The sequence below is a fragment of the uncultured Paracoccus sp. genome (assembly GCF_947496875.1).
Lineage (GTDB): Bacteria > Pseudomonadota > Alphaproteobacteria > Rhodobacterales > Rhodobacteraceae > Paracoccus.
Genome location: NZ_CANMEH010000014.1, coordinates 1 through 57,091 on the forward strand (window position 1 = coordinate 1; position 57,091 = coordinate 57,091).

Below are 57,091 nucleotides of genomic sequence, written 5' to 3' on the forward strand. Positions count from 1 at the left end.
CCACAATGTCCACTATCAATGGTGGACACTATCCCGCACTCTCACACCGCGGCAGAGCGGTTAGACCGGACGGTTACGATGGAAGCGGGATGTCGAGCTTTGGATCAATCGGCAACCTCTGACCTAATCGCTTTGAAAGAATAGGGTAACCGCCATCATGGCCTTAGGGAGTGGTAGCCAGCGTTACCTTCGCCAAGGTACGTGCTGGTCCGTCGAGTGAACTTATTGCGGCTGGCCAGGTATCCTTATCAACGTCCAGGACGTTGCGAAGCCAAGCCAAGGTCAACCGCCGAGTCGCTTCAAGGCTCTCAGGTGCCTCGATCTCGGTTTCCTTCGCATCCAGCCCGGCGATTCCCCCCAATCCATGACCAACACCGTACACCGTGACAAGTGCCTGGGCATCCGGGCTGTCGTAAAACGCGTCTGCATGCCATTCCGGTCCGCGCCCTGTGAAGTGCGGGGCGTCGTCAGCGCCGCAGACCACCAGACTGGGCGCTTTCATAAGCGTGAAATCCACGTCGAAAAACGGAAAACGGGCTGCGCTTTGCGCGAATAGGTCGCTTCCGCCCCGACCTGGTGCTGCAAGCAGGACCCCTGCGCGTATCCGCGGGTCGGCGAAGCTTTCCCCTGCAAGTCGCGCGCCCAGCAGCAAGCTAACGGTATGGCCGCCAAACGAGTGACCTGCCACCGCAATACGCTGATGATCAAGCCGACCTGCTATTGCTGGCCCCTGCCGTTCCACTTCATTTAGTTGGTCAAGAATTGCTGTAATCTCAGTCACGCGTTGGCGCCAGAAGTAGGGCGCGCCGGGGGCGTCCTGCGGCAGACCACCGACGAGCGAATTTCCATGGGTTGGCTGAATCACGGCAAAACCGCGTTCAGCCCAAAACTGCGCCAGAGGTGCATAGCCATCTTTAGACGGAATATACTTTGATGGCCCTGCCCCATGCGACAGCAGCACGATGGGCAAGGCATCGCCTTTGGCTGGTGCAGTCACACGCAGTTCAAGCGGCGCGCGTCCTGCCATCGGCAAGAGGATCGGGGTATAGGCTACGGTCAGCGCCGCTGGGGGCGCTGAGATTGACCGTGACAGATCAATAAGATTGTTCATGTATCATCCTTCATTGCCCCTCAACGGGCTGCTGGGTCAAAAAGTCCAGTGCGTTCAGTTTCTGGCCTCGGCGGCGGTCTCATTGTAAATTGCTTCGGCATCGGCACCCGCCGGCAGACGCATCGGCGCGCCCGGGTCTGTCACGGCCCGCCACACGGCCTGTGCCACATCGCCAACCTCTGTTTTTTCGGTCGAGGTGCGCATCGTGGCGAAATAGTCTTGCACGAATGCCTCGTAGGGCGCCGGGACGTTCATACCCATGCGTGCCACGGCGTTCTTTCCAAAGGCTGTCGTCGGCGCTGACCCTGGCAGGACTAGCCTGATCCGGATGCCGAACTGCGCTGCCTCAAGGGCGAGGCTTTCCGTGAACGTATTAATGGCGGCCTTGCTGGCGCTGTAGACCGACAGCGCCGGAAACGGGCGCAGCGTGACGCTGGAACTGATGTTCACGATGACACCGGTTTGTCGCGCACGCATGCCCGGCAGAACAGCCTGAGTCATAGCCATCGTACCAATGACATTGGTCTCGAAAAGCTCACGGGCCTTGGCGATATCTACGCCCTCCAGCACGTTCAGCATGCCGACCCCAGCATTGTTGACGAGCGCATCGACAACACCGACGTCTGCAACGGCTTGTGCGATGCTGTCTGCATCCGTGACATCGAGGGCCAGGATTTGCAGGCGATCGTGCTCCGGCATTGTCTGTTCCTGCGGTGTGCGCATGGTTGCGACAACATCCCAACCTTGAGCGAGGAATAGCTCTGCTGTTGCAAGGCCGAAGCCCGTTGAGGCACCGGTGATAAGAATTTTTGGCATGAGTGTATCTCCTGTCGTTTGTACGATGAGAGATAGACAAAATACCCGGACTTCCTATATTTATAAGTCCATCATCATTCAGCAAAAGTCCGAAACTTGACCATTTCGACAACTGACCCCCTCGCCAGCGTCGTCGCATTGCTCAAGCCAGAGCCGTCTATCGCCAAGCTTGTCAGTGGCGGTGGTCGCTGGCGCGTCACGCGTACGAACATGACAAACCCGTTCTACTGCGCAATGGTCGAAGGCACGTGTCTGCTGACGATTCAAAACCGTCCACCGCTTGTACTTGAAGCGGGGGACTTTGTGCTGGTGCCCGAAGTTTTCGATTTCACCATGTCAAGCATCAACCCTCCACAAAGCGGTGCACCGCATCTGCCGCTGGAGACTGGTCCAGGCATTTTCCGCTTGGGCGAGCAGGACGCGCCGATCGAGGTGCGGTGCTTGGTGGGCCACTGCAACTTTGCCTCGCCGGACCGGGAGCTGCTCGTTTCACTGCTGCCGGCGGTCGTCCATGTGCGCGCACAACGCCGCCTGATTGCGCTTGGCCAGATGATTCAGGAAGAGACGCAAAGCAATCTCGCGGCCCGTGACATGGTGCTCGGGCGGCTTCTGGAGCTGCTTTTGGTTGAGGCCCTGCGCTCCGTCGAGAGCACGATGGCAGAACCAGGTTTGCTCCGCGGCCTTGCTGATCGAAGACTTGCCTTGGCACTGCGGAAAATCCACGCCGACCCCAGTGCCAGTCTGTCCGTTCAAGGCTTGGCCGCCGCAGCGGGTATGTCCCGCTCAACCTTCTTCCACCGCTTTAACTGCGAGGTCGGATCAGCGCCTATGGAATATGTAACTGCCTGGCGGATGGCAGTGGCAAAGGACATGCTGATAGGAGGAAACATCGCATTGGCCGAGCTCGCGAGCCGTGTCGGATACGGGTCCGTCAGTTCCTTCAGCATGGCGTTCTCGCGACATGTCGGCACGCCACCCGGCGCTTTCGCTGCCAGAGGCCAGGCCGCATAAATCACGCATCTTGCAGTTCCCCGAAGAGTGCCAGAATCGACGCGCATTCCTCACACCGTTCTAATCATCATCATGAGGCGCCTGCTCTGCCGGCACCTCACGCGAGATTTCCTTGAGGAACCTGTCGCCAGTCGCCAGCCTGCGGCCGAGATTCTGCATGAAGCCCTCGAACCGCTCATTCCCCTTGATCCGCGAGGATTGCTTCGCGCTTTCCGGCAACGGAGGGGTCATCGTCAACCAGAAGCGGACAAACAAAGAAAGGGTCTCACCGAGGACGGCGACGTCTTCATCTAGCGTGTCGACCTGTCGGCCGATCTTGTCAAGGCGGCGCGACATGGCTGCTTCCAGCCGATCCGACGTGTCGCCCGACAGGAAGGACGCGACGGCTGCCTCGATAATAGCGGACTTCGATACCTGTCGGCGCAACGACAGCGCGTCGACCTGTTTGAGCAGGTCCGGGTCGAAATAGACATTCATACGGGTACGGGTTGTCATCAGCGGTCTCTCAAAGCTCGATACCGTCATCTGGATTCATAGACGCCTGCCGCGCGATCATCCGCATCCGCGAGCGCAGTGCGCGGGCTTTGGCCGAGTCCACGTCGGGGTCATCGTCCAAAAAATCGAACTCCTGAGCAGGCGATGGTGGCGGTGGGATGATCTCCTCATGCTCGGGCAAATCCGGCTCACGGCGGATTCCCGCATTGTCGGGATCGCTTTCGGTCCCGCTGAGGATGCTGGTCGCAGGTCTTTTCGCAGACATAATGACGCGGCTCGTCCAATCGTCAGTTGTTTGCTTCGCCGCGGAAGCCGATGGCAACTCAGGCGGTGTCAGGATGCGTTCCTGCAACCGCTCGTCCTCGAAATAGCGGGCCTTGATGGCGCGGATCGGCGGCGTGCCCGCGACCATGACGATTTCATCGGTTGGCGGTAGCTGCATGATCTCGCCGGGCGTGAGCAGCGGCCGGGCCGTCTCCTGCCGCGACACCATCAAATGCCCCAGCCACGGCGCTAGGCGATGGCCGGCATAGTTGGTGGAATCGCGCAGCTCGGTTGCGGTGCCGAGCGCGTCGCTCACCCTCTTGGCGGTGCGCTCGTCGTTGGTGGCGAAGCTGACGCGCACATGGCAGTTGTCGAGGATCGCGTTGTTCGGCCCATAGGCGCGCTCGATCTGGTTGAGGCTCTGCGCGATCAGGAAGCCTTTGATTCCATACCCCGCCATGAAGGCGAGCGCCGATTCAAAGAAGTCGAGGCGGCCGAGTGCTGGAAACTCGTCCAGCATCAACAGCAGCCGATGGCGCTTGGCCGAAGTGTTCAAATCGTCGGTCAAGCGCCTGCCGATCTGGTTGAGGATCAGGCGGATAAGCGGCTTGGTGCGGTTTATGTCGGATGGCGGCACGACCAGATAGAGCGTGACGGGCTGGCGGCTGCCAACCAGATCGGCAATGCGCCAGTCGCATCGTGCCGTCACCCGCGCCACCACGGGATCGCGGTAGAGGCCGAGAAACGACATGGCAGTGCTCAATACGCCCGACCGTTCGTTCTCGGATTTGTTCAACAGTTCACGGGCCGATGACGCGATGACGGGATGAACGCCCGCCTCGCCGAGATGCGGCGTGTCCATCATGGCGCGCAAGGTGGACTCGACCGGACGGCGCGGGTCGGACAGGAAGTTGGCGACACCCGCCAAGGTTTTGTCCTTCTCCGCATAGAGAACATGCAGGATCGCGCCGACCAGCAAGCTATGGCTAGTCTTCTCCCAATGATTGCGCTTGTCGAGACTGCCTTCGGGATCGACCAGAATATCCGCGATATTCTGAACGTCGCGGACTTCCCATTCCCCTTGCCGGACCTCCAGCAGCGGGTTGTAGGCCGACGATCTGGCATTGGTCGGATCGAACAGCAGGACGCGGCCGTGCTTTGCACGAAAGCCCGCTGTCAGCGTCCAGTTCTCGCCCTTTATGTCGTGCACGATGGCGGATGCGGGCCATGTCAGCAGCGTCGGCACCACCAATCCGACGCCCTTGCCGCTCCGGGTCGGGGCGAAGCATAGGACATGCTCGGGACCGTCATGGCGCAGATAGTCCCGGTCGTATCGGCCGAGCAGGACGCCATCGGGGCCGAGCAATCCGGCCGCGCGGATTTCCTTGTCTTCGGCCCATCGCGCCGAACCATAGGTGGCGACGTTGCGCGCCTCCCGTGCGCTGATGGTCGACATGAAGATGGCGGCGGCGATGGCGAGGAAGCCGCCCGATACCGCGATGATGCCGCCCTCGACGAAAATTGCGGGCGCATAGGCGTCGAAGGAAAACCACCACCAGAAGAAGGCCGGGGGGTAATAGATCGGCAGGCCAACCAGCTCGAACCATGGCGCTCCAAGCTGCGGCTGAAAGCCGAGGCGGAAAGCAACCCATTGCGTCGCTGCCCACGTCATCACCAGAACGATGGTGAAGACGACAGCGATCTGACCCCAACGGATTCGTCCTCCGCGCATTCGGGCTCCAATCGGCAAAGAGACGGAGGCCAATCAGAGAGTAGGCAAAATCGAGACAGGCAACAGGAAAGATGATGCCGGAGGGCTGCCGGATACTATCGGCGGCAAATAGGACGGGCTGCGTCGATGCTGGCGGCTGCCCTGTTACTACTGCGCAACTAGCTGCGCGAATCGCCTTTGCGGCCCATCGTGCCTGCGAGGTTGAGCAGGCTCTTTAGGGCTGCGTTGCCGTTGGACGGCAACCAGACGGCGGAGAAGGCAACCGGCTCGAGTTCGTCGGCGAAGGACAGGAAGACAACACCGGTCGTCGGCAGCAGCGCCGTGGCCGCCCCGACGATGGTGACGCCGAAGCCCTGCCCGACCATGGAGAGCAAGGTTCCCCGCCCCACATCGAAGCGCAGGATCGAGGGCGCGGGCCAGCGCCCAGCCAGACGCAGCACGATATGATCGTGAACCTGCGGGCCAGTGCCGCCATGGCGGACAAGGAATGTCTCGCCCACCAGATCGGACCAAGTGATCGCCGATTGGCCGGCAAGGCGGTGATCTTGCGGCAATACGGCGACAAGCGGTTCGGTCCAGATCGGGCGCGTATGGCAGTCGGGCAACTCGGGCGCACCCGCCACGAACGCCACGTCCAGCCGCTCGGCGCGAAGCTGCATGATCGCCTCGCGGGCCGTACCCTCGGTGATCTCGACGTCGATGCCGGGATGGTCTTCGCGATATTGCGCGATCAGTTCGGCGAGGAAGCTGCGCGGGGTCAGGGCATGGATGCCGATGCGCATGCCGCCGCACTCTCCCGACGCCACCATGCCAGCGGTCTTGACCGCATGATCGAGTTGATCGACGCCGGCGGCGACCCGCTCGACAAAGAGCCGCCCGGCCTCAGTGAGCCGGACGCCTCTGGTGTTGCGCTCGAACAGGAGAATGCCGAGGTCTTGCTCCAGCGCCTTGATCCTTGCACTGACGTTGGACTGGCTGGTGCCGAGGGCCTGGGCTGCACGGTAGAAGCTGAGATGTTCGGCGACGGCGAGTGTCTGGATCAGGGATGCGAGGGGGATGCGCGACCCCAGCGAGGTCGGCATCCCCCATGGACGATCATTCATGGGTGCTGATCGTCGCCGTCGCATCACCTTATCCTCGCCGGGTGCGAGGTGCAGCGAAACGCACCAGCGGCTTGTTTGGAGAACGGCGTCTGACTGGAGAATATTTCATTTGAAAGCCGACCTCGCGCTGCTTGCAAGCGCATGTAAGGAAAGGGGGCAAGCCACGGCGGCTGGGCGGAGAACACTTAACCTTTCCTCGCGCCCTCGCGCCGCCGTCGACAGCTCGATACCAGGGGGTGCTGCTAAGTCTCGAAACGAAGCGGGTTGTCTTCCAAATCGTTCAAGACAGTATTGGACATATGTCCATATTGGACGTATGTCCAGAGAAAGTATATCTGTACGCTTCAATCTGCACGAGATCACGGTGGGCACATCATCGCCGCGCACGATCGAAAGCTCGGCACGGTACAGCTCGGCGAACTCCTTCTCAGCGCCTCTCGTGCACCAAGCATCTCGACACGATCCGGCTCCCTGCGCGCAAGCGCGCCGTTAGAGTGGAGCGGGCGACGTCGAACGTGCGCAAGGCGGCCGCCATGGTCGCACCGGCCTCCAGCGCGGCTACGATCTGATCGAGCTTTTCGTCGCTGATCGCTCGGGGGCGGCCGAACGTCTTGCCCCGGCGCTTTGCGGCCACCGCGGGATGAAACCGATGTTGTTTCTTCGCAGTAATCGAGAACGTCTTCATGCTCCCGGTCGTTGAGGCTCATTGATTCTCAAGGAGTCCTCGGGCCACAAGGTCCTTGATCTCCTCGCTGGACGCGCGGGTTTCGAGTTCCAGGCTCGCCAACAGATCAAGACCCATTGCGACGGCCACCAGCCGAGTGGCAACCTCGCCGGGCTTTACGTCCTTTCGGAAATCGCCAGTCGATTGTCCTTTTTCGATTATCTCCTTAATGCTCTCTATGCACTCCTCCATCAGACCACGTACAGCCTTGCGGACGATCCCGTCTTTTCTGGCTACGGCAAGTGCCTCGTTCCAGAGACCCGCGGTTTGAACGTCGAACGCCTGACCTTCACCGATCAAAGCCGAGAGCAGCCGGTCAAGCGGCACCATACCGGCCAGTTCGTCAGGACCCGGAACGGCAACCCTGTTGATTGCGGTCCGGAAAGCTTCAGCGCGCAGATCGGAGGCCGAGGCGAAATGGTGATGTATCTGGCCGGGTGAGGCGTCGATCGCCTTCGCGACGGCCCGAACCGTTGCGCCGGTCAGACCTTTCGTCAAGGCGATCTCGACTGCTGCATTGATGATGCTGGACCGCCTTTCGTCCTTGCTCATGTAAGTCATTCGCGATCTCCAGGGAAAATTTGCGCGATTAAGCTGGACATGCGTCCAATATGGACATATGTCCAGCTCCGGTCCAGTCCCTTAAGATGAGCATATCAATCCAGGTCAAGCAATCTCCGAAACGGACAGCCGTCTTCGCCGGTCGGGAGCCGATGTTGCCATGTGCCGGAGGCCGACAGGCTGTCGGATGACCAACGAAGCGCCTGTCGCAGGGGGTTGCTTATCTGGTGTGCTCCGAAGTCAACGGGACCTCGGAAGGAAAATGAACACTGTCGGTCGAAGACCTTGCGGGTTGAATGAAATGAACAAATTGTCGTGCCTCCTTGGATTTGCCGTCGCATTTATGATGCTTGCCGGGTGTCGCGAAGACGGCTCGGCCAGCGCGATGGAAGCGGCCGAAGAGATGCCGCCGAGCGAAGTCGGCGTCGTCATTTCCACGCGCGAGGCCATCCCGGTCCTGTCCGAACTGCCTGGACGTATCTCGCCTGTTCGTATTTCCGAGGTGCGTCCACGTGTCGGTGGGATCATCGTCGAACGGGTTTTCGAGCAGGGAACATTCGTGAAGGAAGGCGATCCCCTGTTTCGGATCGATCCGGTCATGTTCGAGGTCGAGGTCGAAGCCGCGCAGGCCGGCATTGCCCGCGCGGAGGCCCAGCTTCTGCGCGCCCGGCAAGAGGCCGAGCGAGCCCGTGTTCTCGTGTCTCGAAATGCGACCAGTCAGGCCAGCTTTGAAAACGCGGTCGCCAACGAGCGACAGGCTGAAGCCGATCTGGCCTCGGCGCGGGCGACGCTTCGCGCGGCCGAAATCAATCTCGCCTATGCGACCGTGACAGCGCCGATAACGGGGCAGATCGGGCGGGCCATGGTCACGGAAGGCGCCCTGGTGTCGTCGTCCGGGGGCGAGCCGCTTGCAACGATCCAGCAGATCGACCCGGTCTATGCCGACATCCAGCAACCGGTCAGCGAGATGATGCGTCTGCGCGCGGCGCTGCGCGACGGGTCTTTGGAGGAGATCGAGCCCGGCGTTGGGCAGGTGCATCTGATGCTCGACGACGGGTCGCAATATCCGCACGCCGGGCGGCTCCTGTTCTCCGAGGCGACGGTGGAGCGTTCGAGCGGGCAGGTCACGCTTCGCGCGGAGTTCCCGAACCCGGATGGCACGTTGCTTTCGGGTCTCTATGTGAGGGTACGTGTCGAACAGGGGGTCGATGGCAATGCCATTGCGATCCCGAACCAGGCGGTCCGGCGCGACGGTAGCGGCAACGCGTCGCTATGGATTGTTGGCGAAGACAACATCGTCGTGGACAGACCCGTCACGCTCGGGCGGGTCGAGTCGGGTCGCACCATCATTGCGAGCGGCCTCGAAGAAGGTGAGAGCGTCATCCTCGACGGCTTTCAGAAGACCGGCCCCGGCGCACCGGTCGAACCTGTTCCATGGGTCGATGCATTGACCGAGCGGCAGCAATCCCCAAGCACCGCCGACGCGGACGAAACGACGGCATCAGGCCGCTAGGAACCCTCGAAATGGCACGCTTCTTTATCGACAACCCGGTTCTCGCCTGGGTCATCTCGATCTTCATCGTCCTGGCGGGCGTCCTCGCATTGCCCAACCTGCCGGTTGCGCAATATCCCAGCGTCGCTCCGCCGCAGATCACGATCGCCACGATGTTTCCCGGCGCATCGACGGAGGACCTGTATCGGCAGGTCACCAATCCGATCGAGGAGGAACTGAACGGCATTCCGGGACTCCTGTACTTCGAATCGACCAGCGACTCGACCGGATCGGTTTCGATCAACGTGACGTTCGAGACCGGCACGGAAATCTCGCAGGCCGTCGTGGATACGCAGAACCGGCTGAAGCGCGTCGAGGCGTCGCTTCCGGCGCAGGTGCAGCAGCAGGGCATTCAGGTCGAGGAAGCGGGAACCAGCTTCCTGATGCTGGTTGCGCTGACCGCGAGCGAGCCGAGCACGCTCGATGAAGTCGGGCTCGGCGACTACATCGCGCGCAACATCCTGAACGAGGTTCGCCGCGTTCCGGGTGTCGGCCGCGCGCAGTTGTTCGCCACGGAGCGGGCGATGCGGGTCTGGGTCGATCCCGACAAGCTCGTCGGGCTCAACCTGTCCATGACGGATGTCACCGACGCCATTCAGGAGCAAAACGCCCAGGTTGCCGCCGGATCGATCGGCGCCGAGCCGAATCCGGCGAGCCACCGCACGCAGGCTCCTATTCTGGTGACGGGCCAGTTGCAGACGCCCGCGGAGTTCGCGTCGATCGTTCTTCGCGCCGGCGAGGATGGTTCGCTCGTGCGCCTGTCCGACGTCGCCGAAGTCGCGGCGGACGCGGAGAGCTATGCCTTCTCGAGCTATCTGAACGGTATGCCGAGCGCGGCCATCGGCGTCCAGCTCTCGCCGAAAGGCAATGCGCTGGATACGGCAAACGGCGTCCGTGAAACCATGGAGCGTCTTTCCGGCCTGTTTCCCGCAGGCCTGGAATACCATATCCCCTACGATACGACGCCGTTCGTTTCGGCCTCGATCCAGAAGGTCATCCTGACGCTTCTGGAGGCGGTCGCGCTCGTCTTCGCGGTCATGTTCCTATTCCTCCAGAATATCCGCTACACCGTCATCCCGACGCTGGTCGTGCCGATCGCGCTGTGTGGAACACTCGCGATCATGCTGGCGGCGGGCTTCTCGATCAACGTGCTGACGATGTTCGCCATGGTTCTCGCGATCGGCATCCTCGTCGACGACGCCATCGTCGTCGTCGAGAACGTCGAGCGCATCATGAGCGAAGAAGGCTTGTCGCCGAAGGAAGCCTCCAAGAAGGCCATGACGCAGATTTCCAACGCGATCGTGGGGATCACGCTGGCGCTCTGCGCCGTCTTCGTGCCGCTGGCGTTCTTCCCCGGCGCGGTCGGCGTCATCTATCAGCAGTTCTCGCTGACGATGGTGACTTCCATCCTGTTCTCCGGCTTTCTGGCCCTCTCCCTGACGCCGGCGCTCTGCGCGACATTCCTGAAGCCTGTAGCGGCAGGACATGGACATTCAAGGAAGGGTCTGTTCGGCTTGTTCAACCGCGGTTTCGTCCGTGCGTCGAATGGCTATGCCAACGGCGTTAGTTATCTGGTCGGCCGCACCAAGCGATTCATGGTCATCTATCTGGCGCTCGTCGTGGGCCTTGGATGGACCTACTTCCAGATTCCCTCCGCGTTCCTGCCGCAAGAAGATCAGGGCTATCTCATGGCGGACTTCCAAGCGCCTTCCGGAGCGACGAGCAACCGTTTGCGCGAGGTCACGCTCGGGGCGGAGGAATTCGCCGCATCAAACGAGGCGATCGAAAGTGTGCTGATCATCCAAGGCTTCTCATTCTCGGGTCAGGGGCCGAACTCGGGCTTTGCCTTCATTACGTTGAAGGACTGGAGCGAGCGCGGCGAGGAGCAGAGCGCCGATGCACTGTCCGGGGAACTGTCGGGCTGGCTCTACCAGTTCCGCGACGCGATTGCCTACGCGATTTCGCCGCCGCCGATCGACGGGCTCGGCACGTCAGCCGGATTCGCGTTCCGCCTTCAGGATCGCGCCAATCTCGGCAACGATGCGCTCATCGCGGCGAGCGAGCAATTGATCGCAGACGCGGCTGAAAGCCCGGTGCTCGGGATGGTCTATACAGAAGGTCTCCAGCCCGGACCGCAGCTCAGTTTGAGGATCGATCGTGAGCGGGCAAACGCGTTCGGCGTCGGTTTCGGCGAGATCAACCGGACCATCTCTGCAGCTCTCGGCTCGTCCTATGTCAACGACTTCCCGAACGACGGCCGCATGCAGCGCGTCATCGTGCAGGCGCATGACCGCGCGCGCATGGAAGTGGACGATATCCTGCGCCTGAACGTGCGAAACGTCCAGGGCGGCATGGTTCCGATCTCGGCCTTCGCAAACGTCGAATGGACGGTGGGCGCGACGCAGATCGTCGGCTACAATGGCTATCCTTCCGTGCGCCTTGGCGGCGAAGCTCAACCGGGCTTCTCCTCAGGAGACGCTATCGCGGAGATGGAGCGTCTGGCCGGTGAACTGCCGGAAGGCTTCGCGTTCGAATGGACCGGGCAATCGTTGCAGGAAATCCAGTCTGGTTCGCAGGCGCCGTTCCTGATCGGCCTTTCGGTCCTGTTCGTTTTCCTCTGCCTGGCAGGTCTCTACGGAAGCTGGTCGATTCCGCTTTCGGTCATGCTGGTCGTGCCGCTCGGCATCATCGGCTGCGTCGCCGCGGTCGTCCTCTTCAATCTCTCGAATGACGTCTACTTCGTCGTCGGGGTCATCACGATCGTCGGCCTGTCGGCAAAGAACGCGATCCTGATCGTCGAGTTCGCCAAGGATGCGGTGGCCGAGGGGCGCGATATCATCGAAGCGACGATCGAGGCCGCGCGGCTGCGCTTCCGGCCGATCATCATGACGTCTCTCGCCTTCACGATGGGCGTGCTTCCGATGGCCATCGCCTCGGGGGCGAGCGCAGCGAGCCAGAACGCGATCGGCATCAACGTCGTCGGCGGGATGATCTCGGCCACCGTGCTGGCGATCCTGTTCGTGCCGGTCTTTTACGTTTTCGTGATGAGGCTGGTCGGTCATGGCCGCAAGCAGCCGCAAGACCCGGCCGATCCCGTAGCAATAGCGGAAGCCCCGTAAGAGAGGCAGGCCCCGGCTCCCCTTCCGGGGCCTGCCAAATCAGAAAGGTCGCCACCAACGACGAACGCACCGCAAAGCGGGTGTCCGATGCGCTCGGCACCGCCACCGAGATGAAGGCGATGAAGAACTATGCCGGCCATCGTCTGTCGCCCTGGCTCGGGCATTTGATGGTCTCGCGCTCGGAGACCGCGCGTCCGCTTCTGACGCCCGGCGAGATCATGCAACTTCCGCTCAACGATGAAATCGTCATGCTCGCGGCGACCCCGCCGATCCGGGCCAATAAAGCGCGTTACTTCGAGGACAAGCGTTTCAACGAGCGCCTACTACCGCCGCCGGACCCGGCCAAGACCAGACGAACCACTCGGAAAGACGCCTGGACGGAGTTGAAACCACAAAAGCCGGATGCTGCCCTACTTGCCGAGATCCAGAAGGCGGAAAAGGACGCCGCCAATAGCGGACTGCGCCGCGAGCCGGCACTACCCGATCACGTCGCCATGCCAAGGAAACCACGCAGCCCAGCCCGTCCAATGAATTCGACATCGTGATGGATGACGAGCCGGAAGATACGGCCCGACAATCCCGCATGCTGCGCCAGCAGATGCGCGGTGTCGCCCGGCAGATCGCCATGGACCCCAATGACAATATGGACCTGTGAGGAAGCCCATGCGCGACCGGATGAACGTCTATCTGCCCTCGGACCTGATGAAGGGAATTTCCGAACTGGCCGAGCGAAAGAAGCTTTCCCGCTCCGCCATCGTCGAAGCAGCCGTGGCATCGTTCCTGTCGCCGGATGGAGCCGACAAGCGAGAAGCCGCCTTCGCCCGCCGCCTCGACCGGCTTTCGCGGCAGGCGCAGCGCATGGAACGCGATCTCGGCGTCACTGCCGAAACTCTGGCTCTGTTCGTCCGCTTCTGGCTGACGATCACACCACCGCTTCCACCTGACGCGCAATCAGCCGCGCAAATCAAAGGGCGGGAACGCTACGAAGGTTTCGTGGAAACCCTCGGGCGTCGATTGCAAAAGGGGCAGAGCTTCTTGCGCGAAATCCCCGATGACGTCGCCGCAAGCGACTCAACAATCGAGCCTGACGAATAGCCGAACCATCAGACCCACTGACTTTCGATCGAAACCGGCGGCGCACCAAAATCAACCCCGCATCGTGCCGCGAATATTTCGGGGAACGTCGCGGTTGGGGTGCAAAGATATAGACTGCAAGGTATCTTTCGGCGCCGGCGGATTTTCGTGGTCCGTCGGGCTGTCCGGCCGTTCATCGATCGCTCATGCGATCGATGATACCAGTTTCCCGATTTGCCGAAATGTTGCTGCAGGAACCCTCGAGATCATAGGCGGGGTTCATCGCATCATCTCAGATCAAACAAATTCGGCAAAGCTGCTAGTGTCCACGTCGCGCGGATCAGGGCCGATGCGCACCCCTGTATCCAGCTCGTCTAGCTGCGCCATCTCACCGTCGCTAAGCGCGAAATCGAACACGTCAATATTCTTGGCGATGCGCTCGGGGTTGACTGACTTCGGAATTGCAACGACATCGTTCTGGAAGTGCCAGCGCAAGATCACCTGCGCGGCAGATCTACCATGGGCTTCGGCGATAGTGGTGATGACCGGATCGGTCAGCGGGTGCTTCCTGCCGCCATGATTGTCCCCATCGCCATCGTTGATGGCACCGCCGATCGGCGACCAAGCCTCCGTGACGATGCCGAGCGCCCTGTTCTTCGCCAGCAGCGGCTTCTGCGCGAAATAGGGGTGCAGCTCGATCTGGTTGACCGCCGGCACGACGTCACTTGCCGCGATCAGTTCGTCCAGTTGATCCTCCAGGAAGTTGCATACACCGATCGCGCGCGCACGCCCGTCACCAAGAATTTTCTCCGCCGCCTTCCAGGACTGGATCGTGGCGTTCCAATCTTTGGTCGGCCAGTGCAGCAGATACAAATCGACATAGTCGAGCCCCAACCTGCCGAGGCTTTCGTCGAATGCCCTGAGCGCCCTCTCGTAACCATAGTCGCCGTTGAACAGCTTTGTGGTGACGAACATCTCGGCGCGATCCACGCCGCTGTTGCGGATGCCTTCACCGACCTGAGCCTCATTGTTATACGACCTGGCGGTGTCGATCAGACGGTAGCCACTGGAGATTGCCGACGCGATGGCGGAGGCGGTCTCTTCGGCGGACGCAGCGAACACTCCGAGACCTAGTGCCGGCATTTTCACGCCATTATTCAAGTTGATGAGAGGGCTTTTTCCGGCCAAAACAATGCTCCTTCGATATACGGGACGGCAGGTTTGCGTTGACGATCACTCGCTGTGTTGGTCACACTTACATTCGTGAGTATCCAAAATGCCCTAATGACATGCGATACGTATGTCAATTGAAATACGACTCGTATGCAAGAGAGCCATGGTTTCCAAAATCCGTAGCGACATGATCGCTGAGATGCGCAGCAAGCTGATGGCAGCGGGCAGGCGAGCTTACAGTGGTGTCGTTGCTGACCGGCATGCCTAGGCGTTGCATCAAGCGCTCGCCAGGACGGCCGCCCGTGCTATGGCCGAGCAATTTACAATTTCCACGCCCCTCATCGTCCGCCGCGCATAGGGGAAGCAACCGTCGGCAGACGGCCGGTGAACGTTCGTCGCTCACATTCTTGATGCGAGTATCGCCAGCGGCTCAGCAGGAGTTTCACATCACCGGCTTGCCCTGGACTGGCAGATCCTAGAGGTTGCGGTCGGACCGGCCATGCCGCCGTCGGCTTCGCCCTCCGCAGTCGGAGCAAATGCCGATTATGGCTGCGGCAGCGGAAACAACCCAACCGTCATCAACAGTGAGCGTGACACCCAAAATCTTGCCCCCTGGGCCGTCCAACCATTTTGTCTTCGTTTGTAAGCCCGCCCATAGCGGCACCGTAGCTAACGGCGAATGAACCACACAAGGCGAGGAAAAACCTAATGTAAGGGAAAGGGACAACAGGTCTTGGAAGGGCCTGTTTGAGCTGCCCGCAAAGGCAGAACCAGATCGTTACACCTTGCGGTCGTTGAGCAGTCCCTCGACCAGTGCCCGGTAAGCGGCCGTGACCCGGATCGAGGTGCCAACCGGGTCCTCTGCATCGGCGATCCACTGCGCCATATAGCACAATGCGCCGGTAAGCATTCGCGCGGTCGCTTCGGCATCGATCCGGCGGACCACGCCGCTCTCCATCAGCGCTTCGAGACCCACCCGCATCGCGTTCAGGCAGCCGCCGGCGCTCGGCCAGGAGCTAGGATCCCCCAGCACTGCCGGTCCATCGCGCATAACGATACGCTGGATCTCAGGTTCGAGTGCCATCTCGATGTAACCAATCCCTTCTTGGACGTAGCCTTCCCACGGGTTCGGCGCAGCGGCGGCACGAGCCTTGAGGCGACTGACCATTTCAGCATCGATCTCGGCGACCACCGCCTGGAACAAGCCCTTCTTGTTGCCGAAATGGTGGTAAAGCGCGCCCCGCGTCAGCCCGACATCAGAAGTGAAGCTGTCCATTGAGGCACCGGCATAGCCCATTTCGGCAAAGGCTCGCCTTCCCGCCGCCATCAGCTTGCTGCGCGTCTCAACGATCATGTCGCTACGGGTTCTGGAAACCATGGCTCTCTTACATACGAGTCGTATTGCAGTTGACATACGTACCGCATGTCATTACGGAATTGATACGCCACGTATGTAAACGTGACCCGGGCAACCGTCAACACAGCGAGTGATCGTAGTGCAGAACCCATATGCTGGGATATTCAGAGCACCAGGCGCCAAGGGGTTCGCCCTTGCGGGCTTCGTTGCTCGGATGCAATTGGCATTGATGCCAATCGGCATTGTGGCAATGCTCTCCCAAACCAGCATAACTGCCTTCGGCCTGGTCGAGCGGCGAGTCCAGGCGGCTATGCTGACGGAGAGCATCACGTGGGTCATGACCGGCATCGGCGTGGCGCTCGGTGCCTTCGCATCCGGCTGGGTAAGGGACACCTTAGGCGCCAGCAATGGCTTCTGTATATCCATAGTTGCGGGGGCCTTGGCATTCCTCACGGTACTGCTGGCCAAGGCACCCTATCGGCACGAGAGGATCCGCAGTTGGCCAGCAATGCAACCAGTGCAGCGGAATGAGAAAGAAGAGTTCCAAATTCAAGTGCCTCGCGGGTCTCTATCAATACGGAAACGCAGACCGGACGCTTCAATTTGGAGCGGTCAGCATATTCCGCCTCTATGCCTGTCGTATTCATCGCCCGTCGACTTCAAGTCGCCAGCCGGAACTGCCAGCGCGGTGCAGGCACAAAACCCATCTTTGCCTTTGCCCTCAATAGAGCTCCCAGACCTTACCACTCTCGATCCCCGGAGGCCCTCTCATGATCCCACTTTCCGTTCTCGACCTGTCGCCGATCACCGAAGGCGGCACGGCCGCGCAGTCGCTCGCCAATACGCTTGATCTCGCACGCAACGCCGATCGGCTCGGATACCGGCGCTATTGGGTTGCCGAGCACCATAACTCGCCGGGTATAGCCAGCGCCGCCACCTCCGTGGTCATCGCTCATATTGCGGCGGGCACTTCCACCATCCGCGTCGGCGCCGGCGGCATCATGCTTCCCAACCATGCGCCGCTGGTCATCGCCGAGCAGTTCGGCACGCTGGCAGCGCTTCATCCGGGCCGCATCGACCTAGGCCTTGGCCGTGCGCCGGGCACCGACATGGAGACGGCCCGCGCATTGCGTCGAAATCTCAATGCCGGCGTCGACAGCTTTCCGCAGGATGTCGTCGAACTGATCGGCTATTTCCATGCGGCCGAGCCAAGCCAGCGCATTCGCGCGGTGCCTGGCGAGGGCGAGGATGTACCCGTATGGATTCTCGGCTCGTCAACCTACGGCGCGCAGCTCGCCGCAAGGCTCGGCCTGCCCTACGCCTTCGCCTCGCATTTCGCGCCCGCCGAAATGGAACACGCGATCCATATCTACCGCTCGCGCTTCCAGCCCTCGGCGCGGCTCGAAAAGCCCTATGTGATGCTCGGCCTAAACGTCATCGCCGCGCCGACGGATGCGGAGGCCGAACTTCTGTTTTCCACGCAGCAGCAGGCGTTAGTTAGTATCCTCACCGGCCGCCCGTGGCGGCTGCCGCCACCCGTCACCGGTTACCGCAGCCAGATCGAGCCGACGGCGAGCGCGATGCTCGACCAGTCGCTTTCCTGCTCCATCGTCGGCTCGCCCGCAATCGTGCGCAGCGGCCTCGACGCCTTCATCCGCCGCACCAACGCAGACGAACTGATGGTCACGTCGCAGATATTCGACCATTCGGCGCGACTGCGCTCGTTCGAGATTTTGGCCGACGCGCACCGGGAACTGTCGAAGGCAGGTTAAACTCGGAAGCATACAGCGCTGCGAGTCCATTCATATCAACCTTGCCGGCGAGGGACCGATTAAAAAAGCTCTCGTATCGCTCGAATATGCGACTGCGCGCCGACGTTCCCCGCGTCATGCGCGTCTCGCGCAAGGTGCTTGCCGGTGTCGGTCTTGTTGCCAGCCTCGGTATTGGCGGGGCCCTGATCTATGCACTCCAGACCCGGGACCCCGGCTCAGGCAATGAGGAACTCTATTCCGTCGACAATCGCGCCACGGCAGATGGCATCGCCGGTCTGCCACGCGACTACACCGGACCGATCCTCGGGCCTGCATTGCCCGGCGATCTTGGAAGACCGATCCTCGACGCTCAGAACCGCGGGCAACCGATCCGCCGCCAGCCATCACGACACCCAACGTCGATCCAGAGGAGCAACGCCGGATGGCCGAGGAGGAAGCGGCCCGCCTGAGCCGCGTCTTCTTCCAGACCGCGCCTGGCACTTCAACCGCCGGCGCGACAGCTGGCGTCGCTGCGCCGAACCTTGCCGGATTAGGACTGTCCGGCCAGCCCGGCACGCCCACAGCCCAAGACCGCCAGCTTGCCTTCCTCAACACCGGCGTCGACCGCCGAACCGTTGCGCCGGATCGCGTCATGGCGCCGGCATCGCCTTATGTGCTTCAGGCCGGCGCGGTGATTTCCGCCACGCTCATCACCGGCATCCGCTCCGACCTGCCCGGGCAGATTACGGCACAGGTAACGGATCGGCCTCAACCCGTCGTGCGCGGAACTCCGCCTCAGAGACGGCTACCGGGCGAGCCGAGACCACGACTTCGTACCGCGGCGGTTTCGATACAAGCTGGGAAGTTGACTTGTTTGGTGGACGACGACGCAGCGTGGAAGCCGCAAGATATGGATTTGATGCGGCTGAGGAAGACCTACGCAACGTCATGCTGGTTTTGATCGGCGACGTGGCGGCCAACTACAGCCAGGCCCGCGCCAGCCAGGCCCGACTCAGCCTCGCCCGAACCTCGGCCCGTTCACACCGGGAAACCGCGTCGCTCACGCGAACCCGCTTCGAGGGAGGCGCCGGCTCTCGTGCTGAGGTCGCCAATGCCGAAGCGCTGGCGGCGATCACCGAAGCCGATATTCCACTGTTTGAGATCGAGCGCACGGATGCGGCTCACAGGCTTGCCACGCTGCTGGGAATCCAGCCCGGGCACATTGAAAACCAGCTCTCTCACGCGGCTCCAATACCGCGCTCCAAACTGCCGATGCCGGTAGGCATTCCCGCAGAAACACTGCTTGCGCGCCCCGACGTAAGGCTTGCTGAGCGCCGTCTGGCCCAGCAAACTGCCAGGATCGGCGTGGCCGAGGCCGCTCGCTATCCTTCCATCAGCTTGACAGGCAATCTGGCTACGCAGGCATTGAGCCTCAGCGATCTTGCCGAGAAATCAACGATCGCGTGGGCCGTTGGACCGGCGGTATCGATTCCGATTTTTCCCAGTGGCCAGTTGAGAGCTGCTGTAGAAATCGAGCGGGCACGGCGGGACCAGAGTTTTGCAGCGTATCAGCAAGCTATCTTCGTCGCCATCGAGGATGTCGAAACCTCGATCGTCGCGCTTACACAGCAGCGCAATCGCAGCGCCACGTTGGCCTCCGCTGTTTCGTCCTATCAGACGGCCAGAAACGCGGCGCAGGTCGAATATGAAGCCGGAGCAAGCGACTACCTCGCTCTCCTGGACTCTCAACGCGAATTGTACCGGGCGCAGGCTGCTCTTATAGATAGCCAACTCGGATTGGTGCACGGCTACATTAGTCTGAACAAGGCTCTCGGTGGAGGCTGGAACGGTGTGGTTGAGACAAGCATTCCCCTGGTGATCGATGGCGAGACCGGGCCGCGTGTACGTCCTCGGGCAGAACCGGCACTTGCCGCCAGACGGTAGTCCCAAAATCATCTGCGATATGGCAGGTTCGATCAACGGACACTTATCGTCTGAACGCCGGACGGCGTTGGCCGTGCCAGTCAACCGGCTCGTGACCGGTTGAGCAAAAGAGGTTTGAGCCCCCAAAGCAGAACGATGAGCGCGTTCGCCAGAACCGTCGCGTGATGGGCCGGTCAATGAAAGTCGCAAAGCTGGCGCGTGACAGGAGCATCGCCCGCCTGAAATGCTCCTCCATCATCGGTCCAAGGACGCAGCCCAGAAGCATCGGTGCGGCCGGGAAACCGTAAACGCGAAGCGCATAGGCATAACCAAATAACAAATGTGGTTACAGCCCCAACCCCCGCTGCCGCCCCAATTGCCACGACACCGATCCGCCCCGCACGACGCCCATGACCTCGCGGCCGAGCTGGCGATCGATGACAGGCCGCCACGGGACAAGGGTGAACTCGTGGCTCTTCTCCACAATGGCGAACTTGCCGCTCGATAGCTGCACGGTGCCCGTGAACTTGCCGCTGACGCTCTCGCCGTCCGTGGCGGCACGGAACGGCAGCCCCTTGCTCTCGGCCATCTCCGCGCCGGCGCGGACAACCTCGCGCTCGCGCAGGGTGGCGAGAAGACTGCGCCGATAGAAGTTGCGGCCGTTCCGCGCTCGGGTGGCGTCGCCCTGTTCGATGTGATGCTCGCACCGCTGGTCCATCGCCTCGCGCACCTGCTGGCCGAAGCCGACCGGGGCAAGGTCGGCCGTCTCGCCATGGACCAATCGCCGGTCCAGCCAGGTCGCGCCATCCGATCCGATCTGCTTGCCTAGATCGACGGGGGAAAGGACGCGCACGCTGGCTTGCAGGTCGCGGCCAGCGTCATAGGCGGCGGCACGGCTGACCAGATCATCGGGGATGCTCCATTGGCCGGCGTCGATCCGCTCGACGATCCCGGCACGGCGCAGCGCCTCCAGCCGGCGCACATGAGCATCGACATAGCCCTCATAGTCGCCGCCGGGAACGCGGCTCTCGAATTTCGCCTGCTCCAGATGGCGGCTCGGACGATAGATGCCGTCCTCGGCGATGGCGGTGATGGTGCTGTCGGACGGCCGGGCCGTCGCCTCGACCGGGCCGATCTCGATGATGCTGCCGATGCGGGCATCCTCCAGCCGCTCGGGCGCGACGCCCGCGATGTGGTGCGTCCGCCCGTCGATCCCGTCCACAACGACCGTCAGGTTCTCGCCCATCTCGTCGGACAGATACTTGTTTACGACGCGCCCGGCGATGAGCGCCTCCGGTGGTCCATCATGGAGATGGAAGGTCATGGGATCGCGGTCCAGGCCATCGCCCTTCAGCGCCTTGTGCATGTTGCGGATGATGTCGCCACGTTCTCCCAGCTCGCGAAGGGCCGGCTCCATGTCTTTGCTCAATTCCCACACGCCCGGCGCATGTGGGATGGCAAGGCCCATCTTCTCCAGTTTGGCGAGGCGGCGTAGGCGCAGCGCGCGATTGAACTGGCGGCGAGGCTCGGCAGCCTCATGACGAAGATCGAGAAACCGCCCGTCGGCTTCCTCCGTCATCGCCCGATCGATGCGGGTGAAACGGTCCTGATCTAACTCGGCGGACAGCTTGCGGCTCTGCTCAATCTCGGTCACCTGCCCCAGCTCGAGCGTGGTCAATTCGCTGGCACGCTCGCGGATTCCGTTGGCGAGATAGTCGCCGTTGATAACGAGATTCTCGCCCAGCTCGTCCTTGCCCCGGACGATGACATGCACATGGGGATGGCCGGTGTTGTAGTGGTTGACCGCGACCCAATCGAGTTTCGTGCCAAGGTCGGCCTCGATCCGGCTCATCAGGTCGCGCGTGTGCGCCGTCAGGTCCACGAGATCCGCACCGTCCTCCGGTGATATGATGAACCTGAATTGATGACGGTCCTCCTTGCCGCGCTCGACGAAGGCATCGCCATCAGCGCGATCCTGGCTCGCCGAATAGAGCTGGCCGCGCTCGCCGTCGCGCGATGTCCCGTCGCGCTGGATATAGCGCAGATGGGCCACCGATCTGCCGTTCCGGCCGGCGTCCTTGACATAGCGGGTGTTGACGACGACGCGGCGCATCCCCGGCGCGCTGTGCCGCCAGCCGCCCGACAAGATGCGGGCGCGAACGAAGCATGCGCCACGCCCGCGCTGCACGCCCGGCCCCTTGGCCGAGCGAGGGCCTTTGCCGCCCTTCGCGGCCGTGCGGGATTCGAGGCGCGGCGAGTATTTGGCATGGGCGGTGCTGTGCTGCCGGGCGAGCTTCTTCGCCTGCGTCAGAAAGCTCCCTGACCTGCCGACCTTCGGCGTATCGGCGCGGATGCGGCCAAGCTTCGGGCGGAAGCGGATTTCGTCATCTGCGCTCATGGGCGCGGCCCCGGCCAAAATCGCGAAAAATCGGGCAATTGGCGGCGATGGTGCCGGTCAAAACCCCGCAAAGTCAAGGCTTTGCGCCAAGTCCCGGCACGCGGGGGCCGAAAACATGGTGCCGCTCGCGACCCACCTAAACAGTGTGCAGACAACAACAATTTCGAGAACTGGCCCGCAATGGTGCCATGTTCCTTTATCTTGCCCTCCGCCTTCCCTGCCCTTTTTGCCCTTCCTGCCGGGAATACAACCAGGCGACCCCTTGCCTGACTACACACCCGAAGCGGACCGAAGCAACTTGGAGACCCCATACTCATGGCGCATCTCCATTGCTCGCACGGGCCACGAATATGCCGCCGCCCTGCGGCTCCTGATCGACGGAATCGCGCAGAGGAACAGTTGCGCGGACGTCGCTCGACGGCTGATTGGCCGCCGCTGAATTGCCGCTGGATTGCGCAACGAAGAGCGGAGCTTCGCGCCAATCCGGCGGTGGCGGCGGCACAATCGTCGGCACATCAGGCGCAGTCGCACTGCCGAGAACAGGTGCGAGCGTGGCGACATAGGCGCGTGTTTCTGCGGGCAAAGTGCGGCCTGTCGCCAGATGCTCGTCATAGCGGCCGGGACCGGCATTGTAGGCGGCAAGCATTGCCGCGACATTGCCATAGCGGTCCCACATCTCCCGCAGATACGCTGTACCTGCGAGGATGTTGTCGCGCGGATCGTAAGGATCGCGCCCGAGGCCATGACGGCTGCGCAGGCCAGCCCAGGTATCGGGCATGACCTGCATCAGTCCCATTGCACCCGCCGATGAGATGGCGCGTACATCGCCCGCGCTTTCCACACGCAGCACGGCCCGAATCCAGTGCTCCGGAATGCCGAAGCCCTGTGACGCCTCGGCAATGAAAGCAGCATGGGGATGCACGGCGACAGGCGCGGGTTGTGGCGGCACCTGCGCAATCGCGGGCGTCAATCCGCTGCCAGCCGACAGAAGGGCCGTGAAGAGAAGAAGGGCGCGGGATCGCATGATCTCAGTCCCGATCTTCGCGGGGCCGCGGGCGGCTCCAGTGCAGCGACCATGACGAGCCTGCATCGTCGTCGCGGAACAGATTGGCGCGGATCGGCTGCGGCAAGGCGGGATCGTCGAGCAGCACCGAGAGATATTCGCCAGCTTTTTCGCCGGTGCGTTTCCATGCAGCGCCGACCTCGGGGCCGTCATCAGCTCCGTGATGGACACGGTAGTCCGGCGCGTTTTCGGCGTCCGAATGCTCGGCTGGTAGGATGGTAAGCTCACGGAAGAGCGTGAGCGTGTGAACGCGCCCGGAAAAGCCCGTTTCATCGCGCGTGAACAATCCGATCTGTGGCATGAAAAATCTCCTGTCGTTGAGGTTTCGGCGTGGGTTCAATGCGTGGCCGCCCGCCATTCGTAGCGGCCATCGCCTTCCTCATCGGTCCAGAGCGGGAGCGCCCGGCCGATGACGGAACTGGAGGGAACAGGTCCGAAGTAACGGCCATCGAGGCTGTCCCGGATGTCCCAATTCATGAGGAAGAGTTCACCGTCGCCGATGATGCGGCAGCCCTGCCAGACCGGCAGATCACGGCCCATGCGGTCGCGCTCCAGTGCGTCCCCCATCTCGACATTATCGACGGTAATGGTCGCACCGTTGCGGCAGAGGCGCTGTCCCGGCAGGCCGAGGACACGCTTCAGCAGCGGCACGCCGCGTCCGATATAGCCACGCTCGACCATGAACCGCTCCAGCGGCTCAGACGGCATGATGGCGACCAGTTCCGGAACCTCGAGCCCATCGGCGAGAGTAACTGCGTAGAAGCCAATGGGCGCGCTGGCGGTTGCATTCCAGATCAGCCGAGTTGGCAGATCGGCAACCGCCGTGGCGACAAGCGTGCCGACGGCCAGCATGGACACGGCGAGGATATGACGGCGGCTCATGGCGCAATCCTCCGGCGCCTGACCCACGCGGCATGGCGCTCCGGGGTGTAGGGATTGGGTTCCTGACCGGCGCTCAAACGGTTGTGGACGTGCCGCCAATGGTCCGGCGCAACATCCGCCGGATCGACGCCAAGCGCGTCCACGGCGTCAATCAGAGCCATAACCCGCTGGACCTTCGGCCAGCCATCGACACGCAGCAGGATCTCACCGCCAGGACGAACGAAGGGCACGGTCTGGTACGGTTCGCCACGCCCGACAGCGCGCAGGATGTCGAGCCGCGAAACGATGGTGCCGTAATCGTTGGAGGCCCAGCGGACGAAGGCGAAGATGCTTTCGGGCGCAAAGCCGATCAGACTTCGGCGGCGGTCGATGATCTGCTCCAAGCTCTTGTGACCGAACCTGATCCAGCGCTCGACCTTCTTCTTCTGGAAGGTCAGTTCGACCAATGTGGTGAACGGTGCTGCCCCGTCCGCACGCGGATGTTCATGTACTGTACGCACGGTTCTGCCGGTCATGGCTGATCTCCTTCGGTGGGTGGAAACTCGCGGACCAGCAGCTCACGCAGCATGACGGCGACGGTGACGCCGCGCCGGAAAGCGGCAACCTTGATGCGCCCGCGCAGTTCGGGCGTGATGTCGATAGTCAGACGGGCGGTGAACGCCTCCGCAGCCGTCTTGCCGGTTGCCGGCGCATCGGCGGTTCTGACCCAGCTATCGGGATTGCACGGACGCGATGCGAAGCCGGATTTGACGGACGGACGTGTCATGGCACGATCCTCCCGATACCGAGGCCATCGATCTCGGCTGCAAGTGCGATGACCTCCTGTGTAGCCCGTTCGCCGCCATCGATCTCCGAGACCAGCCGTCCGGTCTGTGCGGCTTCGGCATAGGCGACACGCTGTCCGATCGTTGTGGCCAGCAGGGGCGGATCATGGTCAGCCAGTGTCTCGGCTGTTTCGCGGGCGATGACGGTGCGCGCACCGCATCGGTTCAGCAGAAAACGGGCGGCCAGTTGAGGACGATAGATGCGTGCTTCGTTCAGAAGCGCCAGCATCCCGGCGGAGGCCCAGCCGTCGAAAGGAGACGGCTGCACCGGGATCAGCACCAGATCGGCTGCAAGCAGCGCTGAGCGCATCAGACCAGCGACACGGGGCGGACCATCAATGACGACATGATCGGCGTCGCGCGCCAGCTCCGGCGCTTCCCTGTGCAGGGTATCGCGGGCAAGGCCGATGACGGTGAACAGCCTTGGCAGCCCTTCATGGCTGCGCCGCTCCGACCAGTCGAGTGCAGAGCCTTGCGGGTCGGCATCGATCAGAATGACGCGCTTGCCTTGCACAGCCCAGGCTCCGGCGAGATGCAGCGCCAGCGTGGTCTTGCCCACGCCGCCTTTCTGATTGAGGAGCGCGACGATCATGGCGTGCCCCGCCCTGGTCGGCGGGAAGTGGCACTGGCGCCGTGCCTCCCATGCGCGCGCGTCAAAGAAGAAAAGTTAGATTCTATGTTAGATTCAAAGTTAGCAGTCGGATTCTGCGCTTTATTCCAGAGACTTAACTGGGGTTCCTGCGCCTGATGTGCCGATAGTGCTGCGCCTGATGTACCGATACCCTTTGCGCCTGATGTACCGACGGTATCCACAATGTTATCAACAGGCACTGTGGATAGGCTTTCGGGGCGGATTCGCAGCAGTTCGCGGCGATCTTCGCGCAGGATCTTGAGCCTGTAGCCGGGCAGCGGCTGGCGGGCAGCAACGCGGCGCAGGTCCAGCGCAAAGTCCGATGGCCGGGCCATGCTGCCGGATTTCTGGTAGAGGTGCGCAACCTCGAACAGCCAACCATGCGGCTGATGTCCGGCATGTTTACGGGCGACACGGTAGAGCCAGCGCTCGATACCGCCTGTCAGCCGGAAATAATCCGGGTCGATGGTCAGGACCAGCGAACGGTCAAGGACGCTGTTGTAGAACCACTCGGGCAGGACAAACTCCATGCCCTCGACGCGACCGTCGCGCGTGGTCATCTCTTCCCATTCGTTGATCCAGGAGAACTGGCGGCGGCGCCAATGCTTGCCGTTACGGATCGTCGTGGCGATGACCGTGGATTGCAGCCGGGCAAGCGCTGCCTTCAGCAGCAGATATTGCCGGTTTCCGGTGTCGCGCCCGATGGCGCGCAGCAGATGATATGGGGTGAAGCGGAAGAAGCGGGATGTCTTGATGCCGTTGTTTTCGGCGGCGACGATCTGGCTTGCAGCCCAGATCAGCACATCAGCATCCCAGATCGTCGCCATTCCATGTTCGGGCATCCCGAACACCTGCACCTCGAGATCGGCGGTCTTGTAGAGGATGGGCTTCGTGCGCGGCGTCTTCGCCAGCGAGAAGAAAGGCCGTTCCATCAGATCGCGCTGGTCGCGTGGACTGGCATCGCCGGTTGCGACCACGAAGGGATCGAGGTGGCTGCGCTCGCTACCGCCTTCTCTCCGCAAGGCGTCATGTTGATCGACGCGCCGCATTCAGAGCTTGCTCCGCTCTTCAGGCGTCAGGGGGCGCGCCGGAAAGACCGTGCCTGCGCCCTCGTCACTGGTGGATTTGCGCGTGCCGATGTCGGCCCAGGACTGAAGATCCTCGACCGTATAGAGGACGCGGCCGCCGATTTTGCGATAGGTCGGACCGGTCCCGTAGGTCCGGTGTTTTTCCAGCGTGCGAAGAGAAATACCGAGGAAACGCGCAGCTTCCTGAGTGCGCAGCATGCGCGGTGGCATTTCCGTGTTGCGGCGCTCGGCCATGAGATCACCTCCGGTGCGTCAGGTTGATGCGGCTGCCGGAGACGGCGGCGCGCTATGGCGAACCATGGGAAGTGATCGGCGGCATGTAGCGTGCCGCATTTGCGCCTATGCGCAGACGGCACCCCTGAAATAGGCTGTGCCAGCGTGAAAAGACGTGAGATTTCAGCAACTCAGTGAGCCCGATGCGGATTCGCCCAAGACATCCGCACGCAGTTCAGCTATGAACACAGATGGAGCAGACGCACTGCTCCGGGGCTTAGTAACCCTTGTTGGCGGTTGGTGTCGGCCGTGACGATGCCACACTCCTTGACCCTATGGTCGGGGAGCCCTTGGCGTATGTTCAGGGCTTCTCGCCTAAAGGCCATGGGGCCGTCCAACACGGTTACTAACTCCCCGATCACCAGGAGTCAGAGAGTTTTATTGCGGGGGCGAACCGCAGAAACTCTTCTGAAAGAAGGGGAATAATCGTGAAAACACCCGTCGAACTTGACCCCGATGTGGATGATCTGGCCCCGTCCGGCCATGTCATCACCGCCTATGACGAGCAGCACTTTGTGACTTATCTGCGCCTTCTCGACGCCAAGTCCGAGGAAGCCGACTGGAAGGAAGTGGCGCGAATAGTTCTGCACCGCGATCCGACATCAGATGAGATGCGAACCCGACGATGCTGGCAGAGCCATCTGGAACGCGCTCAATGGCTGTCACGGGAAGGTTACAGGCAAATACTGGAACAGGCTGCGGCAAACAGGAATCGGTGAGATTGCCTCATTTGCCTTTTGATCGTGGAATCGGCTTGACCGGATAATGCAAAAGCAACCGATAGCCCCCGCGCATCATCCTGATGCCGTGGGCAACAAGACGACGTGCCTTATTCTTGCGCGGATCAGCCTCGAAATCTTCCTTGTTACCACGGAAGCCGAGCAGGACTTCGGCAACGGCGCGATAGCTTTCGCCGTGCAGCCGTGCGTCCAGCGCCCGTAGCGACAGAAGGTGCCATTGCCGAAGCTGCGCCGGCATGGCGCGAATATCCGGACCCGGAGAGCGGCCTGTCAGGCACCTCCAGAGGCGGCGGGCCGCATGGGCGCGTAATTCCATGAACTCGTCCATGGGCAGGATTGCAGCATAGAAAGCTGCCGCATCGATCGCGCCCTGTGGCAGCCAGAATTGATGCTCCATCCCACCGATACGCCAGATCGCGTGCCAGCCATCCGGCGCGCGGCGCAGGATCAGGCCATCGAGATGCGCAAGAGCGACAAGCCTCCTGTCATCGGGATTGTTCTGCTCGACCGGTGACAGAATAATAGCCTGCGGATTGAAATGCGGCGACCAGAAAGGCGGTGCGCCGTCAGGCTGCGCGTCGGGGTCGTGTGCGAAATCGTACCCCCCAGCGGGCAGCAAAGGCGTCAACCTCTTCTCCCGCGGGTTCTCTCCTCTGCGCGAGTCTCTCGACGTCATGGCGATAGTCTTCGTTACGACGAAGATATTCCCAGGCGAAACCGGCGGGCGGAAGGTCTTTAATGCGTCTATAGGCCGCCGGAATACGCCAATCTATGCTCTGCATGGCGCGTCCTCCCAAAGCCGGACGGCACAAGGCCCATCCGACCTGAAAAGGCTGCGGTATTGAATGGTTTTGCGGTAGCGTCTCTAACGCGATAAGTGGATCGCCTAACCCGATCAATCCATTATACAATCTCGTTAGCACTGTTGCGCATCACATGGGAGACACCCTGACGACATACTTGTGTCAGTGATCGAAGCCGAATGGCGGAAACGCGCAACTGCGTGGTTCCGGCGCAGCCAAGAGCGCGGCCCGCTGGGCGACAAGGCGGCCGCCCATTATGGGCAGGTCCGCGCCGAGCTGGAGCGTGCGGGGCACGCCTTGCGGGCCGCACGACATGCAGATCGGCGCACACGCCCGCAGCGAAGGGCTGATCGTGGTGACGAATAACATGAAGGAGTTCGTCCGCATGCCCGGCGTGCGGGTGGAGAACCGGGTATAGCGGTTGCGGTGGGCGTGACGGCTTTCGGGTATGAGAAAGGCCCCGACCTTGCGGTCGGAGCCTTTGTGCCGCGCCTCAGTCGCCGCGGCGACCGTTGGGGCGGGACCAGATGAGGGAGAAGGTTTCGCCTTCTTCGTCATCGAAGAGGTTGGCGTAGATCGGGGCGTTGAAGCTCGGATCGTCCAGCTTGAGGCCCAGATAGTCGCGGCCTTCGTTAGAGCGCTTGGACCAGGCGGCGCCGATTTCGGCGCGGCCGACCAAAACCCGGTGGCTGGGGGCGTTCTCGCCGGTGGCGCGCAGGTCGGGAACGATGCGCACGCCTTTGGCCTTGACGCTTAGGGTGACGATTTCGCCGGTGAAGTCGTTCGAGCCGGTCTTCTTGAAGGTGCCGATGGTTGCCATTTTAAGTCTCCGTTTTCCGTTTCCGAGCCCGCACCATTGCGGCCTCTATGGCGATCGACTGGCCGGAGACGAACGCTGGCGCACCCCCTTTGGGGGCTGGACAGCACAGGAGAAACTTTCTTGTTCAGCGCGGAATGGCGGCTCTGCCGTCAGGGGAAGAAAGTTGTGACGACGCTGTTGCGCTAAAGCGGTCGAAGCGTATCGCGCTGCTCTTCGGCCAGATCAGGCCATTGAAGAGGCCGTTTGGAGCGGTCGAGACACGGGGGCTGAACGGAGACGTGGCAATCTTGAAGCCCCATCATGATGACCAGACGGGTAACACCGGCATTGCCTGTCGCCCTGCGTCCCAGGCCATGCGCATCTCTTTTCCCGACGTGTTCTACCGGCATTGCCCCCAACCGGGTTCTGGTCAGTCCACAAACGCTGGTGCTCCCCGTTCTGCGCTCCTATGAGCCGCGTCTGTGCCTCAAGCTGATCCGATGCCTGGTCGCTGTCTGCCACCATTTTCCTGACGAAGATGGAAGATGATCCGCATCCGCTTCTGGTCGCCATCAACGGATCATTGCGGTTCAGGTGCGTGCAAGGTTCCCGTCCGCTGGACCGGCTGCCGCCATGCCTGCAACGCGCAGGAACGCCGTCACGCCCACGGCAACCGCGCCGACCACCGAGAAGATGAGCTGCCATGTATCGGACGGCATCGTGCTTGACGATTCCGAGCGTGGCGTAAAACCCGGCCATCCCTGCCGGAACGACGAAGGCCAGAGCAATCAGCAAACGCGCCCAGATCGGACGGACCAGCATGAGCAGGCCCTGACCGACTGCCAGTGTCAGACCGGCGGCGAGAAGACCAACAACGATGCCGCCGAGCCAGCCAGCACCAGTGCCATAGGCCAAGGTGCCCGCGTTCAGACCGATAAAGAACGGCAGAGCAAAGACGGCGAGATTGAACAGCAACCAGCACATAGTGCCGATGGCTGCGATGGAAACGAGGATTCCGAGAACGATCATGGTGGTGTCTCCGTGCAAAAGGTTGGACGGTTGCGCCTTCCACCACCACCATGGCGCATCGCGACATATAGCATGAATATGCCTGTCTGTGCGATGTGGATTGATCGGCGGGAGCTATCGGCACGCTGATGATGAGGTGGGAAGGCAGCGCTCACGCGCTGCCGGTCCCGAAGCGATAGACCGGGATACCTATCTTGCGGGCCTTGTCGGCCAAGTTGTCCTGAATGCCCGTTCCGGGGAAGATGATGACCCCGATTGGCATCGTGGTGAGCATCTGGTCGTTGCGCTTGAACGGTGCTGCCTTGGCATATTTCGCCCAGTCGGGTTTGAAAGCGACCTGTGCGACCTTGCGGTTGTTGGCCCACGTGGCAGCGATGCGTTCCGCGCCCTTGGGCGATCCGCCGTGCATCAGCACCATGTCCGGGTGCTTGGCGTGGACCTGATCGAGCTTGGCCCAGATCGTCTGGTGATCGGTGGTGTCGCCGCCCGAGAAGGCGATCTTTGGTCCGGCGGGCAGCAGCACCTCGTTGTCGGCCCGACGTTTTGCGGCGATGAAGTCGCGGCTGTCGATCATGGCCGAGGTCATCTGGCGATGGTTGACCCGTGAGCCGGAGCGTTGCGACCAGGGCGTGCCGGTGGCGCGCAGATAGATGTCGGCGGCGGTATCGCGGAAGGTTTCCATGCTGTCGCGGCGCTCGATCAGGCTTTGGCCCGCGCCGATCAGGGTTTCGAGCTGGACGGATTTGACCTCGCTGCCGTCCTGTTCGCGCTGAAGGCGCTTCTGTGCCTGCTCGTTATCGTCGAGTTTGGTCTCGATCCGCTCGACAGCGCGGTGGAAGGTGTTGACGGTGGACCACATGATCTCGTCGAGGTCGAAATCGAGGCTGGTGTCGGCCATGGTGGAAATCAGGGCGTCGAAGATGTCGGAGACTGCGCCCTGAATGACGTGATCTTCGGGTGTAATCCGGGGGTCGGCCTCGTCTTCGGAGGGGCGGTAGCCGTAGAGTTCGAGTTCTTCGATGGCGTGGCCGGTCGGGGACGTCCTGTGCTCGGGTTCGAAATCGTCGTGCGCGTACATGGGATGCTTCCGTCAGTTGGACCGCGACCGTCGCGGCCTTCATGGCGAGACACGCCCACGGGCGCTCCGGTCTGGCAGCGCGAGCCTCTGGCGAGGGTCTTGATGGCAAAGCCCGGCTGATTTGTTTCGCGCTGTAAAGGCGGGCTTGCCCGCCGACGGAAATCAGTCGGGCGCCGCCATTGCCTGACCGGAGCGTTTGTGGGCCGATCGCCCTCTCGGAAGGCCAAGGCGCAGTCCTCTGCTGATGACAGGATGCAGCCAATGCGCATGACGGGATCGGAACGCCCCGATCACGGCCCCGTGCCGGCTATGCGATTGAAGCCATGAAGCGGCTGACGTCCTCGGGAGCGATTTGCACCCGGATCTCTGCCTGAATGGCATCCAGCCCGTAAGTTGCGAGATCTTCGTTGAAGTCCCCCATCATGGGCGAGAGTGTGATGGCCTCGATCCCGGCCTCGTGCGCCCGGTCCATCAGGCTATCACGAGCGCTGTCACCTGCCGGATCGTTGTCACGGACGATATAGAGCCTGCGCAGTTGCGGCGGGAACAGGATGGCGGCGAGGTGTCCGGCCGAGAGTGCGGAAACCATCGGCATGGTGGGCAGAGCCTGACGCAGCGACAGGATGGTTTCGATACCTTCCCCCGCTGCCATGACATCCTGCGCATCATCAAAACGAACCGCATGTCCGAGCAGGTCGCCCATTGCCTTCCTCGGCGGATCGACAGACGCCTTGCCGGAACCGTCCGGGGCCAGCCATGTGCGGTGTGCGCCGGTGATCCTGCCATTGAGGTCGGTGACGGCGGCGATCATGGCGGGCCAGGCTTGCGTCGGGCCATCATCCTCGGGCCGCCAGTAGCAGTTGGGGTGGAAGCGCAGATTTGTGGTCTGGCGTAAATCCGTAATGCCGCGTCCGCGTAAATACGCTTCTGCGGTACTGTCGATCAGCGGCTGGGTCATGCGCCAGAGGCGGCGTGCGGCCTCGGATGATCTCGATGGTGTTGGCGTTCGGGACGGACGGGATGGCGGCTGCGGTTCAGGATGCGGCAGGGTGAGGAAGCGCCGGGCTTCTTCGGCAACGTCGGCGAAGTCGATCAGACCGAGCGAATCCCGGATGACATCGAGCAGATCGCCATATTCACCCGTGGCCGAGTCCTGCCATTTACCGGCAATGCCTTTCACGCTGTCGTGCAGCCGGACGAACATGGAGCGGCCAGCCGTGTTTCGGACATCGCCAACCTGCCAGTAATTGCCCTGTTTGCGACCATTCGACAGATAGTGACGGCACACCGCCTCGGCCTGTCGGCCGAGACGCTGCGCCAGTTCGGAAGCGTTGAGACGCGCCATTATGCGGCCTCCCGCTCACCGATGCGCAGGGCCGGGAAGCGGTCAAGCAGTTTGCCGATGATCTCCGGTCCCGTTGCATCGACGGGCACGAAGAAGCGCAGTTTCCACGAGATGATCTCGCTGAAGAGGCCATAGGCCCGCAGCCGTTCGCGCATCGCGTCAGTAAAGCCGGTCAGTTCGATCCGGTTGGCGCCCATGACGCGGACGCGGCGCAATTGCAGCCCCTCGGCGAGATCAAGGATCGTGCGACCTTCGATCAGCGCGGTATAGGCGGCATCCGGTGTCAGGCTGTTGGTGACGCCACTGGTCGAAGCATTGGCGGCCCAGGCCGGCGATACCCGGCGACCGATGATGCGTTCGCCCTCGTCGGTCTGGAGCCGATAGACGCGGGCGGAGTCCTGCGGCAGGCGTTTCCAGATCGGCAGAAGCAGCCCTGTCACCATATGCAGGATGCTGTCGGTGAACTCCGGCACCTGGGCCAGTTCCGCCTTCCAGGCTGTGGTGAAGGCGGCACGGTCAGCCTCGATCCAATGGGTCTCGCCCGTCGCCCGCACCGGAATGTTCATCGCCTCCATGGGACGGATCAGCCGCACGCGCCGTTCGATCTCGCCATCATCCAGCATGACGCTGGTGGTCGGGATCTGCACGGCGGCGCGACCGGATCGCTCGTTGATGAGCAATCTTGCGCGGGGATCATCCAGTTCCGCGAGGGCCGCATCGAGCGTGACCGGCTGATTGCGTTTGCGCTCGGTGAGCGTCAGGAGCCGGGTTTCCGCGCCGGTGCCCGGATGGGTGTGGATCACTTGCCGGTCGGTGACGATGAAACTTTCGGCCTTCAGCGTTTCCAGCCCCATATCATAGGTGCCGGATGCAATCGCCCCGTCGATACGCGCCTGCAGAAGCTGCTCGAAGGCGGCGAACAGGATACCCTGCAATTCGATGGTCAATGCTAGCAGGCGGTTGAGGAAGGTGGTGATCGGCGGCAGGTCGTCCTTCACACCATTGCTGTCCATCAGCTTCAGGCCGGTTGCGGATTCAAACCGTTCGAGCGAGCATCCCTCGACCTTGCCGCGCACAATCAGCAGATAGAGCTGGCGCAACGCATCGCGAGCATAGGCGGATTCCAGATTATCCTCGGGACGGAACAGCCCCTGACCGCCGGTCTGGCGCTGGCCGCGTGTGATCGCGCCCAGCGTGTCGAGGCGGCGGGCGATGGTCGAGAGAAAGCGCTTCTCGGCTTTGACATCCGTGGCGATGGGCCGGAAGAGCGGCGGCTGCGCCTGATTGGTACGGTTGGTGCGACCCAGCCCCTGAATGGCGGCATCGGCCTTCCAGCCAGGTTCCAGCAGGTAATGCACGCGCAGCCGCTGGTTTTTCGCCGAGAGTTCGGCGTGATAGCTGCGCCCCGTACCACCGGCATCAGAGAAGACCAGAACGCGCTTCTGGTCATCCATGAAGGCCGAGGTCTCGGCAAGATTGGCAGAAGGCGCACGGTTCTCGACCGCAAGACGTGCCGATACCCCGTCACCCTTGCGCACGATCCGGCGCGAACGGCCTGTGACCTCGGCCACCATATCCGTGCCGAAGCGCTGCACGATCTGGTCGAGCGCTCCGGGGACAGGCGGAAGGGAACCCAGCTGCTCCAGCATCTCGTCGCGCCGCGCCACGGCTTCACGGCATTTCACCGGCTGACCATCGCGGAAGACGGGGCGTGACGACAGGTTGCCCTCGCCATCGGTGAAGGGTTCATAGAGCTGCACCGGGAAGGAATGCTGCAAATACGAGCCGACATACTCCCTCGGCGTGACATCGACGGAAATATCGTTCCATTCCTCGGTCGGGATCTCGGACAGCCGCCGTTCCATCAGGGCTTCGCCAGTCGAGACGATCTGGATGACGGCGGCATGGCCCGCTTCCAGATCGGCCTCGATGGACCGGATCAGGGTCGGGGTTTTCATGGAGGTCAGCAGATGGCCGAAGAAGCGCTGCTTCGTGCTTTCAAAGGCCGAACGGGCGGCGGATTTGGCCTGCCGGTTCAGCGTCCCCTCGCTGCCGGTGATGTTGGCGGCTTCCATCGCCGCGTCCAGATTCCCATGAATGACGGCGAAGGCGGCAGCATATGAGTCGTAGATGTGCCGCTGTTCGTCCGTGAGCTGATGCTCGATCAGTTCATATTCGACGCCATCATAGGAGAGTGAGCGGGCGGTATAGAGGCCGAGAGATCGCAGGTCGCGGGCCAGGACCTCCATGGCCGCAACGCCACCGGCTTCGATCGCCTCTACGAACTCTGCACGCGTCTGGAACGGAAAATCCTCACCACCCCAGAGGCCGAGGCGCTGCGCATAGGCGAGATTGTGGACGGTGGTGGCGCCGGTTGCCGAGACATAAACCACGCGGGCGTCGGGCAGCGCATGTTGGAGCCGCAGGCCCGCACGTCCCTGCTGCGAAGCGGCGACATCGCCGCGTTCTCCTTTTCCGCCACCGGCATTCTGCATGGAATGGCTCTCGTCGAATATAATGGCTCCATCGAAATCGGAGCCCAACCATTCGACGATCTGCTTGACGCGGGAAACCTTCTCGCCCCGGTCGTCGGAGCGTAGCGTGGCATAGGTGGTAAAAAGGATGCCTTCCGACAGCGTGATCGGCTTGCCCTGCGGGAAGCGTGACAGAGGCGTGACAAGCAGTCGTTCCATGCCAAGCGCCGACCAGTCGCGCTGCGCGTCCTCGATCAGCTTGTCGGATTTGGAGATCCAGATCGCCTTGCGCCGACCGCGCAGCCAGTTGTCGAGAATGATGGCGGCGGACTGGCGGCCTTTGCCAGCGCCGGTTCCGTCACCGAGCATGAAGCCCCGGCGAAAGCGGATCGATCCGGCAGCATCCTCGGGTGCAGCGCTCACATTGTCGAAATGCTCGTCCACGGTCCATGCACCCGCGAGATGATCGGCATGGGCTTCACCAGCATAGATCACCGTTTCAAGCTGGGCGTCCGACAGACGCGCGCAGATGTCAGCGGGCAGCAAGGGCCGGTAGGAGGGCTTCGGCGGTGCGACCGAGGCCATGGCTGCGGATTGCACAAGCTTGGTCGGATGCGGCTGCGCGCCAGCAATGCGTAGCGATTGCAGCGTATATTCCTCATAGATGGCGTCGGACAGGCGAGCGCCTTCCGGTTGCGTCCAGTCCACGGTCTCATAGGCGAGTTCGGCGCCCTCGGGATCGTTAGCGAGAGCAGCGGCAGGTCGTGCCGCTGTCGCGCGGGTCAGATAGCCTCGCACGGTTTTCGGCGCGGCGGTCGAAGCAGGCACCACGATCTTCGGCAATGATACCGGCGAACGCTGCGGGACATGCGCCTCGATCCATTCGATCAGCGTAGCAACATCCAGCGCGATCCCTGGAGAGGCCGGAAAGATGCCAGGATCGTCGGCGGGCAGTTTGTCGATCACGGTCAGCCGCGTGTCGATCGTGGTGCCGTGCTTTGCATAGACCGCACCATCGACGGCAGCGCTGAACACCACGCGGCCACGGGCCTGCAAGCGGATGAAGGCGTCTCGCCATGCCGGAGCTTCGGGGCCAAAGCCAGCGCCGGTGATCGTCACCAACCGCCCGCCGGGAGCAAGACGGGCCAGTGCCGCGGCAACATGGCGATAGGCCGCATCCGCGACACGCCCGCTGACATTGGCCATGACCGAGAATGGCGGGTTCATCAGCACCACGGACGGGACAGCATCCGGAGCCAGATGATCATCGATCTGGGCGGCGTCGAAGCGGGTGACGGCAAAAGCCGGAAAGAGCTCGGCAAGCAGATCGGCGCGGGTCTCGGCCAGTTCGTTGAGGATCAGCGAGCCACCGATGGTCTGCGCCAGGATCGCCAGAAGGCCGGTGCCCGCCGATGGTTCCAGCACCCTGTCATCGGGCGTAATCGCGGCAGCCGTCAGAGCGGCAAGGCCGAGGGGGATCGGCGTCGAGAATTGCTGGAAGTTCTGGCTTTCCTCGGAACGCCGGGTCTGCGTCGGCAATAGTCCGGCGATCTTTGCCAGCACGGAAATCCGTGCAGCCCGAGACGCTGCTTTACGGAAAAGCGCCTTTCCGTATTTGCGCAGGAAGAGAACTGTGGCGACCTCGCACGCCTCATAAGCCATCTTCCAGTCCCACGCGCCGGTAGCATCGGATGCGCCGAAGGCCGTTTCCATAGCACCGCGCAATGTCACGGCATCGATGCGCTGGCCGCGTTCGAGATGGGGGAGCAGAAGACTGGCCGCAGCCAGGATCGCGGGCGCAACCGCCAGCGGCGTGACCGGATCGGCCACGGGGAAAACCATGTTCATGTCGGGAACCTCAGGAGAGCGGGAAGGACAAGCCCGGACAGCGCTCTCTCTCGACCACCCGGACCTGACCCTTTCCGGCCCACCTCTCACTCTCAAAGCGCAGCATGAAAAAGCGCCCCGACCGGACGGCGGGGCGCTTGTCAGTGTCTTCTCGGGATCATCCGAAGCGGCGACCGGCTTCGGTGAACGTGTATTCATTGGCGGCGATGGTTTCATCGACCGCTTCGTCCGAGGACAGATAGTCATATTCGCGCTCAAGCTGGCGGTAGAGCCAGCGGGCCAGATCGCGCAACGCCTCGATGATCGTCTCCTCGGCATCAGCGGTCATGTCCTGCCAGGTCGGGCTGTCGCGCTCGACCGAGATCGACATGCAGTATTCGTGATAATAATGGCCGCGATGGCTGGCCTCTGCGCGAATCTGATAGAAGTTTCGGCGCTGGATCGCCTGAAGGGCATCGGCGATGCGGTGCAGTTCGGTGTCCTGCGGCGCGTATTCCCGGATCAGGTGCGGCGCCTGTTTGCGGTAGGAATAGAGAGATTCGAAGCAGGCACCGTCCCCTTGTGACCAGAAGCCCCGGAACCAGATGCACGGTTCCTGCCGTGTGCCGCCGTCCATCAACCGGACGGTGCGGGTCTTGAGGTTGAGCCCGAGGATTTCGGCGATGCGCTGGAAATCCTCATAGACGGCATCGTACCAGTCATAGTCGAAGCCGCCCTCACGATACCAGGCGCGGGCCTTGTCCTTCGCCGCGTCGGAAAGTTCTCCCAAGCGATAGACGGTGGTTTCGATGATCTCAGGCATAGGGATCTCTCCCTTCCAGAACCGAGGAAAGCCAGCCGTCAGTATAGATCCAGTCCACTGTTTCGCCGGTGGCAAGATCGAGGACATGCGCACCACCGCCGAAGCCGTCGATTCTCGGCCTGGAACAACTGTTTGCGTATTGAAGGCCCCATAGTCCCGTCAGGCCGAACTCGGTGGCGCAGCGTTTGACGAACTGGATGACATGTTCGGGATCGCCGGTGACGTCATCGCGCATCCAAAGCTGCGTACCGACATGCTCTGGCTGGATGGAGAGTAGGAAGCCATCCGAGGGTGGATCTTCGGCGGCATTGTCATCCGCCAGAGCGTTGTAGAGATCAAGCGCGCGGGCAGCGTTTTCGGGGGTGCCTACGTCGAGCAGGCAGGAAAAGTGCGTGTAATAGCCGGCCATCGTGGTCTCCTGAGAAGACATGGCCCGATGCACGACCGGGCCGAATGGATGAAAATGATGAAGCTCAGGCGGCCAGTGGCAGGCGGAGCAGATCGGCCGAGGTTTCGCGCCAGAAGGGATCGACCAACCGGGCCTCCAGCGCAGCGGCGCGGTAACGCAGCCGTCTCGCATCACCGGGGTCCGATGCCCTGAATGCCATACCGCGCAGGCGGCTGGCCTCAGTGACGATCCTGCGTGCCTCGGCATCGCATGCGACTGGCTGTTGCCAGAGGATAATGCCGGCGCGGATTTCGCCAGCGAGGACCAGGCGCTGATCTTGGTCCTGAATGAGCATGATGCGCGGCTGAAAATACGGGAAGCTGTCAGGTCCCATGCAAATATCACCGCGTGACAGGCGCACGGCGGCGGCCTGCATGGCCCCCTCCGGTGATGGGCATTCCCCAAGCGGGATCATGCGGTCGAAGCTGTTTTCATCGTCGCTGGCGCAATAACTGGCTACGCCCAGGCAGGAGATGCGCAGCGGCAGCTTTTGCGACCGATAAAGCGCGGGCATAACATCGGCAGCCAGAATCTGACCGATGGAACGGAAGGTTTCGGAACGGGCAAAGGTCATCGGGATCACTCCATGACGGGCGCCGGTGAGCCCCTCTCTCCAGCCCTCAACCCGTCACGGCCGAACGGCCCGCACTCTTCCTCTCTGACCGGGCTTGTTCCCGTTTCCGCTGCCGACGATGGGGGACCATCGTGAGGCGCTGAAGGCCCGAAGCGCGGGCTACCGAGCTCGGGCCGTGGGGATGAGGCGCTTCCGCGCCTTATTCCCACGGGTCCAGCTCCAGCTTCACCATGTCGTCGTCGCCGTCGAACTCGGCGGCGGGGCAAGCGGCGTGGGTACCGTCTCCGGCCTGGAACACAACGATCGAAACCATCAGCGTGGTGGCGAGGCTGGCGGCAAAGGCGGTGGCATCTGCATAGGACATGGGTTCCGGCTCCTGTCTTTGGAGGCGGGGGACCATCCCCCGCGCGACAGGCGCCCGAAGCGTCTGACCGGATCTGCAATCACCCGAGGGCGTTCGGACTTATTCCGAAACCCCGAGGGCAGCACGCGCGCGTAAGCCGACCCCTTCGGGGTTGAATGTCAAAGAGACGGATCGGACCAAGGTTTGCGAATGGAAGCGGGGGTGGTTCTTCGCATCTGACAGGATGCCGGATACCCGTTGCAGATGCTCTGCCGCGCCAGCCTTGCCACCATGCTGGCCTCAGGATCGTGTTCCCTTCAGGACAGAGATGGCTGACGCTTGACCTTAAGAGGCAACAGAATTCATGGTGAAGCTGGGACTGGAGCAGTTGATTGACGAAGAGAGCCCATAACGATCGGTCGCCGCTCCTGTGGCGAATGCAGATGCAGCAAATAAATGATATCTTGCCGACTATACTATCTATTACAAGCAGATCGTTGAATGTCATGTACATTGCCCTGTGAGAGCACAATCCATAGTATGACACTCGTTCAATGGGGGGCATCAGATGAAATTGACTAGGTTCAGAGTCACCAATTTCCGGTCCGTGTCGGACAGTGGCTGGCTTGATGCAGACGATGTGACAGCCCTGATTGGGGTCAATGAGTCTGGCAAGACGAACTTGTTGCTGCCCCTTTGGAAACTCAAGCCTGCCCAAGACGGTGAAATTCAACCGACTTCCGATTACCCCAAAACAATGTTCGGAGAAATCCGTAACGCGCCTGGCGACTATCACTTCATCGAGGCAGAATTTAGTGCCGGGGTTTCAAGCGCTGCCATCGCGCGTGTCGCCGGCATCTCACCTGAGATCGCAGAGACAGTCCGCGTTACACGTTTCTTCGACGGCGCCTATCACATCGAGTTTCCAAAGCACCAACAGACAACGACTGTCACGCGAGCGTGGCTCGCAGGCAAACTCACCGGGACAGCGGATGCTGTTGGGGCAGCACAGGCACTCAAGAAAGAAGCCGAGTTGCAGCCTCAGTTGGTCCAGGGCCTCAGAGCGACCGCCGACGTGCTGCCCGACGCTGAGAACCTTAGAGCCGCTCAGTTGCGCACCGCAATCACTGCGGTCGATGCGCTGATACCCGCCGAACCGGCAGAGACCAGCATTATTGTCCCTATGGTCCGGCAACTGTCTTCGGAGCTAGGCGAGCAACTTCACGTCCTCACGACGCCGCCGCCAGGTGAGGTCGAGGGCGTCACCGACGCTGTGGTTAATGCCATTCCGCCTTTTGTCTACTATTCCAACTACGGCAATCTCGACTCAGAAATCTACCTGCCGCATGTCGTCGAGAACCTCGCGCGCCAAGATTTGGGTGCGAAAGAAGCAGCAAAGGCGAGAACGCTGCGGGTGCTGTTTAGCTTCGTGAAGTTGGAGGCAAAGGAAATCCTTGAACTCGGTCGTGACTTTAAAGAGGTGAATGGCCAGAACCGAGAACCAACCGCAGATGAGATCGCCGTAATCGCGGAGCAGAAGCGGACGCGATCAATCTTGCTTCAATCAGCGGGCGCAACCCTGACCACTCGCTTTCGAGATTGGTGGAAGCAAGGGGATTACCGTTTTCGGTTTGAGGCAGACGGAAATCACTTCCGAATTTGGGTAGCTGACGACCGGCGTCCGACTGAGGTCGAACTTGAGAACCGAAGCACGGGTTTGCAGTGGTTTCTGAGTTTTTATCTTGTCTTCCTTGTCGAAAGCAGGGGTGACCACAAAAAAGCGGTCCTACTCTTGGACGAACCAGGCGTGTCCCTGCACCCGCTAGCCCAACGTGACCTTTCCGCGTTCTTTGAGAGCCTGTCCAAGACAAACCAGATCATCTATACGTCTCATTCGCCCTTCCTTGTCGATGCGGATCGACTTGAGCGGGCTCGGAAGGTGTATGTGGCAGCGGACGGGACCACGAAGGCGACGCCAAACCTGCGCCACAGCGAGGGCCGAGACGAACAGGCTGGGGCGGCATATGCCGTTCATTCCGCACTGAACCTGAGCGTTGCAGAAAGCCTGCTTGTTGGTTGTCGGCCCGTGCTGGTCGAGGGCCCATCAGACCAGCATTACCTGACCACAATCAAGGCGCTGTTGGTCTCCGGCGCAAAAATCACGCCCAAGCGAGAGTTGGTCTTCCCGCCGTCTGGCGGAACGAAAACGGCGCGGGTGGTGGCGAGCATCCTCACTGGTCGCGATGAAGTGCTGCCGATGATGCTGTTGGACGATGATGGGCCCGGCCGCCAGATGCGCGCCAACCTGGCCCAGGGCCTGTATGCGGAACGCCCGGAGAAGGTGCTGAACGTCGCAGACCACGTTGGCTACGAGCGTGCAGAAATTGAAGACCTAATACCGTTCGACATCATCGCCGATGAGTTGGACCGAATGGAACGCGATCCAGACGTCAGGTTTGCGGATGTTGTGCAGGTGGGTCAGCCGATTGTAGGCCAGATCGAAGCATGGGCGCAGGCGCAGGGCGTAAACCTTGACGAGCACTGGAAAGTGCCGCTGTCGATCAAAATCAAACAGAGAATGTTAACAAGGGGATTGAGCACTATTCCGCACGATACCGTGGAGCGTTGGGTCGGACTGTTCGAGGAATTCTCGGCTCAAGACGCACAATAGCTGTATATATAGGCGCGCCGATTGGTTTGCTGCCAGTCTTAGAACGCATCAACCTCTGAGCAAATGAAAAGGCGTTGCTGCAGCCAATAGCAGCTTTGTTGGGATAGCTCCCAAAGAAAAAGCCCGATCACGAGGATCGGGCGAGTTACGGAAACGGAGGGTGATATACGGGGCGACCGAAGCCGCCCCGCATGATTGCTATTCAGCAGCGACCATATGCTGTTCTTCCTCGTCATCAGCCGGATCGTCCTCGCCATCACCGGAGAGGAAATCAGGCAGATCGTCGGCTTCCGCCGCAGCACCTGATACCGGATCGACTTCGATACCATCATCCACCATGCGCAGCGGCTCAGGCAGCCAGCCGGTCTCGGCCAGCAGGCGTTCGGCTTCCTTGGCCATGTCGCCCTTCTTGAGGTGCCCGATCAGATCGGCAGCCCGGTCTCCGGCCCCTTCGCGCACGGCTTCAAGAATACGCGGCTTGGTCACGCGGCCGAGATAATTGCCAACGGTCGGTCGCCAGCCCACGGCCACCATGTCGAGGCCGGTCGAACGGGCCAGCCGGTCAGCCTGCGACAGGCGGATGTCCAGCCCGTGCTGACTGACGCCCGTGCCGCTGTAAGGGTTCGGCTTTTCATAGAGCGCGTTGACACCGAAGCTGACGCAATGGGCGAGCAAATCCATGCGCGACCCATCGTCCAGATCGGTCAGCCAATCCCAGAGGGCAGCATCGTCTGCCGGGACATGATCGCCCCAGCGTTCGTGGCGGTCAGCGATGGCCTTGGCCGACGCGCTATCGCGCAGATACTCGGCCTGCGCGGGCAGATGAACCTCCCGGACCTGTGCCTCGAGGCATCCCTTGCTGGAATGCGGAATGAAGCAATCCATGACCAGCCGGTGGAGCAGTGCCGTCATGGCGACATGCGGGTTCACTGCCACCGCATCTCGCAGCGCCAGCGTGCGATGCGCGGTCAGCTCGCTGACCAGACGATCGGGCAGCGGCTTGATGGTGTCGGCCTCGTCGTCCTCCTCAGTTTCGACTACCTGGCCGCCCAGCGTGATGACTGCACGCATGCGGCCTTCCTCCGGTTCTGCCCGTTCGATCACCTCGCCGGTTTCCGGGTCAACGATCTCCGCCTCCGGTTCCGCAGGCGTTTCATCCTCGGCGCGAACATAGCCGCGTTCGACTAGCAGGGCGCCATCGGCGTCGACGCTGATGAAGACACCCGCCATGCTGATTTGGTCCGGCTCGAAGGTTATTGGACGGCGCTCGAAGGTTTCCAGCGCCTGTTCGATCTCACCGAGGCGCACGTCGATCTCGTCGGGCAGCTCGTCAGCCTCTCCATATTCGGCTTCAAGCCGGTCATATTCGCCACGCAATACCTCGCGGGTGCCGCGTTCCTCTTCGCTCAGATCGACCGTAGTGCCGACAATCTGGCGAAGGTCATGATCGTGACCATAGGGAAAGGTGATGGCGACCTCGATCCACTTCCAGCCCTCGGCGGCGATGGCTTCGGCCTCGGCCTTCAGCTTTTCGCCCACGAGCCGGTCGAGCAGCACCGGATCTTGCAGCCAGCCGCCATCGTCCTGCTGAAAGAGATCGCGCAGCACGCAACCGCCAGCCTCTTCATAAGCTGCAATGCCCACGAAAACCGCCCGCTTGTCGGCGGCGCGGACCGTGGTTTCGGTGAGCAAGCGGCGGATGTGGTAAGGTTCTTTCTGCCAGCCGTCCTTGATCGCGTCCCAGACCTGCTCCTGACGGGCATGGTCAGAACTGACGCTGAAGGCCATGAGCTGCTCCAGCGTCATGCCGTCCTCGGCATAGACGTCGAGCAAAGCCGGTGAGACGGAAACCAGACGAAGGCGCTGCTTCACCACCTTGGCATCCACGAAGAAGACGGCGGCGATGGCTTCTTCGGTCATGCCCTTTTCGCGCATGGCCTGGAAGGCCCGGAATTGGTCGAGCGGATGCAGCGGTGCGCGCTCGATATTCTCGGCGAGCGATACCTCGTCGATCAGCACATCGGCGCTGGCCTCCGACACGACGCACGGAACCGGCGCGACTTTGGCGAGGCGCTTCTGCTTGACCAGCAGTTCCAGCGCCCGGAAGCGGCGACCGCCGGCGGGCACCTCGAACATGCCGGTTTCCTTACCCTCGGCATCCACGACCGGGCGGACATGCAGGGACTGGATCAGGCCGCGACGCGCGATGGACTCGGCCAGTTCCTCAACCGAGATCCCGGCCTTGACGCGCCGGACGTTGGACTGGCTGAGCACCAGCTTGTTGAAGGGAATGTCGCGTGAGGACGACAGGGTGATTTTCTGCGTGGCAGTGGCCATGTCAGGGTCTCCATGACGGACGCCGGGGAGCCTCTCTCTCCGGCAACCAGCCCGTCACGAAGCGAAGCGCCGCCCTCTTCCTCTGAAGAGAGCGACGCCAGCCGCAGAACCTGAAACCCGGAAATTAGGCACTCCGGTTTTCTGTATCGGCGGATGTACGGGAAAAGCCCGCGCCGACGCGATAAAGCAGACGCTCGGCGGCGCGGATGCTGCCGGTTTCGCGGGCGGCCTCGTCCCAGAGCGTGATCGGGAAATCGCTGGTGAACAGCAGATCGCGCTCGAGCCCCATGCCGAAGGGCAGCCGGACTGGCTGCATCTCGCTCAGGTTCCACGAGCTCAGTTCGGGAGAACCGAGATCGGCCAGACCGAACATGATGTCGCCTTCCTCATCCAGTTCGGTGGCAAGCCAGACGCCCTCGCCGAGAGGGTTGAAGAACTTGACGACCGGGATGTGATCCTGATCGCGCTGGCGACCATTGGCCAGCAGGCGGTCGCGCTGTGTGCCGGTCAGGAGGATCATGCCGCAGCCCTCCGGTCGGTTACGCTGGCATCCGGCTCCTCGGTGTCCTCGGCCGGCAGATGCGACAGCAGCCAGTCCGCCGCCTTGCTGGCCTGCGAGGCCGCGCGGACAATGGCACGGGAATCCTCGCGCATGACCTCCAGCCACGACCCGATGTAATCGGCATGGCGCACGGTCGGCACGATCCCGAGCGCGGCGCAGCTGAAAGCCGCGGTCTGCTCGGCAATCATTTCCTCGAAGGCGTATTTCTTCGAGCCGAACGAGCCGGTCAGATCGCGGTTGAGGCGACTGTGATAGCCGCTGGCGTGGCCCAGCTCGTGCAGGGCCGTCCTGTGCCAGTTGATCGGCTCGAAATAGGCCTGCGGAGGCGGCACCTGCACATAGTCGAGCGACGGCATATAGAAGGCGCGATTACCACCGATACGGAAGTCGATGCCGGTGGCCCGGATCAGCGCCTCGACCCGAGGTTCGATCAGGCTCGACGGCGGTGGCGGCGCGACTGCCCTGATCTCGTCGGGCAGGCCATCGCATTGCGCGGCGTTAAAGACCGTGAACCGCTTCAGGAACGGAATGGCATGCGCATCCTCACCGGTCTCGCGGGCACGGCGCTTTTCGTCCTCGGGCGTGAAACGGTCGGCATAAACGACGGTGGTGCCGCGCTCGCCCTTGCGGACATTGCCGCCAAGCGAAAGCGCCTGGCGAAAGGTCAGCCACGCCTGACCTGGGAATCCATGCTGGATGACAGCGCCCCAGAGGATCAGAATATTGATGCCGGAATAGGACCGGCCGGTTGAAGCATTTCTCGGCAGGCCCAGCGGGGCGGTATCGGGCGACGCACCCCAGGGCTGGACCCAGGGCAGACGCCCTTGCTCCAGCTCGGCGATAATCTTGTTGGTGATGTCATCGTAAAGGTTGCTGCGTGCGCCATCTTCCACGGGGCTGCGATCGTGTCTGGCCATCGGGATGATCTCCGCGACGGGCGCCGGAAGCCTCTCTTCCAGCCCTCAACCCGTCACGGAAAACCCGTCCGCACTCTCACTCTGAAGGGGGCGTTGCGGGATCTCCCCGCAGAAGGGGGTGCGTCGGCAACGCCAGTGCCGACCAGGGGGAAGGCTTTCCCCACCATGACAGAGTGCAGCAAGCTGCTGCACAAGGCGATTTAAGCAGAACGATCGCCCACCACGATCATTGGTGCAGACGGCCACAACGTCCACAACGTCGCAAAGGCGGTATGGGCAATTGCCTCGGCCAATACATCCCGATCATTTCCCATCAAGCCGCCCACCGCGTCGACACGATCTTGCACCGAAGGATGCGTATCGGATACGCCCGACCTGTCCTTCGCAAGCAAGGTCAGCGCGAACAGGGCGAAATAGATCGCCATCTCCCGCTTGCGGCGGACAAGGACAAGATCATCGCCGCTTTCATCGGAATAGCGCCGTGCATGCTCCAGAATGAACAGGGTCGCAAATTCATCGCAGGAGAATTCCTCCCGATGTCGCGCCTCCTGTGTGTCGCCATGGACACTCGCACTCGTGCCTTCCCGCTGGTGCCGGATGTGCCGGACCTCATGCAGCAAGGCCCAGGCCACCGCAATGATGGACAGTTCTGAGGCTGCCCGTCCTTGAGGATCTTCGTTCTTGTCCGGCAGTGTGCCGGGTTCGGGAACGCCATCTGGCAAAGGGGCTTCGTCCGGCTGATCGTTCTGAAGGGCAGCGTCAAATGCCGCGATCAGTTCCTGAAACCGGGTCAGGTCCACCGTAGGGAAGTCCTTGCTCTCCGCGACGGCCCTGTAGCCCTCCCAGGCGGCGAAAGCGCCGATCCAGAAGGATCGCACGACGCGGTGATTGATCCGGATGTAGCGATAGCTGCCGGCGTCCATGATAAGCCGACCATCTTCGTGGTCATCAGGAAGGAGCCGAAACACCAGGTCGAGGTCTTCCCAGAGTGAAGAAAGCTCGTCCGCCCGTTCCGGCACGGAACAGATGAACAGTTTTCGGATTGCTTGCTGCACGATTTCATCCTGTCGAACCGCGCTGGTCATGGGATGTCCACCCTTCGTTGTTACCGCCATTGCGGGCCATCATCGTTGTAAGGTCGGGAGATGTGCGAGGACGACCGCGCAACGGGCTGGCCTCCGCGTAGATCGTGGCGAGCCTGACCTTTTCGGCATCGAGGTTCGGCCAGGCTGAGAGGATGCGCTCCGGCGAATGGCCGGCGATCTCGGCGCCAGCCGGGAGGAAGGTCTTCCCTCCACAAAGCCGTTTTTCTGTAGTGCCTGAAAACTGTCAAGCCGATCGACGCATTTCATCTTTCCAGTCTGACGCGCAGACGCCGCGCACGCTCGCGAAATGCTTCTTCACCGCCTTCAAGAATATCGCACACCGCTTTGCGGATATCTGCGTTTTCCAGGCCGCCTGCCTTGTAAGTGATGGGCGGCAAGCCGCCGATCTGATGCGGGCCAACCTCTGCGACAATGATCTGATCCGCGTCGGTGTTGATAACAAGGTTCGCGTTGTGGGTGACCATGATGACCTGCCGTTTGGATTTGGCGGCAATGAACAGTGAGACGAGTTCATCGAAGACAGACTTAGGATCGAGGTTTTCCTCTGGCTGGTCGATGATAAGTGGCCGGTCGTCTGCGTCGTCCAGAGCGAGGTACAGAAGTAAAAGCACAATCCCCCTCGTCCCAGGCGAGAGTTTACGGATGTCGATGCCGTCATAGACAATCTCATAGCGCACCGAGATATGGTCAGTCGCAAACAGCCAGTGGGCAAACTCCTTGAGCCAGGCACGAAACTCAGCCTGCTGCGTTTGAGCAATGGGCGCGTGTCCGATCAAGTCTCGCAGGTACGTTGAGATGAACGCGGCCATTGCGGCTTGCACGTCCGCTGCCGTCCCATGCTCCCAAGCCGGCTTGAGCGCAGTATTGGCCAACTGAATCAGCGAGCCACGGCCATTGAAGGGACCGGCCTTTCTGCGGTCGAGAAGTTTCTCTTCCGCAATCGTTCCCCAGGCTTCGACATCAACGATACGGCGCACGGAAAAGCCGAGTTTTTGCAAGGTTCCTGATGAGGCTGCCAGACGGCTCATGAGCGGCGCGTAGAGACTGGCGAGCGCCGTCTGTTCATTGATGATGGCTTCGAACACACGGCCATAAGCCGCATCACGTTCGGTTTGCAGGTCTTTCTTGCGGGTCGCGGCGCCCTGCGCATCGGTGAGACGGGCTTGCAGGTTCTGGAGAGCGGTGTTTTCCTGACCAATGCGGAGTGAAAGCGCAGAATATTGATCCCGCACCAGTTTGTCTGCGCTGACCAAGGCTTCGAGCCGCGTCATCTCGGCTTGAAGGACGTTGAGGGTGAGCGTGGCAAGATCGGCGCTATCGGCTATGGGTGGCGTGGGAATGCCCGGTGGCAGGGGAGGACCATTGAGAGCAGCAATCTGCTGATCGGCCCATGTGACGTAGCCCGCCAGACTCTTGTCGACATCGCCTTTATACACCAGCAGGAATTCGTCCCACTGTTGATCGTTCATATGGCCCTGCTGATGGCGTTCCCTGGCCTGCCGCAACAATTCGGGCGCCTTGGTTGCACGGGTACTTTTTACCTCATCCTGCAGGGCGAGGAAGGTCCGCCGTTGATTGCCGAACCCCTGGATCTTGCCGCGTACTACCTGAACCGCCTGACTGAGCTGGGTATGCCGTTGTGCCTGTGCCTCGGTGCCCTTGACGACGAGTTTTGCGAGATCTTCGTTGTAGCTTTTGATCAGGCCGGTCTTCTGGGCCACCTGCGCAGTCAGAGTAGCGACAGAGCTTTCCTTTTCCAGTTCCGTGGCGATGCGATCAGAAATGTCGGCGATGGCTTCGGCTTCTCGCTCACGGGCTTGCTGGAAGCGACTTGTGCTATGGCTGCGCAACTCGGCGAAGTCGATCGCACCGTCTCGTTGATCGTTGGAGTGGGATTCAAAAATCACCCGTTCGATCTCGGCGATGAGACCGTCCGAGAAGCCGCCGGAGGAGCCGCCGGAGGAGCAGAGCTCTTCCACGAATTGCTGCGACAGATATCGGGCGCGCGGAAAGGACAAATGATTGTTGGCGTCCCGGCCATCGAGCGCGCGGGTGATGGTGGCGCCACCGCCCCAGGTCAACGTGGCCGTCGCATTGCCGACCAGCTTGCGGGCGCGGACAAGGAAGGAGGGACTAGCATTCTCGCTGGCGCTCCATCCAGATGGCGTGATGGCATCACATCCAGCAGCGATCATATCGGCGAGTGCCGTTTTTCCGGAACCGCGAGCCCCGATGATAGCCACTAGGCCGGGGTTTAGCGGGATTTCGGGAGTCGCGGCCCAATCTGCATCGGCGATGGAGATGTGCGAAATGACCTGTGAGGGCATAGCGGTTCGCGGCGGTTCCGTTCCGACGTAAGCGCGGCCTTCCGGATCGATGCAGGCTTGGCGCAGTGCATCGAACTCGAGACCGCCCTTGATCCAAGAGAAGCGCTCTTCCACCGGTTGCCCGACGGTTTTCTGGTCATGTGCGTCGCTGCCGTGCAGACATGGCTTACAACCGTCATAGTCCTCGCGTAGTTTTTCAACACTGACGCCCCTCTTGCCGAACCAGAATTCACGTTGCGCGGGGCTGCTTGAGAAGATGATATGGGCGAACCGCTCGATCTCCTGGCGCATCGTCGCATCGGCCGCCTGCCGCAATCCCGACGTTCCATCTCCCGCTGCGCCGGCCACTGCGACCAGAATGTTAGCCTTGGCCCAGTCGCTGTCTCGTAGCACCTGGCGCAGTTGAGCTAAGTTGACCTTGAACTGCGTGGCACCGTGGCGCAGAGCCGCGCCATCGTCGATGATGGCGGAGTCGGCGCGCTTGCCAAGGGCAATCAGATCGTTGCGAGTGCAGTTATAGGTGTCGCCATGGGCCTGGAACTGCAATCGCTGGAGAATGCGATGCAGTTCGGCCAAATGATTGCAATCTTCCGGACTGACCAGCAGGTGCACATTGACGAAGCCGGTCTTGGCGGCGATGTCGAGCCGCAGTTCGACATTTGGAAAGATGAGCTGGACGTCGCGCAAGCGCCCGGCTTGCTTGCGTCGCAAGACCTCTTCATAGGTGTCTGTGACATAGTAGTCGGTGACAGCTATCGCACCGATTGCGGGCAAGCAGCTTTCCAGTGACGTGATATAGGCCTCCCAGGGATCGCCACCGCCGAACTGGTTGTTCAGGATTGTCCCCGGTGCATGGATGTGCGGCTCCCAACGCCGCCACTGCGAACCTCTGCCGATCATTGCCCCTCCGCGTGTGTCGGCAGACATAGAAGGTCTATGCTCTGTCCGAATTTATGTGATCTAGAAGATGTTTAGCATTCACAAGTTGTTTTATAACAACTCTTTCCATGCAACGTTCTGCTATTCCTCGCTGAGATTGTCGAAAGCCTCAAGAATTGCGCGCGATCGCCGGGGCAGGGAAGCGCCAAGTTCTTCCGTGTCGAGCGCGTACTTCCGGAGGTGAAAGGTTCCCGGTACTTCACGCATCTCGAAAAAGCGCACGGGGCGGCCTCGGTTTGCCAGGGCCTGAACGACTGTAAATTTGACGGAGGATTTGCAGCGAATGCCGAATACGACTTCTTCGAGTTCCAGCGGTGAATCCTGTGCGCCGCGTTTGCCTATCAGACGCCATTCCCGCTCATAACGCCAATTTGCGGCCTTGCGGAGCAGGACGGCTTCGTCCACGCGCTGCCGTGCGGCGCTGTCGTTCTCCATCATGGCCACGTCGCTGGCCAGCACCTTGCGACTGCCTCCATAGCGCATCTTATTGAGGTCGGCTTCCGCCCCGGCGGGAACAGAGTAGCCAGCACAAATACCGTTATGCTGATCGCCATAGTGGCTCCACATCAACGGGCATGTGGCGCGGACTCCGAAGGAAACGATGCCACGGTCGTAGCGGCGAAGCAGTTCGTCTTCGAGATACTTACGCAGCAGCGATTGCAAGGGATCGGCGATCTCGTAGCTCGCATCGGTTGCGTGATAGTGGATTTCGTCAAGCAGCCGAGCGGCATCTTTCTGGCTATGCCGCGCGATATGTTCGATGGTTTTTGGGCCACGATATTTAAGGGATTTTGCTGCAGCCTGCATCTCGGCGAGGATACGCTGCTCGCGCAGACGGCTTAGAACCTGCTCAAGCTGATCGTAGGGTAGGTCTGCATCGAGAGTTGGACGGCAATCGAGTGGGTCGTTGAAGTCACCAGGGTCTGCATAGTACAGCTCGTCCGCGACCAGCATGTCCAGCAGGCGATGACTGAAACCGCGATATTTATACAGTAGTCGCGGCAGCTTGTTAACATCAGCCATATCGCACCAGCTCCTTAGTTTTTATTTCTTCGTAAGAGACTTATAATTTCTTCGCTCAGTTGCGATAATCAATTGGTACTTCTCTTCAAATTGCGCGAGTATATCGTTTTACCTAACTGCAGCTCGGGTCGCCGCCAATAAAATATTTACCTGAGCGACTTTGGACTGGGCGATTGAGTAATTGCGCGCCGTCGCATATCGAAAGGCGACAGGACAGGATCATGCCCTCCCCCGACGCCCCTCCCTTTTCTACGCCACTGTATCCTATTCACCGCACAGCGGCGCCCGAGACCTTCCCTCCGCTGACATTCCGCGCTTCCATTGCCCCAGCCCCTTTCCGGGCATGGAATTTTAGAGACAATGGCGGTCAAGCGGAACAGGATCAATATCGAGGTTACAGCCTCGACCGGACCGGAAACGGACCGGAATGATCCTGCGCATAAAGATGCTGCCCTGATGTCGCTGGCTCGCCTGCTCGGACGTCAGATCGCCCACGAGCAGTTCGAGCGTAAACTGGCAGCGGAGCGCAAAGCACAACGTCAGCTCCGTCCCTGACATTAAAATCCTTCTTGCATTTATACGTGTAATACGTATTATATCGACAGACCTGTTCTCCTGGAGTCTGCGATGCCAACCACAACCTCCCTCGAATTTCAGCGCAAGTTCGGACAATATCTGAATGAGTCTCACCGCGAGCCGGTAGAGATCACACGACATGGCAGGCGCGAGTTTGTGCTGATGTCAGCCACCCAATATGACGAGCTACTGTCAGCGGCGGAGCGCAGGGGCAAGGCGGTTGAAGCCGCCTCCCAACCTGAACGGAATTAGGACACCTCCCCGAACACGGAGCTTGAAAGGACTGCCGATATGACCCGCGTTGCGCTCTATGCCCGATATTCTTCCGACAATCAGCGCGAGGCGTCGATCGAGGACCAGTTGCGCATCTGCCGCGAACAGGCGAAGCGCGAGAAGTGGAAGATCGTCGGAACCTACAAAGATGCTGGCATCTCCGGCGCGAGTATGATTCTGCGCCCCGGCATTCAGGCGCTCCTGCAGGACGCGCAGGCAGGCCAGTTCGACATCGTGCTGGCAGAGGCGCTCGACCGCATCAGTCGCGACCAGGCTGACGTCGCCACCTTCTATAAGCACCTCAAGTTCGCCGGCGTTCCGATTGTCACGCTGTCCGAGGGCGAGATCAGCGAGTTGCATGTCGGCCTCAAGGGCACGATGAATGCGCTATTTCTCAAAGACCTCGCGGCAAAGACGCATCGCGGCATCCGTGGCCGCGTCGAGGAAGGCAAGTCAGGTGGCGGGCTCTGCTTCGGCTACAACGTCATCAAGCAACTCGATGCGCGCGGCGATCCCATTCGCGGTGATCGCGAGATCAACGAAGCCGAGGCGAATGTTGTCCGGCGCATCTTCCGCGAGTTCGCCGCCGGCGTGGGTCCGCGCACAATCGCCCGCACATTGAACGAGGAAGGTGTCCCCGGTCCAGCTGGCAAGCTCTGGAGCGACACCACCATCCGGGGCCATGTGAAGCGCGGCACGGGGCTGGTGAATAATGAACTCTATATCGGTCGTCTGATCTGGAACCGGCTTCGCTACATCAAAGATCCATCGACCGGAAAGCGCGTCTCACGCCTGAACCCGGAATCGGAATGGATCATCAAGGATGTCCCGGAGCTGCGCATTGTCGATGACGAACTCTGGCATTCGGTCCGTGTCCGGCAGGGCGAGATCGCCGAGAAGTTTGCCAACGTCACCGAGGCTGTTCGCAAGCACCACAAAAAGAACCGCCTGAACGGCACACGTCGACCGAAGTCCCTTCTGTCCGGCCTGGTGTTCTGTGGCTGCTGCGGAGGACCCTACTCGCTTCGCGGCGCTGATCGGTTCGCCTGCTCCAACCACATCAGCAAGGGCGCGTGTTCAAACAGCCGCACGATCCCGCGTGAGAATCTGGAAGCACGCGTGCTCTCCGGCCTGAAGGACCGCATGATGGCGCCTGAGATCGTTGAGGAGGCGATGCGCGCCTATGCCGAGGAAACCAATCGGCTGAACCGCGAACGCCGCTCCAGCGGCGATGCCTGGAAAGCAGAACTGGTAAAGATCGAGAAGCAGATCCGCGGCATCATCGAGGCGATCAAGGGCGGCATGTTCCATGAGAGCATGAAGGCAGAGATGGACACGCTTGAGGCGCGCAAGACCGAACTGAACACCCTGTTGGCCGACGCGCCCGAAGACACACCGGACATTCTGCCGAGTGCCTCGGCGATCTATGCGAAGAAGGTTTCTGCCCTGACGAAGGCGCTCAATCGCAAGGAGGAGCGGCAGGAAGCGGCGGAGACATTGCGCGGCCTGATCGATAAGATTTCGCTGACACCGGGGCCAGAACGCGGTGAGATTTACGCAACGCTTCACGGAGAACTGGGCACGATCCTCAATTGGACGGAGCGACAAGCCATTGGAAAGGTTGTCAAAACGACAAAACCCGCAGCGGATGCTACGGGTTTGTCGTTATCAGTGGTTGCGGGGGTAGGATTTGAACCTACGACCTTCAGGTTATGAGTCGTGTCGAACGAACCATGAACAATCACGCGGCAACGCGAGTTGTTGCGCAATTTCCGACACTTGCCGATCCCGGAGCTGAGGCTCCACTTCGCACGATCTGTCGGGATTGCGCAGCGTTTTTCGGCCTCGTGCTTCCACAATGCTTCCAACGGGCCGAGACCTATTTTTTGGTAGCACTTGTTACAGCTGAACTGCGGGATCTACGTCTCGTCTTTCCAGGTCAGTCTCACCTTTAGGCCATTCAAGTGCGTCCAAGGAAGGCGGCCTTGATGTTGAAGCATCCCAACAACGATTCCTGGCGAAATCCCCTGCTCCTTTGCAAAAGCTCGAATCGAGACCGCACTGCGAGGAGAGCTCTGGACGAAATCTTCCCAAGCGGAACGGGGAATCAAAGCATTCGCAGCCCACTCATTGGCCTCAGCTTCCAGGTCCGCGTCACCCCCGTTCACTTCATCCACGAAAACACTTTTCTTGCTATGCAGGAGAATGTGCGCTGCTTCGTGGAAGAAGCTAAACCAAAGATGATCATCTGACTTGTGCCGAGCGCTAAGTTGGATCACAGCCTTTCTAGGTGTTTGCCACCATGCTGCACCGCTCAGTGCTGTCTTCGGCAGCGGCTTTACCACAGCCAGCGCGACACCCGCCTGATTGCAAAGATATCGAGAGCGAGGCAACGAATCTTCGATCGGCGCGCAAGTTAGTTCGCGGATCTCCCTCAACGCCTTCTTGAACTGGTTCTCATTATAGTCGGTACATTTCTGCCCCTCCGCCTCAATCTCTCCAAGACGTAGCCACGTTGCCAATGCTGTCTCGTTGCTAGCAAAACTCGGCGAGTGCCGATAAGCCACATTCGCCATGCCATATTTGACTTTCCAAGCGTCAACGGAGCCCACGCGAAAAAACGCGAGAAGCTCTGAGACGGCATCCGCATCGTTGGCAGGCCGACGAATGGCACCCCGTTTTGCCAGCTCCTTGACTGGAAACCCGTTGGCCCAAGCACTGGAACCGGCAGCGTCAGCGGCTTCACTCTCGCGAGCTCGATGAAGCTGATAATCTGATTCAATGCCGAGCCAGATGCTAGCATCCATGCCAAGCACTTTCTCAAACTGGAGCGCTGTCTCAGGCTCAAGGGGTGCCTTTCCCGCGATGATTTCACTGATCAGTTTAGGAGAGCGGCCGCACCGTCGAGCGAACTCAGCATGCGATATGCCTTGAACTTCCAGGCGCTCCTCGAGGACCCACCCCGGCGGAACTGCATAGTCCGGCCGAAACTGATTGGTCATTGTCGCCATATCTCTTTCCTCCATCAGTGATAGTCGATCACGTCGGTGATCATGATCGCAGTCACTTGTTCCAGATCGATCCCTCCATCCTCCTTTCGGGGGATCGGGTCGTGATTAATCTCGAAGACGAGCCGGTGCGGGTGAACAAGATCGACCGCGAACTGCTCGTCCCGATCTCCCCGCAGTTGATGCCGCCTGTCCGGCGGGGTCGACGGCACCAAGCCTAGGTTGCGAGCCGCCCTCAGCACGGCAAGGCGCTTCATGATGGTCCTGGCCATGCGGACTCCATATGCCTTCTGCAGCTCGCTGGCTGAGTTAAAGGACTTCGCGAGCTTTCGGGTGCGGAAGGCAATGTCCAACAGGCGGCCCCAACATCGTTACGTATCAGGTAATGGTTTATGCCCTCTTATCAAGTGGCGCAACCACGTTCTGAGAGGGACGCCAGTCGAAGCTCCACGCCTCGCCCTCCCTGCCGGCTCAGGGCAAACGCTCCGCGATCGTCGCGGGAGCTGCAGCGATTAGCCAGCGCTTCGAGACGTATGATGAAGCCGTCGACGCTGCCCTCCACCTTGGCAACCTGCGTTCTGATTCGCTGGGCTCGTCGATTTCCCGCATCAGCGCGCTGAAACGCCTTGCGCGGAACCGCGCTTCATTTCCTTTTCCTTCGCAATTTCAATGTGTTCGTTGACTGTCGCCCGCGCTTCAGCACTGTGGAACGGCGAAAGAACCACCGAAGAGTGCCATGCCCAGGATCACCAAACGCCTCGTCGACGCCGCAGAAGCCCGCTCCGCCGAATACTTCGTCTGGGACAGCGAGATCCCTGGCTTCGGGCTGCGTGTGCTGCCGAGCGGGCGCAAGGGCTACGTGGTCCAGTATCGCGCCGGACGCCGATCCCGGCGGATCAGCCTCGGGCCCAGCACGGTCCTTAGATGCGAGCAGGCGCGCAACCGCGCCATCTCCATCGTCGCCGCCGCGCGCAATGGCGCGGACCCCGCCGCCGAGCGGGACGCTGGACGCAATGCGATCACGGTGAAGGAGCTGGCGGAGAGGTTCGACAAGGAACACATCGCGATCCGCGTGAAGGCGAGCACGGCCAAGGAGTATCGCCGGAACCTCGACCGTTTCATCCTGCCCGCACTCGGGCAGCTCACGGTCACCGGCATCACCCGGGCGGACGTGGCGAAGTTCCACCACGACCTCCGCCACATCCCCTATCAGGCGAACCGCTGCCTCGAAGTGGTCTCGAAGATGTTCAGCCTCGCCGAGATGTGGGGCCTGCGTCCGGACGGCACCAACCCGCGAAAGCACATCCGGAAATACCCCGAGGAGAAGCGCGAGCGCTTTCTCAGCGCGGCCGAACTCCGCCGGATCGGCGAGGTCCTGCGCGAGATGGAGGTGGAGGGGATCGAACTGCCCTCGGCCATCCTCGCCGCGCGCTTGCTGATCCTGACCGGGTGTCGGCTCAACGAGATCATGACGCTGAAGTGGGCATACGTCGATCTCGCCGAACGCGTTCTGCGCCTTCCGGACTCCAAGTCCGGCGCCAAGATCGTCCATCTCGGACAGCCCGTCGTCGATCTGCTCCGCGACGCTCAGCGCATCGACGAGAACCCGTGGGTCATCACCGGCACCCTGCCGGGCAAGCGCCTGAGCGATCTCCAGCCCTTCTGGCAGCGCGTTCGCGCCCGCGCCGGGGTGAAGGACGTCCGCATACACGACCTGCGCCACACCTTCGCGTCGACCGCCGTCGCCTCGGGTCAGGGACTGCCGATGATCGGCAAGCTCCTTGGCCACACGCAGGTCCAGACCACGGCGCGCTACGCCCATCTGGCGGCCGAGCCGGTGCGGATGGCTGCCGATGCGGTGGCGCAGAACCTCAGGCAATCCTTGGGATAATCGCGCCCCGACGCGCCCCTTTTCGATTGATTGCGCAATCCCTCGCGGCTACGGTCCAAGAAAGCCCAGAAATTGGGCGCGCACAGTTCGCGTGCGCGCAGGGCTGGGCGGGAGCGCAACGTGGACCGGGACAAGGCCGAACTTCGCTGGGGGATTGAGCAGCGCCTCGAGTTCATCGAGTTCCGTCTGTTCTGGGAGGGACACGTCAATCGTATCGACGTGATGCAGCAGTTCGGCGTTTCTGTGAACCAGG

General features: G+C 61.4%; 50 protein-coding genes and 4 pseudogenes (1 of these 54 cut by a window edge). 16 read left to right on the plus strand and 38 right to left on the minus strand.

What is annotated here, in order from left to right; translation table 11 throughout:
* Nucleotides 1-163 precede the first annotated feature (163 nt).
* Both Q0938_RS14440 and Q0938_RS14445 read right to left on the minus strand, forming a co-directional pair.
* Complete coding sequence (locus Q0938_RS14440; protein WP_299363685.1) at nt 164-1,111, minus strand: alpha/beta fold hydrolase; 948 nt, start codon at nt 1,109-1,111, stop codon at nt 164-166.
* Between the two features lie 54 nt (nt 1,112-1,165).
* A complete protein-coding gene (locus Q0938_RS14445; protein WP_299363686.1) occupies nt 1,166-1,927 on the minus strand; it encodes an SDR family oxidoreductase in 762 nt (253 codons plus the stop codon).
* Between the two features lie 96 nt (nt 1,928-2,023).
* On the opposite strand from Q0938_RS14445, the gene Q0938_RS14450 reads away from it, so the two are divergent.
* Nucleotides 2,024-2,938, plus strand: coding sequence for an AraC family transcriptional regulator (locus Q0938_RS14450; protein ID WP_299363687.1), 915 nt, complete (start codon nt 2,024-2,026; stop codon nt 2,936-2,938).
* Between the two features lie 60 nt (nt 2,939-2,998).
* On the opposite strand, the gene Q0938_RS14455 is transcribed toward Q0938_RS14450, so the two are convergent.
* The 5 genes from Q0938_RS14455 to Q0938_RS14475 all read right to left on the minus strand — a co-directional run bounded on the left by Q0938_RS14455 (nt 2,999) and on the right by Q0938_RS14475 (nt 7,808).
* Complete coding sequence (locus Q0938_RS14455; protein ID WP_299363689.1) at nt 2,999-3,433, minus strand: CopG family transcriptional regulator; 435 nt, start codon at nt 3,431-3,433, stop codon at nt 2,999-3,001.
* A 10-nt stretch (nt 3,434-3,443) separates the two neighbouring features.
* A complete protein-coding gene (locus tag Q0938_RS14460; protein WP_299363691.1) occupies nt 3,444-5,429 on the minus strand; it encodes a conjugal transfer protein TraG in 1,986 nt (661 codons plus the stop codon).
* 158 nt (nt 5,430-5,587) lie between these two features.
* Nucleotides 5,588-6,511, minus strand: coding sequence for a LysR family transcriptional regulator (locus tag Q0938_RS14465; RefSeq protein WP_299363693.1), 924 nt, complete (start codon nt 6,509-6,511; stop codon nt 5,588-5,590).
* 448 nt (nt 6,512-6,959) lie between these two features.
* Nucleotides 6,960-7,217: a helix-turn-helix domain-containing protein gene (locus Q0938_RS14470; protein WP_299363695.1), complete on the minus strand. Its 258-nt coding sequence runs from the start codon at nt 7,215-7,217 to the stop codon at nt 6,960-6,962.
* Nucleotides 7,218-7,235: 18 nt separating this feature from the next.
* Nucleotides 7,236-7,808, minus strand: a complete 573-nt coding sequence (locus tag Q0938_RS14475) for a TetR family transcriptional regulator C-terminal domain-containing protein (protein ID WP_299363698.1) — start codon at nt 7,806-7,808, stop codon at nt 7,236-7,238.
* Between the two features lie 310 nt (nt 7,809-8,118).
* Here Q0938_RS14475 and Q0938_RS14480 point away from each other — a divergent pair, with 310 nt between their 5' ends.
* The 4 genes from Q0938_RS14480 (at nt 8,119) to Q0938_RS14495 (ending at nt 13,583) form a co-directional block, all read left to right on the plus strand.
* Nucleotides 8,119-9,330, plus strand: coding sequence for an efflux RND transporter periplasmic adaptor subunit (locus tag Q0938_RS14480; RefSeq protein ID WP_299363818.1), 1,212 nt, complete (start codon nt 8,119-8,121; stop codon nt 9,328-9,330).
* A gap of 11 nt (nt 9,331-9,341) precedes the next feature.
* The gene (locus Q0938_RS14485; protein WP_299363700.1) at nt 9,342-12,488 is read left to right on the plus strand and encodes a multidrug efflux RND transporter permease subunit; all 3,147 of its coding nucleotides are present in this window, start codon (nt 9,342-9,344) and stop codon (nt 12,486-12,488) included.
* Nucleotides 12,489-12,568: 80 nt separating this feature from the next.
* The gene (locus tag Q0938_RS14490) at nt 12,569-13,033 is read left to right on the plus strand and encodes a type IV secretory system conjugative DNA transfer family protein (RefSeq protein ID WP_299363703.1); all 465 of its coding nucleotides are present in this window, start codon (nt 12,569-12,571) and stop codon (nt 13,031-13,033) included.
* A gap of 118 nt (nt 13,034-13,151) precedes the next feature.
* Nucleotides 13,152-13,583, plus strand: coding sequence for a ribbon-helix-helix domain-containing protein (locus Q0938_RS14495; RefSeq protein ID WP_299363706.1), 432 nt, complete (start codon nt 13,152-13,154; stop codon nt 13,581-13,583).
* Nucleotides 13,584-13,859: 276 nt separating this feature from the next.
* Here Q0938_RS14495 and Q0938_RS14500 read toward each other — a convergent pair whose 3' ends face one another.
* From Q0938_RS14500 to Q0938_RS14510, 3 genes and pseudogenes are all read right to left on the minus strand, one after another.
* Nucleotides 13,860-14,750 (minus strand): aldo/keto reductase, encoded by an 891-nt coding sequence (locus Q0938_RS14500; RefSeq protein ID WP_299363709.1) that lies wholly within the window; start codon nt 14,748-14,750, stop codon nt 13,860-13,862.
* Nucleotides 14,751-14,970: 220 nt separating this feature from the next.
* Nucleotides 14,971-15,336 (minus strand): annotated as a pseudogene (locus tag Q0938_RS14505) (transposase family protein); the annotation flags it as partial.
* Nucleotides 15,337-15,513: 177 nt separating this feature from the next.
* On the minus strand, nt 15,514-16,089 hold the full coding sequence (locus Q0938_RS14510; RefSeq protein ID WP_299363712.1) for a TetR/AcrR family transcriptional regulator: 576 nt from the start codon (nt 16,087-16,089) through the stop codon (nt 15,514-15,516).
* A gap of 773 nt (nt 16,090-16,862) precedes the next feature.
* Here Q0938_RS14510 and Q0938_RS14515 point away from each other — a divergent pair.
* The 3 genes and pseudogenes from Q0938_RS14515 to Q0938_RS14525 all read left to right on the plus strand — a co-directional run bounded on the left by Q0938_RS14515 (nt 16,863) and on the right by Q0938_RS14525 (nt 19,787).
* Complete coding sequence (locus tag Q0938_RS14515; RefSeq protein ID WP_299363715.1) at nt 16,863-17,864, plus strand: LLM class flavin-dependent oxidoreductase; 1,002 nt, start codon at nt 16,863-16,865, stop codon at nt 17,862-17,864.
* Between the two features lie 86 nt (nt 17,865-17,950).
* Nucleotides 17,951-18,603 (plus strand): annotated as a pseudogene (locus Q0938_RS14520) (conjugal transfer protein TraI); the annotation flags it as partial.
* Nucleotides 18,507-19,787: an efflux transporter outer membrane subunit gene (locus Q0938_RS14525; RefSeq protein ID WP_299363821.1), complete on the plus strand. Its 1,281-nt coding sequence runs from the start codon at nt 18,507-18,509 to the stop codon at nt 19,785-19,787. The pseudogene Q0938_RS14520 and the gene Q0938_RS14525, both read left to right, overlap by 97 nt.
* Before the next feature lie 325 nt (nt 19,788-20,112).
* On the opposite strand, the gene Q0938_RS19435 is transcribed toward Q0938_RS14525, so the two are convergent.
* The 9 genes from Q0938_RS19435 to Q0938_RS14570 all read right to left on the minus strand — a co-directional run bounded on the left by Q0938_RS19435 (nt 20,113) and on the right by Q0938_RS14570 (nt 26,886).
* The gene (locus tag Q0938_RS19435; RefSeq protein WP_366942761.1) at nt 20,113-22,164 is read right to left on the minus strand and encodes a DUF3363 domain-containing protein; all 2,052 of its coding nucleotides are present in this window, start codon (nt 22,162-22,164) and stop codon (nt 20,113-20,115) included.
* A gap of 313 nt (nt 22,165-22,477) precedes the next feature.
* Nucleotides 22,478-23,188 carry a lytic transglycosylase domain-containing protein gene (locus tag Q0938_RS14535; protein WP_299363717.1) on the minus strand — a complete coding sequence of 237 codons (711 nt, stop codon included), beginning with the start codon at nt 23,186-23,188 and terminating at the stop codon, nt 22,478-22,480.
* 4 nt (nt 23,189-23,192) lie between these two features.
* Nucleotides 23,193-23,528: a DUF736 domain-containing protein gene (locus tag Q0938_RS14540; protein WP_299363719.1), complete on the minus strand. Its 336-nt coding sequence runs from the start codon at nt 23,526-23,528 to the stop codon at nt 23,193-23,195.
* A gap of 35 nt (nt 23,529-23,563) precedes the next feature.
* Nucleotides 23,564-24,109, minus strand: coding sequence for a S26 family signal peptidase (locus Q0938_RS14545; protein ID WP_299363721.1), 546 nt, complete (start codon nt 24,107-24,109; stop codon nt 23,564-23,566).
* Nucleotides 24,106-24,624, minus strand: coding sequence for a DUF2840 domain-containing protein (locus Q0938_RS14550; RefSeq protein ID WP_299363723.1), 519 nt, complete (start codon nt 24,622-24,624; stop codon nt 24,106-24,108). Before Q0938_RS14550 ends, Q0938_RS14545 begins: the two co-directional genes overlap by 4 nt.
* Nucleotides 24,621-24,875 carry a hypothetical protein gene (locus tag Q0938_RS14555; RefSeq protein ID WP_299363726.1) on the minus strand — a complete coding sequence of 85 codons (255 nt, stop codon included), beginning with the start codon at nt 24,873-24,875 and terminating at the stop codon, nt 24,621-24,623. Before Q0938_RS14555 ends, Q0938_RS14550 begins: the two co-directional genes overlap by 4 nt.
* Complete coding sequence (gene parA / locus Q0938_RS14560; RefSeq protein WP_299363728.1) at nt 24,872-25,525, minus strand: ParA family partition ATPase; 654 nt, start codon at nt 25,523-25,525, stop codon at nt 24,872-24,874. The genes Q0938_RS14555 and parA overlap by 4 nt, the downstream gene beginning before the upstream one ends.
* A complete protein-coding gene (locus Q0938_RS14565) occupies nt 25,522-26,613 on the minus strand; it encodes a replication initiator protein A (protein WP_299363730.1) in 1,092 nt (363 codons plus the stop codon). The genes parA and Q0938_RS14565 overlap by 4 nt, the downstream gene beginning before the upstream one ends.
* Nucleotides 26,614-26,886: a helix-turn-helix domain-containing protein gene (locus Q0938_RS14570; protein ID WP_204157982.1), complete on the minus strand. Its 273-nt coding sequence runs from the start codon at nt 26,884-26,886 to the stop codon at nt 26,614-26,616. It lies immediately after the preceding gene.
* A gap of 467 nt (nt 26,887-27,353) precedes the next feature.
* On the opposite strand from Q0938_RS14570, the gene Q0938_RS14575 reads away from it, so the two are divergent.
* On the plus strand, nt 27,354-27,644 hold the full coding sequence (locus tag Q0938_RS14575; protein WP_299363738.1) for a DUF2285 domain-containing protein: 291 nt from the start codon (nt 27,354-27,356) through the stop codon (nt 27,642-27,644).
* Nucleotides 27,645-27,651: 7 nt separating this feature from the next.
* Here Q0938_RS14575 and Q0938_RS14580 read toward each other — a convergent pair whose 3' ends face one another.
* On the minus strand, nt 27,652-28,293 hold the full coding sequence (locus Q0938_RS14580; protein WP_299363740.1) for a DUF2285 domain-containing protein: 642 nt from the start codon (nt 28,291-28,293) through the stop codon (nt 27,652-27,654).
* Entirely contained in the window at nt 28,232-28,447 is a 216-nt protein-coding gene (locus tag Q0938_RS19440) for a DUF6499 domain-containing protein (protein ID WP_343315218.1), read from the minus strand. Before Q0938_RS19440 ends, Q0938_RS14580 begins: the two co-directional genes overlap by 62 nt.
* A 258-nt stretch (nt 28,448-28,705) precedes the next feature.
* Here Q0938_RS19440 and Q0938_RS14585 point away from each other — a divergent pair.
* Nucleotides 28,706-28,886, plus strand: a pseudogene (locus Q0938_RS14585) (type II toxin-antitoxin system VapC family toxin); the annotation flags it as partial.
* Nucleotides 28,887-28,961: 75 nt separating this feature from the next.
* On the opposite strand, the gene Q0938_RS14590 reads toward Q0938_RS14585, so the two are convergent.
* The 9 genes and pseudogenes from Q0938_RS14590 to Q0938_RS14630 all read right to left on the minus strand — a co-directional run bounded on the left by Q0938_RS14590 (nt 28,962) and on the right by Q0938_RS14630 (nt 39,229).
* The gene (locus Q0938_RS14590) at nt 28,962-29,288 is read right to left on the minus strand and encodes a DUF736 domain-containing protein (protein ID WP_299363742.1); all 327 of its coding nucleotides are present in this window, start codon (nt 29,286-29,288) and stop codon (nt 28,962-28,964) included.
* A gap of 569 nt (nt 29,289-29,857) precedes the next feature.
* Nucleotides 29,858-30,296: pseudogene (locus Q0938_RS19445) on the minus strand (hypothetical protein).
* 151 nt (nt 30,297-30,447) lie between these two features.
* A complete protein-coding gene (locus Q0938_RS14600; protein ID WP_299363748.1) occupies nt 30,448-31,374 on the minus strand; it encodes a DUF2493 domain-containing protein in 927 nt (308 codons plus the stop codon).
* 307 nt (nt 31,375-31,681) lie between these two features.
* The gene (locus Q0938_RS14605) at nt 31,682-32,719 is read right to left on the minus strand and encodes a toprim domain-containing protein (RefSeq protein ID WP_299363750.1); all 1,038 of its coding nucleotides are present in this window, start codon (nt 32,717-32,719) and stop codon (nt 31,682-31,684) included.
* The gene (locus tag Q0938_RS14610; RefSeq protein WP_299363752.1) at nt 32,719-37,041 is read right to left on the minus strand and encodes a strawberry notch-like NTP hydrolase domain-containing protein; all 4,323 of its coding nucleotides are present in this window, start codon (nt 37,039-37,041) and stop codon (nt 32,719-32,721) included. The genes Q0938_RS14605 and Q0938_RS14610 overlap by 1 nt, the downstream gene beginning before the upstream one ends.
* Nucleotides 37,042-37,198: 157 nt before the next feature.
* Nucleotides 37,199-37,843, minus strand: coding sequence for an antitoxin of toxin-antitoxin stability system (locus tag Q0938_RS14615; RefSeq protein WP_299363755.1), 645 nt, complete (start codon nt 37,841-37,843; stop codon nt 37,199-37,201).
* Nucleotides 37,836-38,252: a hypothetical protein gene (locus Q0938_RS14620; protein ID WP_299363758.1), complete on the minus strand. Its 417-nt coding sequence runs from the start codon at nt 38,250-38,252 to the stop codon at nt 37,836-37,838. The genes Q0938_RS14615 and Q0938_RS14620 overlap by 8 nt, the downstream gene beginning before the upstream one ends.
* 64 nt (nt 38,253-38,316) lie before the next feature.
* Nucleotides 38,317-38,865, minus strand: coding sequence for a hypothetical protein (locus Q0938_RS14625; RefSeq protein ID WP_299363760.1), 549 nt, complete (start codon nt 38,863-38,865; stop codon nt 38,317-38,319).
* 199 nt (nt 38,866-39,064) lie between these two features.
* Nucleotides 39,065-39,229: a hypothetical protein gene (locus tag Q0938_RS14630; protein ID WP_010335706.1), complete on the minus strand. Its 165-nt coding sequence runs from the start codon at nt 39,227-39,229 to the stop codon at nt 39,065-39,067.
* A gap of 547 nt (nt 39,230-39,776) precedes the next feature.
* Here Q0938_RS14630 and Q0938_RS14635 point away from each other — a divergent pair.
* Nucleotides 39,777-41,879, plus strand: coding sequence for an AAA family ATPase (locus Q0938_RS14635; protein ID WP_299363765.1), 2,103 nt, complete (start codon nt 39,777-39,779; stop codon nt 41,877-41,879).
* A 198-nt stretch (nt 41,880-42,077) separates the two neighbouring features.
* Here Q0938_RS14635 and Q0938_RS14640 read toward each other — a convergent pair whose 3' ends face one another.
* The 6 genes from Q0938_RS14640 to Q0938_RS14665 all read right to left on the minus strand — a co-directional run bounded on the left by Q0938_RS14640 (nt 42,078) and on the right by Q0938_RS14665 (nt 51,090).
* Nucleotides 42,078-44,216 carry a ParB/RepB/Spo0J family partition protein gene (locus tag Q0938_RS14640; protein WP_299363768.1) on the minus strand — a complete coding sequence of 713 codons (2,139 nt, stop codon included), beginning with the start codon at nt 44,214-44,216 and terminating at the stop codon, nt 42,078-42,080.
* Between the two features lie 124 nt (nt 44,217-44,340).
* On the minus strand, nt 44,341-44,736 hold the full coding sequence (locus tag Q0938_RS14645; protein ID WP_299363770.1) for a DUF2958 domain-containing protein: 396 nt from the start codon (nt 44,734-44,736) through the stop codon (nt 44,341-44,343).
* Nucleotides 44,733-45,695 (minus strand): zincin-like metallopeptidase domain-containing protein, encoded by a 963-nt coding sequence (locus Q0938_RS14650; RefSeq protein WP_299363773.1) that lies wholly within the window; start codon nt 45,693-45,695, stop codon nt 44,733-44,735. The genes Q0938_RS14645 and Q0938_RS14650 overlap by 4 nt, the downstream gene beginning before the upstream one ends.
* Before the next feature lie 200 nt (nt 45,696-45,895).
* Nucleotides 45,896-46,780 (minus strand): phage exclusion protein Lit family protein, encoded by an 885-nt coding sequence (locus Q0938_RS14655; RefSeq protein WP_299363776.1) that lies wholly within the window; start codon nt 46,778-46,780, stop codon nt 45,896-45,898.
* A 263-nt stretch (nt 46,781-47,043) separates the two neighbouring features.
* A complete protein-coding gene (locus Q0938_RS14660) occupies nt 47,044-50,028 on the minus strand; it encodes a TrlF family AAA-like ATPase (protein WP_299363778.1) in 2,985 nt (994 codons plus the stop codon).
* Between the two features lie 120 nt (nt 50,029-50,148).
* Nucleotides 50,149-51,090, minus strand: coding sequence for a DUF2971 domain-containing protein (locus Q0938_RS14665; protein ID WP_299363780.1), 942 nt, complete (start codon nt 51,088-51,090; stop codon nt 50,149-50,151).
* Nucleotides 51,091-51,450: 360 nt separating this feature from the next.
* Between Q0938_RS14665 and Q0938_RS14670 the strand changes: the two genes are divergently transcribed.
* The 3 genes from Q0938_RS14670 to Q0938_RS14680 all read left to right on the plus strand — a co-directional run bounded on the left by Q0938_RS14670 (nt 51,451) and on the right by Q0938_RS14680 (nt 53,655).
* The gene (locus Q0938_RS14670; RefSeq protein WP_299363782.1) at nt 51,451-51,645 is read left to right on the plus strand and encodes a hypothetical protein; all 195 of its coding nucleotides are present in this window, start codon (nt 51,451-51,453) and stop codon (nt 51,643-51,645) included.
* Nucleotides 51,646-51,717: 72 nt separating this feature from the next.
* Entirely contained in the window at nt 51,718-51,918 is a 201-nt protein-coding gene (locus Q0938_RS14675) for a type II toxin-antitoxin system prevent-host-death family antitoxin (protein WP_299363785.1), read from the plus strand.
* A 39-nt stretch (nt 51,919-51,957) separates the two neighbouring features.
* A complete protein-coding gene (locus Q0938_RS14680; protein WP_299363788.1) occupies nt 51,958-53,655 on the plus strand; it encodes a recombinase family protein in 1,698 nt (565 codons plus the stop codon).
* 203 nt (nt 53,656-53,858) lie between these two features.
* Here Q0938_RS14680 and Q0938_RS14685 read toward each other — a convergent pair whose 3' ends face one another.
* The gene (locus Q0938_RS14685; RefSeq protein ID WP_299363791.1) at nt 53,859-54,950 is read right to left on the minus strand and encodes a HigA family addiction module antitoxin; all 1,092 of its coding nucleotides are present in this window, start codon (nt 54,948-54,950) and stop codon (nt 53,859-53,861) included.
* Nucleotides 54,951-54,964: 14 nt separating this feature from the next.
* Nucleotides 54,965-55,204 (minus strand): hypothetical protein, encoded by a 240-nt coding sequence (locus tag Q0938_RS14690; protein ID WP_299363793.1) that lies wholly within the window; start codon nt 55,202-55,204, stop codon nt 54,965-54,967.
* Nucleotides 55,205-55,683: 479 nt separating this feature from the next.
* Between Q0938_RS14690 and Q0938_RS14695 the strand changes: the two genes are divergently transcribed.
* Nucleotides 55,684-56,838 carry a site-specific integrase gene (locus Q0938_RS14695; protein ID WP_299363794.1) on the plus strand — a complete coding sequence of 385 codons (1,155 nt, stop codon included), beginning with the start codon at nt 55,684-55,686 and terminating at the stop codon, nt 56,836-56,838.
* Between the two features lie 120 nt (nt 56,839-56,958).
* On the plus strand, nt 56,959-57,091 hold the 5' portion of the coding sequence (locus Q0938_RS14700; RefSeq protein WP_299363796.1) for a WYL domain-containing protein. The gene runs 752 nt beyond the window's last position; 133 of the gene's 885 nt are visible here — the first part of the coding sequence; its start codon is at nt 56,959-56,961; its stop codon lies off the right edge, out of view.

Bases quoted from the DNA above. Each gene is read 5' to 3' on its own strand.
- Q0938_RS14440 (WP_299363685.1), bottom strand. From the start codon at position 1,111: ATGAACAATCTTATTGATCTGTCACGGTCAATCTCAGCGCCCCCAGCG.
- Q0938_RS14445 (WP_299363686.1), bottom strand. From the start codon at position 1,927: ATGCCAAAAATTCTTATCACCGGTGCCTCAACGGGCTTCGGCCTTGCA.
- Q0938_RS14455 (WP_299363689.1), bottom strand. From the start codon at position 3,433: ATGACAACCCGTACCCGTATGAATGTCTATTTCGACCCGGACCTGCTC.
- Q0938_RS14460 (WP_299363691.1), bottom strand. From the start codon at position 5,429: ATGCGCGGAGGACGAATCCGTTGGGGTCAGATCGCTGTCGTCTTCACC.
- Q0938_RS14465 (WP_299363693.1), bottom strand. From the start codon at position 6,511: ATGCCGACCTCGCTGGGGTCGCGCATCCCCCTCGCATCCCTGATCCAG.
- Q0938_RS14470 (WP_299363695.1), bottom strand. From the start codon at position 7,217: ATGAAGACGTTCTCGATTACTGCGAAGAAACAACATCGGTTTCATCCC.
- Q0938_RS14475 (WP_299363698.1), bottom strand. From the start codon at position 7,808: ATGAGCAAGGACGAAAGGCGGTCCAGCATCATCAATGCAGCAGTCGAG.
- Q0938_RS14480 (WP_299363818.1), top strand. From the start codon at position 8,119: ATGAACAAATTGTCGTGCCTCCTTGGATTTGCCGTCGCATTTATGATG.
- Q0938_RS14485 (WP_299363700.1), top strand. From the start codon at position 9,342: ATGGCACGCTTCTTTATCGACAACCCGGTTCTCGCCTGGGTCATCTCG.
- Q0938_RS14495 (WP_299363706.1), top strand. From the start codon at position 13,152: ATGCGCGACCGGATGAACGTCTATCTGCCCTCGGACCTGATGAAGGGA.
- Q0938_RS14510 (WP_299363712.1), bottom strand. From the start codon at position 16,089: ATGATCGTTGAGACGCGCAGCAAGCTGATGGCGGCGGGAAGGCGAGCC.
- Q0938_RS14515 (WP_299363715.1), top strand. From the start codon at position 16,863: ATGATCCCACTTTCCGTTCTCGACCTGTCGCCGATCACCGAAGGCGGC.
- Q0938_RS19435 (WP_366942761.1), bottom strand. From the start codon at position 22,164: ATGAGCGCAGATGACGAAATCCGCTTCCGCCCGAAGCTTGGCCGCATC.
- Q0938_RS14535 (WP_299363717.1), bottom strand. From the start codon at position 23,188: ATGCGATCCCGCGCCCTTCTTCTCTTCACGGCCCTTCTGTCGGCTGGC.
- Q0938_RS14540 (WP_299363719.1), bottom strand. From the start codon at position 23,528: ATGCCACAGATCGGATTGTTCACGCGCGATGAAACGGGCTTTTCCGGG.
- Q0938_RS14545 (WP_299363721.1), bottom strand. From the start codon at position 24,109: ATGAGCCGCCGTCATATCCTCGCCGTGTCCATGCTGGCCGTCGGCACG.
- Q0938_RS14550 (WP_299363723.1), bottom strand. From the start codon at position 24,624: ATGACCGGCAGAACCGTGCGTACAGTACATGAACATCCGCGTGCGGAC.
- Q0938_RS14555 (WP_299363726.1), bottom strand. From the start codon at position 24,875: ATGACACGTCCGTCCGTCAAATCCGGCTTCGCATCGCGTCCGTGCAAT.
- parA (WP_299363728.1), bottom strand. From the start codon at position 25,525: ATGATCGTCGCGCTCCTCAATCAGAAAGGCGGCGTGGGCAAGACCACG.
- Q0938_RS14565 (WP_299363730.1), bottom strand. From the start codon at position 26,613: ATGCGGCGCGTCGATCAACATGACGCCTTGCGGAGAGAAGGCGGTAGC.
- Q0938_RS14570 (WP_204157982.1), bottom strand. From the start codon at position 26,886: ATGGCCGAGCGCCGCAACACGGAAATGCCACCGCGCATGCTGCGCACT.
- Q0938_RS19440 (WP_343315218.1), bottom strand. From the start codon at position 28,447: ATGCAGAGCATAGATTGGCGTATTCCGGCGGCCTATAGACGCATTAAA.
- Q0938_RS14590 (WP_299363742.1), bottom strand. From the start codon at position 29,288: ATGGCAACCATCGGCACCTTCAAGAAGACCGGCTCGAACGACTTCACC.
- Q0938_RS14600 (WP_299363748.1), bottom strand. From the start codon at position 31,374: ATGTACGCGCACGACGATTTCGAACCCGAGCACAGGACGTCCCCGACC.
- Q0938_RS14605 (WP_299363750.1), bottom strand. From the start codon at position 32,719: ATGGCGCGTCTCAACGCTTCCGAACTGGCGCAGCGTCTCGGCCGACAG.
- Q0938_RS14610 (WP_299363752.1), bottom strand. From the start codon at position 37,041: ATGAACATGGTTTTCCCCGTGGCCGATCCGGTCACGCCGCTGGCGGTT.
- Q0938_RS14615 (WP_299363755.1), bottom strand. From the start codon at position 37,843: ATGCCTGAGATCATCGAAACCACCGTCTATCGCTTGGGAGAACTTTCC.
- Q0938_RS14620 (WP_299363758.1), bottom strand. From the start codon at position 38,252: ATGGCCGGCTATTACACGCACTTTTCCTGCCTGCTCGACGTAGGCACC.
- Q0938_RS14625 (WP_299363760.1), bottom strand. From the start codon at position 38,865: ATGACCTTTGCCCGTTCCGAAACCTTCCGTTCCATCGGTCAGATTCTG.
- Q0938_RS14630 (WP_010335706.1), bottom strand. From the start codon at position 39,229: ATGTCCTATGCAGATGCCACCGCCTTTGCCGCCAGCCTCGCCACCACG.
- Q0938_RS14635 (WP_299363765.1), top strand. From the start codon at position 39,777: ATGAAATTGACTAGGTTCAGAGTCACCAATTTCCGGTCCGTGTCGGAC.
- Q0938_RS14640 (WP_299363768.1), bottom strand. From the start codon at position 44,216: ATGGCCACTGCCACGCAGAAAATCACCCTGTCGTCCTCACGCGACATT.
- Q0938_RS14645 (WP_299363770.1), bottom strand. From the start codon at position 44,736: ATGATCCTCCTGACCGGCACACAGCGCGACCGCCTGCTGGCCAATGGT.
- Q0938_RS14650 (WP_299363773.1), bottom strand. From the start codon at position 45,695: ATGGCCAGACACGATCGCAGCCCCGTGGAAGATGGCGCACGCAGCAAC.
- Q0938_RS14655 (WP_299363776.1), bottom strand. From the start codon at position 46,780: ATGACCAGCGCGGTTCGACAGGATGAAATCGTGCAGCAAGCAATCCGA.
- Q0938_RS14660 (WP_299363778.1), bottom strand. From the start codon at position 50,028: ATGATCGGCAGAGGTTCGCAGTGGCGGCGTTGGGAGCCGCACATCCAT.
- Q0938_RS14665 (WP_299363780.1), bottom strand. From the start codon at position 51,090: ATGGCTGATGTTAACAAGCTGCCGCGACTACTGTATAAATATCGCGGT.
- Q0938_RS14670 (WP_299363782.1), top strand. From the start codon at position 51,451: ATGGCGGTCAAGCGGAACAGGATCAATATCGAGGTTACAGCCTCGACC.
- Q0938_RS14675 (WP_299363785.1), top strand. From the start codon at position 51,718: ATGCCAACCACAACCTCCCTCGAATTTCAGCGCAAGTTCGGACAATAT.
- Q0938_RS14680 (WP_299363788.1), top strand. From the start codon at position 51,958: ATGACCCGCGTTGCGCTCTATGCCCGATATTCTTCCGACAATCAGCGC.
- Q0938_RS14685 (WP_299363791.1), bottom strand. From the start codon at position 54,950: ATGGCGACAATGACCAATCAGTTTCGGCCGGACTATGCAGTTCCGCCG.
- Q0938_RS14690 (WP_299363793.1), bottom strand. From the start codon at position 55,204: ATGAAGCGCCTTGCCGTGCTGAGGGCGGCTCGCAACCTAGGCTTGGTG.
- Q0938_RS14695 (WP_299363794.1), top strand. From the start codon at position 55,684: ATGCCCAGGATCACCAAACGCCTCGTCGACGCCGCAGAAGCCCGCTCC.